Source organism: Arachnia rubra (assembly GCF_019973735.1).
In the GTDB taxonomy this organism is placed as follows: Bacteria; Actinomycetota; Actinomycetes; order Propionibacteriales; family Propionibacteriaceae; genus Arachnia; species Arachnia rubra.
Window position 1 is genome coordinate 1 of the sequence record NZ_AP024463.1, and the last position, 57,671, is coordinate 57,671.

Annotated in this window: 47 protein-coding genes and 3 rRNA genes (1 of these 50 running past the window's edge); 23 read left to right on the forward strand and 27 right to left on the reverse strand. The window is 64.7% G+C overall.

Annotated features, from left to right (window positions below; all coding sequences use genetic code 11):
* Positions 1-296 precede the first annotated feature (296 nt).
* From SK1NUM_RS00005 to SK1NUM_RS00020, 4 genes are all read left to right on the forward strand, one after another.
* Positions 297-1,821: ribosomal RNA gene (locus SK1NUM_RS00005) — 16S ribosomal RNA — on the forward strand.
* Positions 1,822-2,039: 218 nt separating this feature from the next.
* A 23S ribosomal RNA gene (locus SK1NUM_RS00010) occupies positions 2,040-5,146 on the forward strand.
* Between the two features lie 125 nt (positions 5,147-5,271).
* Positions 5,272-5,389 (forward strand): 5S ribosomal RNA (gene rrf, locus SK1NUM_RS00015).
* The 16S, 23S and 5S rRNA genes sit together here, the layout of an rRNA operon.
* A gap of 1,028 nt (positions 5,390-6,417) precedes the next feature.
* Positions 6,418-7,224, forward strand: a complete 807-nt coding sequence (locus SK1NUM_RS00020) for a fructosamine kinase family protein (protein ID WP_212323807.1) — start codon at positions 6,418-6,420, stop codon at positions 7,222-7,224.
* A gap of 53 nt (positions 7,225-7,277) precedes the next feature.
* Here the strand turns inward: SK1NUM_RS00020 and SK1NUM_RS00025 are convergent, their stop codons facing one another.
* Positions 7,278-10,763: a hypothetical protein gene (locus SK1NUM_RS00025; protein ID WP_212323809.1), complete on the reverse strand. Its 3,486-nt coding sequence runs from the start codon at positions 10,761-10,763 to the stop codon at positions 7,278-7,280.
* Between the two features lie 2 nt (positions 10,764-10,765).
* Positions 10,766-11,488, reverse strand: a complete 723-nt coding sequence (locus SK1NUM_RS00030) for an OmpA family protein (protein ID WP_212323811.1) — start codon at positions 11,486-11,488, stop codon at positions 10,766-10,768.
* Positions 11,489-11,737: 249 nt separating this feature from the next.
* Here SK1NUM_RS00030 and SK1NUM_RS00035 point away from each other — a divergent pair, with 249 nt between their 5' ends.
* Genes SK1NUM_RS00035 through SK1NUM_RS00045 form a run of 3 tightly spaced genes read left to right on the forward strand, consistent with a single transcriptional unit; the run spans position 11,738 to position 13,545 of the window.
* Positions 11,738-12,127, forward strand: coding sequence for a roadblock/LC7 domain-containing protein (locus tag SK1NUM_RS00035; protein WP_212323812.1), 390 nt, complete (start codon positions 11,738-11,740; stop codon positions 12,125-12,127).
* Positions 12,128-12,138: 11 nt separating this feature from the next.
* A complete protein-coding gene (locus SK1NUM_RS00040) occupies positions 12,139-12,711 on the forward strand; it encodes a protoglobin domain-containing protein (RefSeq protein ID WP_223927656.1) in 573 nt (190 codons plus the stop codon).
* Between the two features lie 51 nt (positions 12,712-12,762).
* Positions 12,763-13,545: an HAD-IIA family hydrolase gene (locus tag SK1NUM_RS00045; RefSeq protein ID WP_212323816.1), complete on the forward strand. Its 783-nt coding sequence runs from the start codon at positions 12,763-12,765 to the stop codon at positions 13,543-13,545.
* Between the two features lie 42 nt (positions 13,546-13,587).
* Here SK1NUM_RS00045 and SK1NUM_RS00050 read toward each other — a convergent pair whose 3' ends face one another.
* From SK1NUM_RS00050 to SK1NUM_RS00060, 3 genes are read right to left on the reverse strand one after another with little or no spacing between them, the layout of a single operon-like run.
* Positions 13,588-15,951: an energy-coupling factor transporter ATPase gene (locus SK1NUM_RS00050; protein WP_212323817.1), complete on the reverse strand. Its 2,364-nt coding sequence runs from the start codon at positions 15,949-15,951 to the stop codon at positions 13,588-13,590.
* Positions 15,948-16,697, reverse strand: coding sequence for an AIR synthase related protein (locus tag SK1NUM_RS00055; protein WP_212323818.1), 750 nt, complete (start codon positions 16,695-16,697; stop codon positions 15,948-15,950). Before SK1NUM_RS00055 ends, SK1NUM_RS00050 begins: the two co-directional genes overlap by 4 nt.
* Entirely contained in the window at positions 16,694-17,266 is a 573-nt protein-coding gene (locus SK1NUM_RS00060; protein WP_212323819.1) for an ECF transporter S component, read from the reverse strand. The genes SK1NUM_RS00055 and SK1NUM_RS00060 overlap by 4 nt, the downstream gene beginning before the upstream one ends.
* 159 nt (positions 17,267-17,425) lie before the next feature.
* Between SK1NUM_RS00060 and SK1NUM_RS00065 the strand changes: the two genes are divergently transcribed.
* The 3 genes from SK1NUM_RS00065 to SK1NUM_RS00075 all read left to right on the forward strand — a co-directional run bounded on the left by SK1NUM_RS00065 (position 17,426) and on the right by SK1NUM_RS00075 (position 18,854).
* Positions 17,426-18,028 carry a mycothiol-dependent nitroreductase Rv2466c family protein gene (locus SK1NUM_RS00065; RefSeq protein ID WP_212323820.1) on the forward strand — a complete coding sequence of 201 codons (603 nt, stop codon included), beginning with the start codon at positions 17,426-17,428 and terminating at the stop codon, positions 18,026-18,028.
* Between the two features lie 108 nt (positions 18,029-18,136).
* Positions 18,137-18,466: a type II toxin-antitoxin system Phd/YefM family antitoxin gene (locus tag SK1NUM_RS00070; RefSeq protein ID WP_212323822.1), complete on the forward strand. Its 330-nt coding sequence runs from the start codon at positions 18,137-18,139 to the stop codon at positions 18,464-18,466.
* 10 nt (positions 18,467-18,476) lie between these two features.
* Positions 18,477-18,854, forward strand: a complete 378-nt coding sequence (locus SK1NUM_RS00075) for a PIN domain-containing protein (protein ID WP_212323824.1) — start codon at positions 18,477-18,479, stop codon at positions 18,852-18,854.
* A gap of 34 nt (positions 18,855-18,888) precedes the next feature.
* Here the strand turns inward: SK1NUM_RS00075 and SK1NUM_RS00080 are convergent, their stop codons facing one another.
* Complete coding sequence (locus SK1NUM_RS00080; RefSeq protein WP_212323826.1) at positions 18,889-20,016, reverse strand: 6-phosphofructokinase; 1,128 nt, start codon at positions 20,014-20,016, stop codon at positions 18,889-18,891.
* A 220-nt stretch (positions 20,017-20,236) separates the two neighbouring features.
* Between SK1NUM_RS00080 and SK1NUM_RS00085 the strand changes: the two genes are divergently transcribed.
* Genes SK1NUM_RS00085 through SK1NUM_RS00095 form a run of 3 tightly spaced genes read left to right on the forward strand, consistent with a single transcriptional unit; the run spans position 20,237 to position 21,333 of the window.
* Entirely contained in the window at positions 20,237-20,590 is a 354-nt protein-coding gene (locus SK1NUM_RS00085) for a nuclear transport factor 2 family protein (protein WP_212323829.1), read from the forward strand.
* Entirely contained in the window at positions 20,587-20,802 is a 216-nt protein-coding gene (locus SK1NUM_RS00090; RefSeq protein WP_212323831.1) for a hypothetical protein, read from the forward strand. The genes SK1NUM_RS00085 and SK1NUM_RS00090 overlap by 4 nt, the downstream gene beginning before the upstream one ends.
* A 24-nt stretch (positions 20,803-20,826) precedes the next feature.
* A complete protein-coding gene (locus SK1NUM_RS00095) occupies positions 20,827-21,333 on the forward strand; it encodes a flavodoxin domain-containing protein (protein ID WP_212323833.1) in 507 nt (168 codons plus the stop codon).
* On the opposite strand, the gene SK1NUM_RS00100 is transcribed toward SK1NUM_RS00095, so the two are convergent.
* Positions 21,322-23,007: a hypothetical protein gene (locus SK1NUM_RS00100; protein WP_212323834.1), complete on the reverse strand. Its 1,686-nt coding sequence runs from the start codon at positions 23,005-23,007 to the stop codon at positions 21,322-21,324. The genes SK1NUM_RS00095 and SK1NUM_RS00100 overlap by 12 nt on opposite strands.
* A gap of 154 nt (positions 23,008-23,161) precedes the next feature.
* On the opposite strand from SK1NUM_RS00100, the gene mgrA reads away from it, so the two are divergent.
* On the forward strand, positions 23,162-24,178 hold the full coding sequence (gene mgrA, locus SK1NUM_RS00105) for an L-glyceraldehyde 3-phosphate reductase (RefSeq protein WP_212323837.1): 1,017 nt from the start codon (positions 23,162-23,164) through the stop codon (positions 24,176-24,178).
* A gap of 13 nt (positions 24,179-24,191) precedes the next feature.
* Here mgrA and SK1NUM_RS00110 read toward each other — a convergent pair whose 3' ends face one another.
* The 20 genes from SK1NUM_RS00110 to SK1NUM_RS00200 form a co-directional block, all read right to left on the reverse strand.
* Positions 24,192-25,853, reverse strand: coding sequence for an ABC transporter permease subunit (locus tag SK1NUM_RS00110; protein WP_212323839.1), 1,662 nt, complete (start codon positions 25,851-25,853; stop codon positions 24,192-24,194).
* A complete protein-coding gene (locus SK1NUM_RS00115) occupies positions 25,850-26,734 on the reverse strand; it encodes an ABC transporter ATP-binding protein (RefSeq protein ID WP_212323843.1) in 885 nt (294 codons plus the stop codon). The genes SK1NUM_RS00110 and SK1NUM_RS00115 overlap by 4 nt, the downstream gene beginning before the upstream one ends.
* Complete coding sequence (locus SK1NUM_RS00120) at positions 26,731-27,348, reverse strand: TetR/AcrR family transcriptional regulator (RefSeq protein WP_212323844.1); 618 nt, start codon at positions 27,346-27,348, stop codon at positions 26,731-26,733. Before SK1NUM_RS00120 ends, SK1NUM_RS00115 begins: the two co-directional genes overlap by 4 nt.
* 101 nt (positions 27,349-27,449) lie before the next feature.
* A complete protein-coding gene (locus SK1NUM_RS00125) occupies positions 27,450-28,106 on the reverse strand; it encodes a response regulator (protein ID WP_212323846.1) in 657 nt (218 codons plus the stop codon).
* A complete protein-coding gene (locus SK1NUM_RS00130; protein WP_212323847.1) occupies positions 28,103-29,335 on the reverse strand; it encodes a sensor histidine kinase in 1,233 nt (410 codons plus the stop codon). Before SK1NUM_RS00130 ends, SK1NUM_RS00125 begins: the two co-directional genes overlap by 4 nt.
* Positions 29,336-29,357: 22 nt before the next feature.
* On the reverse strand, positions 29,358-31,226 hold the full coding sequence (locus tag SK1NUM_RS00135) for a serine hydrolase domain-containing protein (protein WP_223927660.1): 1,869 nt from the start codon (positions 31,224-31,226) through the stop codon (positions 29,358-29,360).
* Between the two features lie 478 nt (positions 31,227-31,704).
* A complete protein-coding gene (locus tag SK1NUM_RS00140; protein ID WP_212323848.1) occupies positions 31,705-33,306 on the reverse strand; it encodes an alpha/beta hydrolase in 1,602 nt (533 codons plus the stop codon).
* A gap of 209 nt (positions 33,307-33,515) precedes the next feature.
* A complete protein-coding gene (locus tag SK1NUM_RS00145) occupies positions 33,516-34,910 on the reverse strand; it encodes an alpha/beta hydrolase (RefSeq protein WP_212323849.1) in 1,395 nt (464 codons plus the stop codon).
* Positions 34,911-35,762: 852 nt separating this feature from the next.
* Complete coding sequence (locus SK1NUM_RS00150) at positions 35,763-37,379, reverse strand: alpha/beta hydrolase (RefSeq protein WP_212323852.1); 1,617 nt, start codon at positions 37,377-37,379, stop codon at positions 35,763-35,765.
* A gap of 266 nt (positions 37,380-37,645) precedes the next feature.
* Complete coding sequence (locus tag SK1NUM_RS15090; RefSeq protein WP_263407079.1) at positions 37,646-37,777, reverse strand: hypothetical protein; 132 nt, start codon at positions 37,775-37,777, stop codon at positions 37,646-37,648.
* Positions 37,774-38,034: a ribbon-helix-helix protein, CopG family gene (locus tag SK1NUM_RS00155; protein WP_223927662.1), complete on the reverse strand. Its 261-nt coding sequence runs from the start codon at positions 38,032-38,034 to the stop codon at positions 37,774-37,776. Before SK1NUM_RS00155 ends, SK1NUM_RS15090 begins: the two co-directional genes overlap by 4 nt.
* A 246-nt stretch (positions 38,035-38,280) precedes the next feature.
* On the reverse strand, positions 38,281-39,273 hold the full coding sequence (locus SK1NUM_RS00160) for an ATP-binding protein (protein WP_212323855.1): 993 nt from the start codon (positions 39,271-39,273) through the stop codon (positions 38,281-38,283).
* Positions 39,270-41,153, reverse strand: a complete 1,884-nt coding sequence (locus SK1NUM_RS00165; protein ID WP_212327312.1) for a VWA domain-containing protein — start codon at positions 41,151-41,153, stop codon at positions 39,270-39,272. The genes SK1NUM_RS00160 and SK1NUM_RS00165 overlap by 4 nt, the downstream gene beginning before the upstream one ends.
* Positions 41,154-41,199: 46 nt before the next feature.
* Positions 41,200-41,766 carry a hypothetical protein gene (locus SK1NUM_RS00170; protein WP_212323856.1) on the reverse strand — a complete coding sequence of 189 codons (567 nt, stop codon included), beginning with the start codon at positions 41,764-41,766 and terminating at the stop codon, positions 41,200-41,202.
* A gap of 23 nt (positions 41,767-41,789) precedes the next feature.
* Positions 41,790-45,509: a cobaltochelatase subunit CobN gene (locus SK1NUM_RS00175; RefSeq protein ID WP_212323858.1), complete on the reverse strand. Its 3,720-nt coding sequence runs from the start codon at positions 45,507-45,509 to the stop codon at positions 41,790-41,792.
* Positions 45,506-46,336, reverse strand: coding sequence for an ABC transporter ATP-binding protein (locus tag SK1NUM_RS00180; protein ID WP_212327314.1), 831 nt, complete (start codon positions 46,334-46,336; stop codon positions 45,506-45,508). Before SK1NUM_RS00180 ends, SK1NUM_RS00175 begins: the two co-directional genes overlap by 4 nt.
* Entirely contained in the window at positions 46,336-47,349 is a 1,014-nt protein-coding gene (locus SK1NUM_RS00185) for a FecCD family ABC transporter permease (protein ID WP_212323859.1), read from the reverse strand. Before SK1NUM_RS00185 ends, SK1NUM_RS00180 begins: the two co-directional genes overlap by 1 nt.
* Positions 47,346-48,380, reverse strand: coding sequence for an ABC transporter substrate-binding protein (locus tag SK1NUM_RS00190; protein WP_212323861.1), 1,035 nt, complete (start codon positions 48,378-48,380; stop codon positions 47,346-47,348). Before SK1NUM_RS00190 ends, SK1NUM_RS00185 begins: the two co-directional genes overlap by 4 nt.
* A gap of 68 nt (positions 48,381-48,448) precedes the next feature.
* The gene (locus SK1NUM_RS00195; RefSeq protein WP_212323863.1) at positions 48,449-49,642 is read right to left on the reverse strand and encodes a hypothetical protein; all 1,194 of its coding nucleotides are present in this window, start codon (positions 49,640-49,642) and stop codon (positions 48,449-48,451) included.
* An 876-nt stretch (positions 49,643-50,518) separates the two neighbouring features.
* The gene (locus SK1NUM_RS00200; RefSeq protein ID WP_212323864.1) at positions 50,519-50,938 is read right to left on the reverse strand and encodes a hypothetical protein; all 420 of its coding nucleotides are present in this window, start codon (positions 50,936-50,938) and stop codon (positions 50,519-50,521) included.
* Between the two features lie 202 nt (positions 50,939-51,140).
* Here SK1NUM_RS00200 and SK1NUM_RS00205 point away from each other — a divergent pair, with 202 nt between their 5' ends.
* The 9 genes in view from SK1NUM_RS00205 to SK1NUM_RS00240 are tightly spaced (at most 22 nt apart) and all read left to right on the forward strand, a layout consistent with a single transcriptional unit that may run on beyond the window.
* On the forward strand, positions 51,141-51,962 hold the full coding sequence (locus tag SK1NUM_RS00205) for an ISAs1 family transposase (protein WP_244980176.1): 822 nt from the start codon (positions 51,141-51,143) through the stop codon (positions 51,960-51,962).
* Complete coding sequence (locus tag SK1NUM_RS15095) at positions 51,950-52,252, forward strand: transposase (protein ID WP_244980175.1); 303 nt, start codon at positions 51,950-51,952, stop codon at positions 52,250-52,252. Before SK1NUM_RS00205 ends, SK1NUM_RS15095 begins: the two co-directional genes overlap by 13 nt.
* 22 nt (positions 52,253-52,274) lie before the next feature.
* Positions 52,275-53,198 carry a zinc-dependent alcohol dehydrogenase gene (locus SK1NUM_RS00210; RefSeq protein ID WP_223927664.1) on the forward strand — a complete coding sequence of 308 codons (924 nt, stop codon included), beginning with the start codon at positions 52,275-52,277 and terminating at the stop codon, positions 53,196-53,198.
* On the forward strand, positions 53,191-54,006 hold the full coding sequence (locus tag SK1NUM_RS00215) for an SDR family NAD(P)-dependent oxidoreductase (RefSeq protein WP_212323868.1): 816 nt from the start codon (positions 53,191-53,193) through the stop codon (positions 54,004-54,006). The genes SK1NUM_RS00210 and SK1NUM_RS00215 overlap by 8 nt, the downstream gene beginning before the upstream one ends.
* Complete coding sequence (locus SK1NUM_RS00220; RefSeq protein ID WP_212323870.1) at positions 54,003-54,905, forward strand: NADP-dependent oxidoreductase; 903 nt, start codon at positions 54,003-54,005, stop codon at positions 54,903-54,905. Before SK1NUM_RS00215 ends, SK1NUM_RS00220 begins: the two co-directional genes overlap by 4 nt.
* Positions 54,902-55,678, forward strand: a complete 777-nt coding sequence (locus SK1NUM_RS00225; RefSeq protein ID WP_212323871.1) for a VOC family protein — start codon at positions 54,902-54,904, stop codon at positions 55,676-55,678. Before SK1NUM_RS00220 ends, SK1NUM_RS00225 begins: the two co-directional genes overlap by 4 nt.
* Complete coding sequence (locus SK1NUM_RS00230) at positions 55,678-56,331, forward strand: HAD-IA family hydrolase (RefSeq protein WP_212323873.1); 654 nt, start codon at positions 55,678-55,680, stop codon at positions 56,329-56,331. The genes SK1NUM_RS00225 and SK1NUM_RS00230 overlap by 1 nt, the downstream gene beginning before the upstream one ends.
* Positions 56,328-57,272, forward strand: a complete 945-nt coding sequence (locus SK1NUM_RS00235; RefSeq protein WP_212323875.1) for an ROK family protein — start codon at positions 56,328-56,330, stop codon at positions 57,270-57,272. The genes SK1NUM_RS00230 and SK1NUM_RS00235 overlap by 4 nt, the downstream gene beginning before the upstream one ends.
* Before the next feature lie 17 nt (positions 57,273-57,289).
* Positions 57,290-57,671 carry the 5' portion of an alcohol dehydrogenase catalytic domain-containing protein gene (locus tag SK1NUM_RS00240; RefSeq protein ID WP_212323876.1) on the forward strand. 710 nt of this gene lie beyond the right edge of the window, so only the first 382 of its 1,092 coding nucleotides appear in the window; the start codon lies at positions 57,290-57,292; the stop codon falls past the right edge of the window.

The following is a 57,671-nucleotide window of genomic DNA, read 5'->3' on the forward strand; positions in this document are numbered from 1 at the left end:
TGCCGGTTTTTGGTTTCGAATTTTGAGAACTCAACAGCGTGCTTTAAGTCAATGCCAATTTTTTTTTGCAGTGTCTGCTGGGGTGATGCTCTGCCTGGTTTGTGGTGGGGTGTTGTTTTGGTGGGTGTTGTTTTTGGGGAATGGATCCTTTTTTGGGTTTGTTTCTTGTTTTTTCCTTTGATTGATGGCCCCTGATTGTGTGTTGGGGGTTTGTTGGTGATTGGGTTCTTTGTTGATTTTTTGGTGCCTGGTGGGTTTGGCCTGTTGTGGGTTGGGTTTTGCTGGGTGTTGTTTTTTCAGCGGAGAGTTTGATCCTGGCTCAGGACGAACGCTGGCGGCGTGCTTAACACATGCAAGTCGAACGGTAAGGCCCCTTTTTTTGGGGTGTACGAGTGGCGAACGGGTGAGTAACACGTGAGTAACCTGCCCCAGACTTTGGGATAACAGTTGGAAACGATTGCTAATACTGGATATGAGCTGCTGCCGCATGGTGGTGGTTTGAAAGTTCCGGCGGTTTGGGATGGGCTCGCGGCCTATCAGCTTGTTGGTGAGGTGATGGCTTACCAAGGCTTCGACGGGTAGCCGGCCTGAGAGGGCGACCGGCCACATTGGGACTGAGATACGGCCCAAACTCCTACGGGAGGCAGCAGTGGGGAATATTGCACAATGGACGGAAGTCTGATGCAGCAACGCCGCGTGCGGGATGACGGCCTTCGGGTTGTAAATCGCTTTCATCCATGACGAAGCTTTTGTGACGGTAGTGGGTAAAGAAGCACCGGCTAACTACGTGCCAGCAGCCGCGGTGATACGTAGGGTGCGAGCGTTGTCCGGATTTATTGGGCGTAAAGAGCTTGTAGGCGGTTTGTCGCGTCGGGAGTGAAAACTCGGAGCTTAACTTTGAGCTTGCTTTCGATACGGGCTGACTTGAGGGAGGTAGGGGAGAATGGAATTCCTGGTGGAGCGGTGGAATGCGCAGATATCAGGAGGAACACCGGTGGCGAAGGCGGTTCTCTGGACCTTTCCTGACGCTGAGAAGCGAAAGCGTGGGGAGCGAACAGGCTTAGATACCCTGGTAGTCCACGCCGTAAACGGTGGGTACTAGGTGTGGGGGACATTCCACGTTCTCCGTGCCGTAGCTAACGCATTAAGTACCCCGCCTGGGGAGTACGGCCGCAAGGCTAAAACTCAAAGGAATTGACGGGGCCCCGCACAAGCGGCGGAGCATGCGGATTAATTCGATGCAACGCGAAGAACCTTACCTGGGTTTGACATATGCCGGGAGCGTTCAGAGATGGGCGTGCCTTTTTGGGTCGGTTTACAGGTGGTGCATGGCTGTCGTCAGCTCGTGTCGTGAGATGTTGGGTTAAGTCCCGCAACGAGCGCAACCCTCGTCCAATGTTGCCAGCGGGTTATGCCGGGGACTCATTGGAGACCGCCGGGGTCAACTCGGAGGAAGGTGGGGATGACGTCAAGTCATCATGCCCCTTATGTCCAGGGCTTCACGCATGCTACAATGGCCGGTACAAAGAGCTGCGAGCCTGTGAGGGTGAGCGAATCTCGGAAAGCCGGTCTCAGTTCGGATTGGGGTCTGCAACTCGACCCCATGAAGTCGGAGTCGCTAGTAATCGCAGATCAGCAACGCTGCGGTGAATACGTTCCCGGGGCTTGTACACACCGCCCGTCAAGTCATGAAAGTCGGTAACACCCGAAGCCGGTGGCCTAACCCTTTTTGGGAGGGAGCTGTCGAAGGTGGGACTGGTGATTAGGACTAAGTCGTAACAAGGTAGCCGTACCGGAAGGTGCGGCTGGATCACCTCCTTTCTAAGGAGTTTTTGTGTGCTGCAACGTGTTTGTGTTGTGGTGTTGGGTGGAACATTGACTTGTTGTCTTGGAGGGATTTTCTGGTTGTGGGTTTTCTTCAGGGCGGGGGCACGTTGTTGGGTTTTGAGGGGTCGATGCTGTAGTGCTGGCTTCTTGAGGTGTGTTTCTTGAGAACTTTATAGTGGATGCGAGCATCTTTGTAGAATTTGTGTTGTGTTTGGCAAGCTACTAAGTGCGATCGGTGGATGCCTTGGCACCAAGAGCCGATGAAGGACGTTGTAACCTGCGATAAGCCTAGGGGAGTTGGTAAACGAGCTGTGATCCTGGGATGTCCGAATGGGGTAACCTTGAATGTCCGGAGTTATGTCCGGTGACTTCTGCCTGAATGTATAGGGTAGTTGGAGGGAACGCGGGGAAGTGAAACATCTTAGTACCCGTAGGAAGAGAAAACAATAGTGATTCCGTGAGTAGTGGCGAGCGAAAGTGGATGAGGCTAAACCTATACCGTGTGATAGCTGACAGGTGTTGCGGTGTGGGGGTTGTGGGATGTTGTGTGGCCTGGCTGTTGACGGGTCGTGGAGTGATAAATGGTGGGTGAAGTTGAACAGGTTGGAAAGCCTGAGCGTAGTGGGTGATACTCCCGTAGGCGTATGTCTGCCACTTCATTGCAATATTTTCCCAAGTAGCACGGGACTCGTGGAATTTCGTGTGAATCTGGCAGGACCATCTGCTAAGCCTAAATACTCCTTGGTGACCGATAGTGGATGAGTACCGTGAGGGAATGGTGAAAAGTACCCCGGGAGGGGAGTGAAATAGTACCTGAAACCGGTCGCATACAATCCGTCGGAGCCTTCTGCTGTGTGTGGGGGGTGACGGCGTGCCTTTTGAAGAATGAGCCTGCGAGTTAGTGATGCGTGGCGAGGTTAACCTGTGTGGGGTAGTCGTAGCGAAAGCGAGTCCTAAGAGGGCGTTGAGTCGCGTGTTCTAGACCCGAAGCGGGGTGATCTATCCATGGCCAGGGTGAAGCGAAGGTAAGACTTCGTGGAGGCCCGAACCCACTTCAGTTGAAAATGGAGGGGATGAGCTGTGGATAGGGGTGAAAGGCCAATCAAACTCCGTGATAGCTGGTTCTCCCCGAAATGCATTTAGGTGCAGCGTTGCGTGTTTCTTGCCGGAGGTAGAGCACTGGATGGTCTAGGGGGCCTACAAGCTTACCGAAATCAGCCAAACTCCGAATGCCGGTAAGTGAGAGCGTGGCAGTGAGACTGTGGGGGATAAGCTTCATAGTCGAGAGGGAAACAGCCCAGATCATCAGCTAAGGCCCCTAAGTGGTGACTAAGTGGAAAAGGATGTGGAGTTGCGTTGACAACCAGGAGGTTGGCTTGGAAGCAGCCATCCTTGAAAGAGTGCGTAATAGCTCACTGGTCAAGTGATTCTGCGCCGACAATGTAGCGGGGCTTAAGTTATCCGCCGAAGCTGTGGCGCCTGCACTGTTGTGTGGGTGGGTAGGGGAGCGTCGTGTGTGTGGTGAAGTTGCGGGGTGACCTGTGGTGGAGTGCATGCGAGTGAGAATGCAGGCATGAGTAGCGAATGACGGGTGGGAAACCCGTCCGCCGAATATCTAAGGGTTCCAGGGTCAAGTTAATCTGCCCTGGGTTAGTCGGGGCCTAAGGCGAGGCCGACAGGCGTAGTCGATGGATAACGGGTTGATATTCCCGTACCGGCGGAGCAACGTCCGTGCCGGGGCGCATGATGCTAAGCATGCGAGGCTGTGGTTTGTCTTTCGGGGCAGGTCATGGTTGAGTCTGTGATCCGATTGTGTAGTAGGCAAGCTGCGGAGGGACGCAGGAAGGTAGCTCATCCTTGGTTTTGGTTGATCTGAGGCTAAGTGTGTAGGGCGGGGTGTAGGTAAATCCGCATCCTGGGTGCCTGAGACATGATGGGCCTAGCCCCTTTGAGGGGTTGGGTTGAGTGATCCTATGCTGCCTAGAAAAGCTTCGTTAGCGAGTTGTGAGCCGCCCGTACCCTAAACCGACACAGGTGGATAAGTAGAGAATACTAAGGCGATCGAGTGAATCGTGGTGAAGGAACTCGGCAAAATACCCCCGTAACTTCGGGATAAGGGGGACCTGAAGCGTATTAGACTATTTGCGTTGAAAGCGTTGAGGGTCGCAGAGACCAGGCCCAAGCGACTGTTTACTAAAAACACAGGTCCGTGCCAACTTGTAAGAGGATGTATACGGACTGACTCCTGCCCGGTGCTGGAAGGTTAAGGGGAACTGTCAGCCACTGTGTGTGGTGAAGCGGTGAACTTAAGCCCCAGTAAACGGCGGTGGTAACTATAACCATCCTAAGGTAGCGAAATTCCTTGTCGGGTAAGTTCCGACCTGCACGAATGGAGTAACGATTTGGGCGCTGTCTCCACCACGAACTCGGTGAAATTGCATTACGAGTAAAGATGCTCGTTACGCGCAGCAGGACGGAAAGACCCCGGGACCTTTACTATAGTTTGGTATTGGTGATCGGTGTGACTTGTGTAGGATAGGTGGGAGACTGTGAAGCTGGGACGCTAGTTCTGGTGGAGTCGTCGTTGAAATACCACTCTGGTTACTCTGGTTATCTAACCTAGGGCCATGATCTGGTTCAGGGACAGTGCCTGATGGGTAGTTTGACTGGGGCGGTCGCCTCCTAAAAGGTAACGGAGGCGCCCAAAGGTTCCCTCAGCCTGGTTGGCAATCAGGTGTTGAGTGTAAGTGCACAAGGGAGCTTGACTGTGAGACTGACGGGTCGAGCAGGGACGAAAGTCGGGACTAGTGATCTTCTGGTAGCGGATGGAAGCGCCAGGACTCAACGGATAAAAGGTACCCCGGGGATAACAGGCTGATCTTGCCCGAGCGTCCATAGCGACGGCATGGTTTGGCACCTCGATGTCGGCTCGTCGCATCCTGGGGCTGGAGTCGGTCCCAAGGGTTGGGCTGTTCGCCCATTAAAGCGGCACGCGAGCTGGGTTTAGAACGTCGTGAGACAGTTCGGTCCCTATCCGCTGCGCGCGTAGGAGTCTTGAGAAGGGCTGTCTCTAGTACGAGAGGACCGGGACGGACTAACCTCTGGTGTGCCAGTTGTTCCACCAGGAGCACTGCTGGTTAGCTACGTTGGGAAGTGATAACCGCTGAAAGCATCTAAGCGGGAAGCACGCTTCAAGATGAGGGCTCCCACAGAAACAATCTGGTAAGGCCCCCCACAGACCATGGGGTCGATAGGTCGGACGTGGAAGCGTAGTAATACGTGAAGCTGACCGATACTAATAGGCCGAGGGCTTACCACACAACACACACCCACAACTGTGCACTAACCGCATCCACTATAAGGTATCCCAAGAAACACACCACCCCCAACCCAAAAAGGCAGGGGGGCTACAACTTCACACTATAGACTTGGTTGCCGGTTTGTGACGGTGGTCATAGCGAACAGGGAAACACCCGGACCCATCCCGAACCCGGAAGTTAAGCCTTTCAGCGCTGATGGTACTGCACACGCCAGTGTGTGGGAGAGTAAGACACCGCCGAACAACCACAACCACAAAATTTCATCGAAGCGGTCCCCATACCTCCGGGTATGGGGACCGCTTCTCATTTCTATGAGGCTTATGACCAAAATCTAGGGCCAAGAAATAGTCTCACGAACCCTCACCCGCCAGGACCCGGAGGCTTATTCAGCAATGCTGCTGAGTCCTTGCAACCTACGGCTGACAAGGGGAGATGTCGCGGATGGAGCGATTCATAAATAACCCTCCCGGAACATCCAGACGCCACCACAATTCAGGCTTCGGCAAAACCGCGAGCAGCGCATCGTACATCAAAGACGACTCCTGGCTGGGGTCTGCGCCTCGATCCTTCACTAGATCTCTCAGCCCTGACGGCGGAGACTCGACGAGCAGTGGGTAGCCTGCTGCGGCAAGGCAGTTCTCGGCGGCGCAGGAGTCTTGGACTTAGGGGATTGTCACAAGCACGGACAACTTGGCGTTGACAACGAGTCTCGTCACGGCAGAAACCGCCTATTTGTCGCCGGTCCTAGCCTGTATCTCATCCTGGGGTCGGGGAGCTTGATCGCGGCGTCGGTGCGTGCGTGTTCGGATGCTTCTGTGAAGCCGCTGGACAGCCTGGGACTGTGCACGCGATGGCCTGGGTCGTGTTTTGCCTGGTGTCTACACAGCCTGTATCCGGTGGGGTTGCTTCCCGCCTTGGTTTGCATTCGTCGTGAGGCCGACATCCTGGGCAGGCATACCACCGCCGCCGCCTGATTTCCTGCCGTGCTGCCTCTGACCATGGCTGACCCGATGCCGGGATCCTGTAAGCCTGGATCTTGTAAACTACATACCCAAAAGGGATGGAATCTCCTGAAAACCTCTATAGACTTAAAGCCCAGGCATACAGGATGTCTGGGACGCGGTTAGGCAAGGGAGCCTCGTATGGATTTGGTCTCTGGCCCTGGGGAGGGTGCCGCATCGATAGCATTGCTTCGCGCGCTGAAAGCGGGCGATCTCTTGGCGTGGGGGGCCGGGGAGCCTGAGCTTCGCCACTTTGACGAGGAGAGACGATGAGCTTCCACAAGACCGGCAGTCCAGCGGCCATCGCTACGGAGGTCACAGGTCTGTTCTGGCTGGCAGAGGCCCCCAAGGGGGCTGCTGTGGCTGAGGTGGTGAACCGTGGGCAGTCGTGGCTGGAGACTCGCCGGCTCACCCCTGGGATTCCCGACATTGAGGACGCCGCCCGTTTCGGACGCGGACTCGCCTACACGCATGCCGCTGGCGCCCCGCACTGGGGAGCGCCCCCACCGGGGCTGAGAGAGACGGATGCGCGCCTGGCGGAGCTTCCCGCGCCGGTCAGCACCACCCCGCGTTGGGAGTGCTGGGGCGAGTTTTACGCCGAGGCCAGGCTCCGTCCCTACCTGCGGCTGGCCGATGTGCCCCGCGAGGCCAGGCTGGTGCTGCACCGCGCCATCGACCTGGTCGCGGAGGGTCGTTTCGACGCCCCGCAGCCGGCGCTGGTCGGAGACGTCGCCAGGATCCACGGTGACCTTTGGGCGGGGAATGTGATGTGGGCGGTCACACCTACCGGCACTAGGGGAACGCTGATCGATCCGTCAGCTCACGGCGGGCATGCTGAGACCGACCTGGCTGAGCTGGCTCTCTTCGGCGCCTCGAACCTGGACGCCATCATCGCCGGGTATCAGGAGGTCAGTCCCCTGGCCGACGGGTGGCGGCAGCGGATCGCGGTGCACCAGTTCCACATGATCCTGGTGCATGCGGCCCTTTACGCCGGCAACTACGTGCACCAGGCACTCACCCTGGCTCGTCGCCTGCGTGGCGACGCAGAGCGGAACAGACGCGATCTCGCGAGCTGATCGCTCACAGTCGTGACTCCCGCGGGTCAGCCGACCCGCGGGAGGGGGCGTGATCACCGGGCCTGAGGATAATCCTCAGGGGGGATGCGTACGCTGGCGGGATAATCGTCATCTGGGTCCATGACGGCGATGTTGTCGTCGATGGGGTCGACGTCGGTGTAGTCGTCTTCGAGACTGATCGAGAGCTGCTGGTTCCTCGGCTCAAGGGGACTGCGCATCACCCCGTCACGCTGCTCCGGCATTCTCAGGCGGGCGGCAGTGGCCAGGTGTCCGGCATGCATGTCCAGCCTCAGAGTTTGCTCTGCCGCGGATGGCTCGTCGACCTCGGTTTCGTCGTTCAGTTCTGCCGGAAGCGGCTCGCCTGCATCAATGAAATGAGGTGTCGCATGGGGCACGGGGCTGCCGGCCCATGACCCGGGGCGGGCGGGGTCGTGGTGTTCCGCGGCCTCGTCGGCAGATGGTGGGGCAGTGCGCGCGGTGGTCGACTCGTTGTGAGTCACCACGGGGTACACCTCACTGGTGGGGATGTGGTGCTCCATCTCGGGTTCGGCGATGGGAGCGGTGCGGGGCGCCAGGTCACGGAACACCGCCGTCAAAGGGGTGTAGTGGGCCATGGGCTGCGCACCATTCACAGCCGGTGAGGGTTTGAGGGGGTCGGCTGCCAGCTCAGTGGGCTCCGCGGTGCGGTGTGCCGCCTCGTAGATCGCGACCGGTGGAGCAACCTTCCGCGGCGTCTCGGGGGCCTCGCCGGGGTCCTTGATCGCGGGAATCAGGCGGGTCTCGGTCTGCTCCTCGAAATCCGGGAAGACATGCTCGCGGGTTTCCTCCTCGCGAGCGGCCGCCGCCTCTGCGGCCTCCCGGTACTCGGCCCGCTGTGCCACGAACTCTGAGAACTCGGTGAAGACGGGCTCCGGGATTAAAGGCACCAGGCGAGGCCCGGTCTGTTCCTCAGGTCTCGGGCCAGCCGGGTCCTGGTGGGTCACCGCCGGGATCTCGTGGGTTGGGCGCTTGACGCCGGGGGCCGCCTGCCCGGTCTTCTCCGCCTGTCCGGCCTCCTCAGCGGCCGATTCCCCAGGATCCCCGGATTCCCCAAATTCTGTGGGATCCGCGGGTTCTGCTGTCGTGACCACGTCCTCAGGTCCGGCAGGGGCTGTGGGGACGGACTGCTCTCCGGTCTTGGGCTCCTCGGTCTCCGGGGCCGCTGCTGCGTCCTGGTGCTCATCAGGCCTGGGATCGGCGGACGACGTGGCAGCGTCCGCCTTGCCGGTGTTCTCCGCGTTCTCCGCGCGTTGGCTGGCGTCGTGCTCTGTGATGCTGTCCGGCTGCCCGGCGGTGTCCTTGGCTCGCTTCTGCACGGCCTGTGCATTGGCGACCGCCTTGGCGGGTGCCTCCTCGGGTGACGGTGCAGCCTGCTGCTCGCCGCCCTCCTTAGCCACCTCGTTCCCGGTGGTCTCTGCTCCAGTGTTTTCGGGGCTGTTTTCCTCGGCTTTCTCAGCAGTTTCGAGATCGCCTACCCCTGCTTCCTCACATGGGGCCGCCTCGGGCTTTTCGGCGTGGCTGGTTTCCCCGTCCTCATGCTGTCCGGCCGGGGCTGCCTCGGATTCCACGACGCCAGTCCCGGAGCCTTCAGACTCGGTGTCCTCAAGCTCTGCGCTGTCTTTGTCCTCGCGGTTTTCGTCCCTGGCCGCCTCGGCTTTCTCAGTCTCCCCTGAATCAGATTTCCCGGATTCGGCAGCCTCGGGTTTCTCAGCCTCAGAATCCTTCGTTCCCGATTCCCTGAGGCCGGTCACATCGGTCTTCTCGGACTCACCGGAATCCTGGCCGGTGATGATTTCGCCTGACTCCTCGGCGGTGTCGGGGACTTCTGGTTTCTCTTCCGCGGACTTCTGCCTCTCGGAATTCCTGGAATCCTCAGCAGCTGTCCTGGATTCCTCGGTCTCCTCCGGAGCCTCAGGCTCGGGAGCCTCGTCCTGCTGGGCGGGTGCCTCCTGCGCAGCCTGCTCCCGCTGTTCCTCCTGCTGCGTGCCCGGGAGAGCATCGGAGGCGGATCCGATCGGCATGTCAGCAGCCTCGTTTTCGCTGCCGATTGCCTGCCAGGGTTCCTCTTTGATGACTGTGGTGGTCTCTGGGACGCTCTCCTGTGCGGTGTCCTCGGTGTCTTGAGTCTGTGGTTCGGGTGCATGCTCGTCGGCTGTGATCGGCATTTCGGTTCCGCTGCCGATTGCCTGCCAAGGCTCTTCCTTGATGACTGCGCTGGTTTCTGGGACGCTCTCCTGCGCGGTATCCCCGGCCTGCTCCTCGGGCGCGGATTCCCCGGCCTCCGGCGTCGTGCCGGCTTTGGCCTGCTCACGCTCGGCATCGATTCGGGCCTGGCGTTCTTCGTGCTCGGCGTCAAGTAGCGCCTGGAGTTCTGCGGTTTCGCGGCGGGCCTGCGAGAGCTCGTCCTCCAGGGATTCAATCCGGTCGAAAAGACCCGGCATCGTCTTGTCCCAGGCCGCGGTGGCGCGGTTCTCCAGACGGGCCATGTCGATTTCCTGCTTGTTGATCTGCTCCTCAAGCTCGACGACCTGGCGGTGGGCTTCCTCCGCCCTGGTGATGTGCTGTTCGGCCTCCTGGGCCTTCGCCTCGGCTTGGGTGGCGCGGTCCTCGGCTTCGCGGGCGATCTGGCTGGCCTCGGCAGCCCGGCTCTCTGCCTCCGAGAAGCGCTGACCGGCCTCTTCGGCCTTCGCCTCGGCCTGGGTGAGACGCTCCTCGGCCTGGGTGACGCGCTGACTAGCTTCCTCGGCCTTCGCCTCGGCCTCGTGGGCGCGCTGGTTCGCTTCCTCAAGTTTCGCCTCGGCCTCACGGACCCGAGCTTCGGCCTCGTTGGCCCGCGACTGCGCCTCCAGCAGCCGCGAGTCCAGGGCAGGCTGGGGAGTTGGAGCCGGGGTGTCGTTGATGATCCGCGGGATCATATGCGTCTCGATGGTGGACTCGTCCGAGACGGTCTGGTCGTTCAGATAGTCGGGCCGCTGGGCGTTGTCCTCTGCGTCCTCTGCCCTGGCCGCCACGGGGGCTGCGATGTCCTGAGCCGCCGGCGATAGCTCGTCCGGCTCACCCGAGATGGTGTCATCGCTCAGGGGATCCGGCATCGACCTCGCCGGGACGGCCTGGGGCGCTGCCGCCGGATCGGCTGATGTGGCCGGGGCGGTGTACAGCGCCGGATCAGGCGCGAAGGGCGACGAGTTCGACTGCGGCGCCATCTCCTGCGCCTCAGCCACTGGCTGGGCTCCCGGCGTGGCGGCCACCATGAGGGGGGCCGTCTGGGTCGCGGTGAGCGGAGACTCCTGTTCCTCCAGCTTGCGGGCGGCGAGCGATTCCGGCTGTGAGCCGGCGGCCCCCGGCGCGGCGGTGGATGGTGTCGCCGCCTCAGCGGCTGCCTTGGCTGCTTTTGCCCGGGCGGAGCGTTTTCCGAGCATCCAGCCCAGGAACAAAGCCAAACCCGTGCATACGAGCAGTATTGCCGCCAGCTGAATAATTAGCGAAATATGTCCGTTCATGATCACCTTTCCCCTCGACGCACGAACGTCACTCGCCGGTTCGCTTCCTGGCCTTCTTCTGTTGCATTTGATTGTGTCGGCTCTGTGTCGGCTTTCCCGACGGGCACCAATTGATCGCGATTGGCCCCCGCTGCGACGAGGGCATCGACCACACGCTGAGCGCGTTTTTCTGACAGCTCTTTACGGAAAGCCGGGGAGCGGCCATTGTCGGTATGCCCGTCGACCTCAATGGTGACATCCGGATTGGCCTGGAGCCAGAGTGCCAGCTCAACAATTTTGGAGCGCTGACCAGATGGGACATCGGCCTCCCCACCCTCGAAATGCACCACCGGGTTGGGCATCTCGCCGGTGGTCGGGGTCGGCGAGGGACTGGGCGACGGGGTCGGTGACGCCGTCGCTTCCGGGGTGTCTGCGGTGGTTGGCGTGGGCGCCGGGGTGCTCTGTGAGGGCGACGCCGCGGGCAGTGAGGCCGCGTCTGCCTCGACCCGGACCACTCCTGGTACGTCGAGCACCAGGTTCACTGCCTTTCTCAGCTGTTCCTGGTTGCTGGAGGCGACGGTGGCGCTGAGACCTGAGAAGGTGACGGTGGCGTCCACGCCCTCGGCGGCCAGGACCCGGCTGGCCTCCTGAGTGAGTGTGTGCTCCACCAGCAGAGTGCCTCCCACGGCGCTGATGGCCACGAGCGCGGTCAATCCTGCGGCCACGGCCACTACAGTTCCCTTCACGGCACCTCCGATGCTCTTGCGGACCCGACCTTAATCCCTTGTCGCCTCATCTTAGGTATCCAAGGCAGTTTCGCTGAACGTTTTTCTGGTCGCACACTAACTTTCGTCTGGAATCATCTAGTATTCCACTTCGAGGGAAGAGCCACAAAGGGGATAACATGTCCGCCAGTGTGATCAGCCAAGGACTCAGCATGGAGGCGCTCTAGCGTGACATATCCAACGACGCCGGAAGAACCGGAAGGAAGCGCAATGGACGGAAAATACGGCAGCAGCAAGCACGGCGACCTCCAGCTGGTGCTCAGTTCCATCAGGCGTGCCATCCCCGAGCTCCACGGCGTCATGATCGCCTCGCAGGACGGTCTCGCCATCGCCCACGACTTTCCCGAGGCCGATGCGGAGCGCGTCGCTGCCATGGCTGCCACCGCCCTGGGTCTCGGCAAGCGCATCACGGAACGCACCAACATGGGCGAGCTGGCGGAGTCCGTGATCCGCGGCAGGGAGGGATACCTGGTGGTCTATGGCGCCGGCGACGACGCGGTGCTGGTGATGAAGGGTCCGATAGACGCCAACCTCGGCCTGATGCGCGTCGAGGCCCGGGTGGCGGCGGTGGAGATCAAACAGCTGCTGACCAGGGCCTGAGTATGCAGTCGATGCTTCAGATCGCGCAGGAGGCGATCAGCCAGATCCCGTTGCAGCGGCGTCTTCGCGACGACGACCATGAGATCATCCAGCGCCACCACCAGGAGCTGCTGGCCCTCGGGCCCGCGGTTGCGCAGTCCTTCGAGGAGGTTCTCTACTCCCAGCTCACCTCAGGGGCGGGGATGCCGCGGGAGAGCCTGGAGCGCTGGTGGCGGCGGACGATCGACGGACCACTTGGCGACGACTACTTCTCCCGGATGGCCTTCACCGGTCTCGTGCACGTGACCCAGGGGGTCACGAACCCGATGATGCTGGCGATGTCGGACCACGTGGTCCAGCTGGTCGCCGACGCGGCCGCGTCCTTCCAGCCCTCCGACGCGGAACGCCGCGAGCTGCTCGCCGCCGTCGGGAGGGTCGCGGGCACCGTCCGCGCGGTCGTCGCCTGGAGCTACGAGCAGGCCGTCAGCGCCGCGCTCTACGAGGTGGCGGGCATACCCGCGGCGCTGCTGACCCGCCTGCGCGACCAGGAGGTCACCGCCGTGCTCGGGAAGGCCCGCGCTGAGCTTGGGACGCTTGGGACGTGAGGGCCGCCGCCCAAGGTTCCCCCGCCGGCGCCGAGGGGGTAATTTGATGCCATGCGAGTGCGATCCGATGTGCATGCCTGGCTGACCGACATGGACGGTGTCCTGGTGCATGAGGAGCAGGCGCTCCCGGGGGCGCAGGAGCTGATCGAGCAGTGGACCCGCTCAGAGACGCCGTTCCTGGTGCTCACCAACAACTCGACCTTCACCCCCCGCGACCTGTCCGCGCGGCTGCGGGACTCCGGGCTTGTGGTGCCGGAGGACCACATCTGGACCTCAGCGCTGGCCACGGCCACCTTCCTGGAGCAGCAACAACCCGGCGCATCGGTGTACGTAATCGGCGAGGCCGGCACCATCACCGCGCTGCACGAGGCTGGTTTCGTGCTCACCGACCGGAACCCGGACTTCGTGGTCATCGGGGAGACCCGGACCTACTCCTTCGAGTCCATCACCCGCGCCATCCGGCTGATCGACGCGGGGGCACGGTTCATCATCACCAACCCCGACGCCACCGGCCCGAGCACCGACGGGGTGCTGCCCGCCACCGGCGCCATCGCGGCCCTCATCAGCGAGGCCACGCAGAGGAAGCCCTACGTGGTGGGCAAACCCAACCCGATGATGTTCCGCTCCGCCCTGAACCGCCTCGGCGTGCACAGCGAGCACACGGGCATGATCGGCGACCGGATGGACACCGACATCGTCGCCGGGATGGAGGCTGGGCTGCATACAGTCCTGGTGCTCACCGGGATCTCCACCCGCGAGTCCGTCAAGAGGTTTCCCTTCCGGCCCAGCGAGATCGTCGCGGGCGTGCACGAGCTGGTCGGTGAGGTGTCCTGACCCCGGCTCTTCACACCCCAGTTTTTCAAGTGCCCTAGTTTTTCAACCTGTGACGAGCGGGACCGCCAGCAGCGCGATGGCGGCCGCCGCCAGGAGGGTGTCGCGCCAGGACCAGGACAGGTCGTGCAGGCGGGTGGGGTGCCGGGTGATGCCGTAGCCGCGGGATACCATCGCGGCGGCCAGGTCCTCTGACATGCGGATTCCGCTGGTCAGCAGCGGAATCATGACCGTGGCGTGGGCCTTGATGCGGCGCACGAGGCCACCCGAGCTGATGCGTGCGCCCCGGACCTGTTGCGCGTCGGTGATTTGACGGGCACGCTGCCGCAGCGTCGGGACGAACCGCAGCGCCGTCGTGCACATGAACACCAGTGCGTTCGGCAGCCGGAGTGTGCGCATCAGGGTGGTGAACTGCTCGGTGGGGGTGGACGCCAGCACCGCCGCCGACCCGCACACCATGGCCACCAGCCGCAGCACCAGGTTCGCGGCGTGGCGCAGTCCGCCTGCGGTCACCGGTAGCGCGCCGGGCCACAGCCGGGTCACGACGTCCGGATCAGCCCCCGGCGGCGGGGCGAGGACCGCGAAGGCGAATACCAGGAACAGCACGGGCAACAGCGGCGCCAGGAGGCCCCGGAGCCGCCGCAACCCATCCGTCCCGGAACCGCCTCCCACTGATGAACCACCGGAAGACACCAGAGCCCCGGCCGTCACCGCGGCCAGGACGAGATTCGCCAGCGGATCTAAGGCCAGCAGGGTCGCGGCCACGACGGCTGCTAGGGCCAGCAGCTTTGACCGCACGTCGGCCCTGCTGAGCAGCGATGCCTGGCCCTGGGGCCGTGTGGGCTCGCCGGTGGTCTTTGGCGGTTCGCCGGGATCCGGGGCCTGGCTGCCGGGCTTGCCGGTGGAGGCCAGGTGCAGCTCCGCGAGCCGGGCCTCGTCGTCGAAAAGCCTTGTCATGGGGATATCCAGGGCCAGGCGGCCCTCGTCGAGCACCACTGCGCGCGTGGCATACCGGGCGGCCAGCTGGAGGTCGTGGGTGATCAGGACGACGGTGGCACCGGCCCGGTGCAGGCCGGAGACCAGCTCCATCAGCGCCTGCGTGTCCCGCCAGTCCTGGCCGGTGGTGGGCTCGTCGAGAATGAGGATCCCAGGGGCGCGGACGAGCACCGACGCGACCGCGAGCCGCTGTCGCTCAGCCCGGCTGAGCCGCAGCGGATGGGTCCCGGCGGCGTCGCCCAGCCCCACCTGGCCGAGCACTCGCCCGACGCGTTCCGCCACCTGCTCCTGAGATACGTTTGTATTGCGCAGGCCGAAGGCGGCCTCGTCGAAGACGGTGTTCGCGAAGATCTGGTGGTCGGGATTCTGGAAGACGAACCCCACCTCGCCCGCCAGGTCACCGGCGTCGCGGCCCCCGGCGTCACTGCCGCTCACCCGCACCATTCCCGAAGTGGGGCTCAGGAGTCCGGTGAAATGCCTGGCCAGAGTGCTTTTGCCTGCACCGTTGCCGCCCAGCAGCGCGACGAACTCGCCGCGATAGATGGCGAGATCCACGCTGTCGAGTGCCAGCGCCCCCGAGGGGTACCGGTGGGTCAGGGCGATCGTCTCCAGGACTGGTGTGCGGGTGGACGCCTGAGGCGGGGTGCTGCGCGGGGCCTGAGGAGATCGGGGCCTGGGGCCGGCCGCCGGCCGTAGCCCCGCCGCCGCCATGCGCTCCGCGTCCCGGAGGAAGGGGCCTGGCGGGCCGAAGTAGCTGACCCGGCCGCCGGCCAGCACCAGGAGCAGATCGGCCCAGGTGGCGACGGCGTCCGGGTCATGCTCCACCAATACTATCGTATTGCCAGCGTCGCTGAGGGTTCGTATGATGCTGCGGACCGCCGCCGCGCCCTCCGGGTCGAGTGCCGAGGCCGGCTCGTCGAGGACCAGCAGCTGCGGTTCCATCGCGAGGACCCCGGCGATCGCGAGCCGCTGGAGCTGCCCGCCGGACAGGGTGGTGGTCTCGCGGCAGGCCAGGTCCGCCAGGCCGACTGCGGCCAGGGCCCGGCGCGCCCGCGAGATCACCTCGTCCCGCGGCAGGCCCAGGTTCGCGGGACCGGCGGCGGCGTCGTCGAGCACCAGGCGCTCCATCACCTGAGCCTGGGGATCCTGTGACACCAGGCCGGCGACGCGCACCAGCTGGGGCAGCGACGCCTCGTGGGTGGCCATGCCCGCCACCCGCAGCTGCCCGTAGAGGTCGCCGGGGTGGTGGTGGGGAACCAGGCCGTTCAGGGCCATCGCGAGAGTCGACTTGCCTGCCCCCGTCGCGCCCATCACCGCGACCCGGCTCCCGGCGGGGATCTCGCAGGTGACGTCCTGGAGCTGGCGCCGACCGGTGCCGCGGTGGGAGAAACCGAACCGGCGGGCCTCGATCACCGGGCCGTCAGCTCCGCCACCGGATGCCAGGGGACGTGCCCGGGGACCAGTCCCCGCAGGTCCGCCGCGGAGTTGGGGTCGCAGGCGATCAGCACGCAGCTCGCGGGGCCGCCGGAGGCGTCGAGGGGCAGGGGATGGGTCAGCCAGTTAAGGCCAAGACCCGCGGAGGAGGCGAGCTGCCCGGTCTCGTAGCCGATGCCCCGCGACCCGACCGGCAGGGCGTCGTGGACCAGGCCGCTCCCGACGAGGTCCTGGACGGTGGGTAGCGGCACGATGTCCGGGTGGCCGATGAAGATCTCGTCGTGCGGGGCGGATCGCGGCCAGCCTGCGCACACCACCAGGTCGCCGGGCCGGCCGCCGGCGGTCAGAAGCTCGCCGGTGACAGTCCCGATGGCCGTCACCCCGACCCCCGTCGCTGGCGACGGCACGTTCTCCTCGGTGCTGCCCGTCACCGCCTCGGGTGGGATGCCGACGTTAGCCGCGACCTCCCGGAACATGTCGATGAAGGGCGCGGCGTCGGCCAGGTCGTGGCACAGGGTGTTGATCAGCGCGACGGGACGCGCCCCGGCACACAGCACCTCCAGCAGCGGCACCCGGGCCGCGAAGTGCGCCACCAGCTCCGCGGGCACCCGCACTGGATCGGCGGGGCGCGGGCCGATGCCGCCCACCGAGTCGCATGCGACCACCAGGCGCGGGGAGCCGTCGATGACCAGCAGGTCGCGGACGGGGCGCACGGGGCTCGTCATCGCCGCCCGGGACCGGTGATCCCGACGGGATGGTCGGCGAGCCCGGCCGCGGCCAGCGCGACCCCGGCCACTGCCGCCACCACGATGTTGATGGCCGACCCGGCGAGCAGCGGCACCACCTGCGCGACGTACATTCCGAGGCCGCCGACGGGGATCAGGATCGCCGGGGCCAGCAAGCCGTTCAGCAGCGCCGCCGCCACGCCACCCGCCAGGAGGCCTACGCGGCGGCTCAGCCACCCGAAGACCCAGGCGAAAAGGAACATCTCGGCCGCGACGATGAGGTGGACCGGCAGGCCCAGCGGGAGACCAGCAGTCGCTGCGGAGATCAGGTGCCCGAGCGCCCCGACGATGCCGCCCTCAAGCGGGGAGAACACGGCGGCGGCCAGGTATCCGGGGGCTGAGTCCAGCGCGACGGTGCCCGTCGGGCTGGGGATCTTGATGAAGGCCCCAGCCCCCGACAGCGCCACCAGGATCGCGATCCGCGCCACCCGGCGCGGGGTGAGGAACCCGTGCGGGCCAGAGGTGGAGAAGGTGACCTCGTCCTGCGGGGCCGGGGGCTGCTCGCTCATGTGACTTTCCTCGTATCGGTGCTGGTGGGGCCGCGCCGGCGCGCGGACCACCACCGCAATGTACCGGAAGCTGCCCGGAGGGCCGCGCCACGGTCCAGGACACTCCCCGGCCAGGATGCCTGGGCAGTGCGGCTTGACCCCTGTGGTGGGATTGGGCGCATGACCACGCAAGTTGATTTCTGGTTCGACCCGACGTGCCCCTGGGCCTGGATGACCTCCCGCTGGATCCTGGAGGTGGAGAAGGTCCGGGACGTCAAGGCCGTCTTCCACCCCATGAGCCTGTTCATCCTCAACGAGGGGCGCGACCTCGACCCCGGCTACCGGGCGCACATCGACGAGACCCTCATCGCCTCCCGCGCCGCGGCGGCCGTCATGAAACTCTACGGGCACGACCAGGTCCGCGACTTCTACACCGCCCTTGGTACCCGCCTGCACCCGAAGGGCGAGCCCATCACGGTGGAAACCATCGCTGCTGCCCTGCAGGAGGCCGGGCTCGATGCCGGCATCGCCCAGCGCGTGACCACCGACGAGTTCGACGCCGACCTGCGCGCCTACCAGAAGGTGGCGCAGGACCTCGTCGGCACGGACGTCGGCACTCCGATCATCCGCATCAACGGCATGGCCCTGTTCGGCCCGGTCATCTCGCCAGCCCCGAAGGGCGAGGCCGCGGGCGAGCTGTTCGACGGCGTGGCCAAGGTGACGGCCTACCCGGGCTTCTTCGAGCTGAAGCGGTCCCGTGACGTCGGACCAATCTTCGACTGAGGGGCTTCGCTGCTCCCTACCCGGGCGAGAGGACCGGCCACCCCGGCCGGTCCTCGATCCCAGTGAGACTCCAGGTAGGACATGTAGGACAAGGCGTATCGTGGAGGCATGAACGCTCAGCCCGCCGACATACCCACGCCTTACCCGGACAGCGTCAGCCTGCGTGAACTCAACCAGCGCTCGGGACGCATCATCGCCCAGGTAACCGAGTCTGGCCGGCCAGTGACGGTCACCGACCGCGGCCGCCCAGTAGCCCAGATCGTCCCCATCCGTCCCGACGAAACTCCCCGCGAGCGGCTCCTTCGCGAGGGCAAACTCCGGCCCGCCACGGGGCCATTCCGGCTCCCTAAGGTTCTAGGCAAGCTGCCCGAAGGCATGACAATCGAGCAGCTTCTGGCTGAAGACCGGGAGGAGATCGACCTCGATGCTCTACGTTGACACATCGTGTATGGCTCTTCTCCTCCTTGGGCAGGATGGGGCTGGCAAGGTTGAGAACCTACTGGAGCAAGGGGACCGTTGGCATTCAGTGAATTCCTCGGTTCTGCTGGAGATCGAACTCATCCGCGTGGCGCGCCGCACACGCACTCCAGTGGAGAGTGCGCGGACGCTCTTGACCAACATAGAACTGCTGGAGATCTCCCGCGAGGTGGTCGATGGCGCCTGTGCGCTGACCGGGGAACTGAAGTCCCTCGACGCGATTCACCTGGCCAGTGCCCTGATCCTGCACAGCGACGCTGACCCCGTCACCGTCCTCACCCACGATGCCCGCTTGGCCGAGGCGGCGCGGGCGCGGGGCTTGGCCGTCGCGGATCCGCTAACCCCGTAGCCCGCCTGTCCTGCTGATCCTGCTGATCGCCGAGTTAGTCCCCGAGGCCGGTGCCGACGGCGCGTGCGGTCTGGATCCACGGATGGTCTGGCGGCACCAGCGCCAGGTTTCCCGCGACCTTCCTCAGGTCGACGGGCGCGGTGCCGTCACCCTTGCTGGCGACCATGACGCCACTGACGCCGTCGGCGATCAGGTCGGCGGCGGCGGTGCCGATCCGCGACCCCAGCAGCCGGTCCTCCGCGCAAGGCGTCCCGCCGCGCTGTACGTAGCCCAGGATCGTGACGCGGGTCTCCAGGCCGGTCGCGGCCTCCAGCTCGCGGGCCAGCTGGAAGGTGTGCTCGCGGTGGTCGTCGAGGACCCGGGCGAGATGGTCCTTGGCCGCGGCCTTGGCCTCGGGCGTGGTGGCGGACTTCTTGAGCGACTCGGCGGCGGCGATGGCCTGCGCGGTCTTGACGTCGGTGGCGCCCTCGGCCACCGCGATCACGCTGAAGTTGGTGCCGCGGGCCTGTCGCGCCCGGATGGTCTCGGTGATGGCGTCCACCGAGTACGGGATCTCGGGGATCAGGATGACGTCGGCGCCACCCGAGATGCCCGCCCCCAGCGCCAGCCAGCCGGCTTTGTGCCCCATGATCTCCGCCAGGATCACGCGGTGGTGGCTATGGGCGGTGGAGTGGAGGCGGTCGATGGCGTCCGTCGCGATCTCCAGGGCCGTGGAGAAGCCGAAGGTGTTGTCGGTGTGGGCGACGTCGCGGTCGATGGTCTTGGGCAGGTGCATCACCGGGATGCCCGCCTCGGACAGCCGTAGCGCGTTCTTTGCGGTCCCGCCGCCGCCGAGCATCACCAGGCAGTCCAGCTCGTTGCGCTCCACCACCTCCCTGATGGTGGGGATGGCGTCGACGGTCTCGCCATTCAGCCGCATGCGATGCACCTTGTCGCGGCTGGTCCCGAGAATGGTGCCGCCGACGGTGAGGATCCCGGACAGCGCCTCCGGTCCGAGCGTGAAACTGCGGTCCTCAGCGAGTCCGCGCACGCCGTCGCGGAAGCCGATCAGCTCCATGCCGTGCCGGCCGATGGCGGCCTTGCCGAGCCCGCGGATGGCGGCGTTGAGGCCGGGGGAGTCGCCGCCAGCCGTGAGCACCCCGACGCGCTTTGCATTGCCCATGTGAACCTCCCTGCTCCGTGCCCGAGCCTACCTGGGTGTCGACGAGCACGGAATACACGAGAAGCCTGCTTTTGCGTCTCGACTTGCCGTTGAGAGTGATCTCATAGGCAACTTCAGACGCAAAAGCAGGCTTCTGCCTATAGATGCCGCTTGGTCCTCGCAATAACACAAATGGCCATTTGTGTTACGGTGCGGGCAGCCGACCTGGAAGGACAATCCCATGACCTACGACAGCGCCTACGACATCGTGAAGAAGTACCACCACGCCTGGACGAGCGGTGATGTCGAGCAGGCGATGGAGTGCGTCGCTGATGACATCATCTGCCATGCCCCCGGTGGTGACCTGGAGGGCAAGGACGTCTACCAGGAGTTCATCGGAGCCTTTGCGCCATCGCTCATCGGCATTGGCGATATCGCCGAGTTCGCCGCCGGGGATCGCGTCGCCTTGTTTTACTACCCGCAGACCGCGGCCACCTCAACCGTCCCGGCTGCTGAGCTCTTCACGGTCCGGGAGGGGAAGATCGTTGAGAGCGTGCTGATCTTCGACCGGCTCTCCTACAGTCCTCCGCAGTGATGACGCCCGGGCAGACGGCTCTCGTTGAACGCCTTCGCGTGCTCCTCGCCGGGGAGGCAGTGGTGCGGGAGGTGTCGATGTTCGGGGCAGGTCGTTTTGGCGTCCGCGTCTTTGCCGATGGTGGGGCCGGCGGTTCCGCGGCATTCCGGCTGACCAGTACAGGCCGTCCGGAAAACGACGCGCTTCGCACGATGTCCCAGCTACCGGTGTGAACCTGGAGGCACTAGCGTTGGCGCATGGTTAGAGTTCTGGTGGGATATGCGACGCGGGCAGGCTCCACGGCTGAGGTGGCCGGGATCATCGCCGATGAGCTGCGTGCCCGGGGCTGTGACGTCGACGTGAGGGACCTGCGTGACGCCCCCGACCCGGCCGGATTCGGCCTCTACGTGCTGGGCAGCGCCATCCAGACCATGACCTGGCTGCCGGAGGCGCTGGACTGGTTGCGCAAGCACGGGCAGCAGGTAGGGCGCGCTGCCCTATTCAACGTCTCCATCACCGCCGTCGACCCCACCAAGAACGACGAGGCCCTCAGGTGCAACAAGGCCGCGGCCGAGCTGGTCGAAGCGACCTCGCAGGCTGCGTTCGCAGGCCGCTACGCCCCCGAGAAGGTCGGTTTCCTCAAGCGGCTGCTGTTCTGGGTGCTCGCCAAGAAACCCGGCGACCACGTCGATCCTCCCGTCATCCGGGCCTGGGCCAGGGCCCTGACGCTGGATCCAGCCGCGCCTCCCGGCTCAGCTGGCTGAGACGGACCGGAACACGTCGAGGAACCGGGAGGCCCACTCTTGGCGTCTCTTGTGGGAGCTGATGGCTTTCTCGTATTTGTCGGCCGCAACCCTGGCGGTGTGCTCGATCTTGTCGCCCAGGGCACGTTTGCTGGCCTCGATGGCCAGACGCTGGTTTTTGACATCCTGCAGGAGGAAGTACCCGGTTGCCGCCGTTCCCAATCCGGCGATGATGAGCAGCAGCGCCAGCGCTGAGCGCGATGTGACCAGAATCACGACCGCCAGGAGGCACAGTCCCACCCCAGCCCACATGACCCCGTTGCCGCGCACAGCCAGGCCGTGGGGGTCCTGCGCCTCGTAGCGGCGCATCAGGGCGTGCACCTTGGAGCGGTCGTGCACGCCGTTGGGGTCCACGGTGAGGTCGCCATAGCCAAGGACCTGCTCGCGCGGCATCGCGGGACGCTGCTCCGCCAGGAAGTCCTGGGCCATGGGCACGAAGACCTCACCGAACAGCACCCAGAGCCGACGACGGTCCTGCCGGCTGACCTGGTCATCGAGGGCGCTCTGGCGCAGCACATCGAGTACCGCATGACGTTTCTCAGGCACCTCATCAGGGACCTCGCTGGCGCCTAGGGGGTTGTTGAACTGCTCCTCCAGGACCTCCGCGCGGGCCAGCAGCGCGCGCTCGTCCTCGCTGCCATCGCGGATGCGTAGCTGCAGCACCTGGATGAGCAGAGCCTGGCCGACCTCCTCGGCATCCGGCTCAGCCGTCTCCCCGGACTCCCCGGGAAGGCTGCTCGTCGCCGGGGCTGCCTCCTCAGGCTCGATCACCGGCGCAGCGGGGATGGACGCAGGTCGCCTGGAGCTGTCCTGGCTGGGATCGGAATCCGGCATCGTGAAGTCGGGACGTCCCGGGGCATCCGGTGCCCGGCTGGTTTCCCCAGGGACCTCCTGCGGGTTGAGGTCCGCGAGTCTGCCGGTCACCCAGTCCAGGACGTCGCCCTCGTTATTGGTCCCGGCGTTGGTTTTCGCCCACTCCAGCCAGTCCGCGGCGTCGGGAAGCAAGGGCTGGAAGGTGGGCTGCAGCGTCGCTAGCGCCGCCGCCCCGAAGGCTCCGTGCAGCACTGCGCCCCAGACCAGCAGCTGCCACGTCGCCCACGTGCCGTCCTCGTCGGGGGCCAGGAGTCCTGGCAGTTTGGCGGCGACGGTGCTGCCCGCCCCCAGCGCGGCCTGGGCGATGGTGAGGAAAACGGGCGCAGCGCCGGGGTCGCGCTGGGAGGCGACGGCGGCGAGGTCCGGGTCGACGGAGCCGTCGGGACGCAGCGCGGCCATCGCCGGGGGCAGCCAGTACCCCTCGACGTCCGGACGCTGCGGGGGAGATTCGCCATCGAGAAGCACCCCGAGATCCTGGAACGCGAAACGCCGCGCCTCGGCTTGCTGGGGGAAGGCCGCGAGCTGTGTGCGGATGCCATCGAGCTCCACGAACGCGACGAAGGCGTTGGTCAGCGCATTCAGCCTGGTTTCCAGTGAGCCGCGCATGTTCTTCAGGTCGGACCGGAGCTTGGAGGTCTCACGCCGCTGGCGTGCGCTGCTGACCGCCGTCACCTCGGCCTGTTGTTTCAGCTCTTTCACCTGCTTCTGCAGGCCCCGCACGGTGGCGTCGGCATGTTGCCAGAGCCAGAATGTCTCACTCACCTTCGCAATACTGCTACCGCACGGGGTCACCCGCGGTCTCTGCCCGGTGCCCGGCACCGGGTGAGGGGATTCCCGCCACCGGGGCCAGCGGTCCCGCTCACAGCACGTGATGGGCGGCTTCACGCCGCCTCGCGGCGGCTGGCAGGATGGGGCCATGTACCCCACCTATGTGCCTGACCCGGACCGCTACGACGGTCGCATGCCCTACCGCCGCTGCGGCCGCTCAGGCCTGCTGCTGCCTGCCCTCTCGCTCGGCTTCTGGCAGAACTTCGGCGATGACAAGCCCCTTGGGGTGCAGCGCGAGATCGTCCGCCGCGCCTTCGACGCAGGCATCACGCACTTCGACCTGGCCAACAACTACGGCCCGCCCTACGGTCAAGCGGAGGTCAACTTCGGGACCATCCTCCGCCAGGACCTCGCCCCGTTCCGCGACGAGCTGGTGATCTCCACCAAAGCCGGCTACGAGATGTGGCCAGGACCCTACGGGCAGCGCGGTGGGTCGCGGAAGTACCTTCTCGCCTCCCTCGACCAGTCGCTGCGGCGCATGGGCCTGGACTACGTCGACATCTTCTACTCGCACTGCTTCGACCCGGACACCCCCCTGGAGGAGACCGTCACGGCCCTCGACCACGCGGTCCGCTCCGGAAAGGCGCTCTACGTCGGGATCTCGTCCTACTCGGACGACGAGACGCGGCAAGCCGCTCGTATTGCCCGTGAGCTCGGCACTCCGCTGCTGATCCACCAGCCGCTGTACAACATGTTCAACCGCTGGATCGAACCCCGCCTGGTGGAGGCCTGCGAGTCCGAGGGCATGGGGATCATCTCCTTCACCGCCCTGGCGCAGGGGCTGCTCACCGACCGCTACCTGGACGGCATCCCCGGCGACTCGCGGGCCGCCCGGGGCGGGTCGCTGTCCCGGGAGACCTTGAGCGACGAGGTCCTCAGCCGCATCCGGGGCCTGAACGAGATCGCCCGGGAGCGCGGGCAGTCGCTGGCGCAGATGGCGCTCGCCTGGGTGCTGCGGGACCCGCGGGTCACGTCCACGCTGATCGGGGTCTCGTCGCTGAGACAGCTCGACACCAACCTCGGAGCCCTCGACAACCTGACATTCACCGACGACGAGCTGGCCGCCATCGACCAGTACGCCGCCGCTCCCGGAACCGAGCTCTGACCACTGCAGGGGCTCACACCCGTAGGTCGCGTCTGGTGAACAACGGGAAGGACGCTGCCAGCAGGACTGCGGCGGCCGCCAGGAGGACCGCGATGCCGCCCCAGTCCGGGCCGTTCTCCAGGGGGTGGGAGGCGCCGTACCAGTGGAACGGGGAGATCTTGGCCCAGTCGGCCAGGTTGGGGTTCATGGGCAGGGTCACGTTGATGAAGTAGCCGACCAGGCCGACCCCGGTCGCCGTCCAGGCCGCGGCTGCTGGGGTTCCTACGGCGGCCACTGCCAGTGTCGCCGTCGCGCTGACGAACAGTCCCAGCGCCATCAGGTGCAGCGCGGCTCCCGCGATGTTCCCGGCCGGCAGGCTGACATCGCCCAGGAGCGTCCCGCCCCAGATGCCGAGCCCAGTCAGGATGGCGATGGCGGTCACGACGATTGCCTGCGCCGTGATGGTGTAGGCCAGGACCCGCCACCTGGGTAGCCCGGCCGCCAGCAATAGGCCGAGGCATCCCGACCGCTCGTCGCTGCCCAGTGCCGTGGCGATGGCCGCGCCGGCCACGGTGACGGTGGCGGGTGCCATCAGGCTCATGGTCTCACCCCAGTAGAAACCGGCTGGGGAGGCCATGTCGGTGGCGCCCCACATCTGGAGGAGCGCGGATGGCATCGACTGGGACACCGTCACCAGCTGCGGCGCCATCTGGTCGTACACCGGGCCCATCGACACCCCCATGACGGCGAACATCACCATACCCAGCACCAGCAGTAGGCCGGTGTGACGGGAGATCGCGAGCCCGGTGAGTCCGGGAGCCCGGACGGTGGTCGCCACGCGGTTGTCTGCCAGCCGCTGGGTGCCCGCCCGCTCCGGCGTCTGCCGCCTATGGGGCCAGGACAGGCGCAGTGGTGTGCTGCGCAGGTCGCGGACCATTACGCCGACGACCCCAGCCGCCAGCAGCGTCGCCGCCACCCCCAGCATCAGCGCCAGGTAGCCGCCGTCGAGGCCGTTCACCAGCACCACCGGTTTGCTGTACCAGTACCAGGGGATGAACTGAGCCAGGTCGCGGGTCTGCGACCACTGAGGCAGCAGGCTCGCGAGCAGCCAGCCGAAGCCCAGCACCACCGAGGCGACCCCGGTCGCCAGGCCCCGGCTCCCCGTCACACCCCCGACGGCGAATGCGACGGACCCGCACAGCAGCGCATTCGCACCCAGCGCGAGACAAAGCTCCCCGAGGTGGGCATTCCCGAGGGCGAGGTTGAAGGGCAGCGCCGCCACCTGGGCTGCGCCCCACAGTCCCAGCGACATGATGCCGGCGGTCGCCACCAGCACCCCGGCCTTGGCGATTCCGACCCCCAGCCGGGAGACAGGATGGCTGAGCAGCAGCGGCAGCGTGCGGTCCTGCTCCTCGCCCGCTATCACCTGTGCACCTACCGCGACGGCGAATCCCGCCGCCGTGATCGCGCCCAGGAAACCGAGCATCTGCGCATAGGCCATCACGGACGTCGCGGCGCCGGCCGGTATCCCGGCGAGGCTCAGCATCGCGGGCGGCAGCGAGTCGTAGATGTTGGAGTCCATCGAGTCCACCACCTCGATCCCCATCAGCAGGAAGGCGAGGATCGTCACGGCGATGATGGCGATGACCTTCCAGCGCGAGCCGAGCCCGCGTTCCAGGACGATGAGTGCGTTCATGCCTGCTCCTCATAGAAGGCTAGGAAGATTTCCTCAAGGTCGGCGTCACGGGAGGCCAGGTCGACGATGCCGTACGTGGCTGTGACGGCGTGCAGCAGCGATCCCAGTTCCCCGTCGAAGGCCAGCTGCGCCGTGTTCTCGTGCACAGTGACGTCGTGGGCTCCGGGGATGCCGGTGAAGTCGTGTGGTTCGGCGTCGCGGTCCAGGACCAGCTCCACGCGGCGCATGGCCCGCAGGTCGGCGACGTTCTCGATGGCGACGAGCTGGCCGCGGCGGATGATGCCGACCCGGTCCGCGACGCGCTGCACCTCCGAGAGGGTGTGGGAGGACAGGAACACCGTGCGGCCCTCGGCCGCCGTCTCGCGCAGCATCTGGTGGAACTCGTGCTGGACGAGGGGGTCCAGGCCGGTGTTGGGCTCGTCCATGATCAGCAGCTCGGGCTGGTGCATCAGGGCGGCCATCAGCCCGATCTTCTGCCGGTTGCCCGACGACAGCTCCCCGACTCTCTTGCTCAGGTTCGCGTCGAGACGCTCGCGCAGCTGGTTCACGTAGGGCCAGTCGACGCCGCCGTGCAGGCGTCCGAAGAACCGCAGCGTCTGCGCGCCGGTCAGCTTCGGGTAGAGGGCCAGGTCGCTGGGCAGATAGCCGAGGCGGCGGTGGATGGCGACGGCGTCGCGGCGCGAGTCGAGGCCGAAGATGTGGGCGGTGCCTAGGGTGGCGCGGATCTCGTCGAGCAGGATCCGGATGGTGGTGGACTTGCCTGCGCCGTTGGGTCCGAGGAAGCCGAAGACCTCACCCGTGCCGACCTCCAGGTCGATGCCCTTCAGGGCCGTGAAGCTGCCGTAGCGTTTCGTGAGCTCGTGGGTGCGGATCGCGCTCATTTCTCCTCCAGCTGGGTTTCCATCTGCTCTGCCAGGCTGGGCGAGAAGAGGCTTGAGAAGAGTGTGAGCTGGGCCTGCACGTAGGCGCTGACACCGGGTTCGGCGGCCAAGTCCTTGGCGGTGATGTCGATGCCGAGGAGGCGTTTCATGTGGCTGCTGAGCACCATCGAGCCAAGCGCGTAGATGGTCAGCATCCGCGCCGCGACGCCGACGTCGGGGATGGGGTTGAGCAGGCCGGCGTCGATGGCCCGCTGCATGTATCCGGTGGCGTCTTCAGCCATCTGGTCGACGAGAGCGTCGATGGTGGGACTGGGATCGGTGAGGCGATGCGCGAGGTAGCCGAGGATCTGGGCCTGGCCGGTCTCCCGTAGCGAGGACAGCACGTCGGGTATGGGGCCGCGGATGGCGTCGTTCTTAGCGTCGCGGACGAGGGAGGCGACGTGGTCGTCGCAGCTCAGGAGCATTCCCTCCATCGTCCCGAAGTGGTGCCGGATCAACCCGATGGAGACATCTGCTCTAGCCGCGACGGTTCTGGCAGAGGGTTTATGGCCCTCCGCGACGAGTGCGATGGTGGCGTCCCGAAGACGCGCCCGGCTGGTTAAGTCAGTAGTCATGATACGAGTGTATAAGAAATTATATGAATGTATAGGGAGATGTGTGGCGAACTCGTGGTCTACGGGTTATGAGAGCGCTTTCAATCATCATAGGCCGCGTATCAGCTGTGCGGGTCAAAACCGTTGCGATACGCCCAGACCACCGTCTGCACCCGGTCCCGGGCGCCGATCTTCGTCATCAGCCGGGTCAGGTGGGACTTGACGGTGCTGGTCTCGACGACCAGCTGGGCGGCGATCTCCGCGTTGGACATGCCCTGTGCGAGGAGCTGCACGATCTCGCGTTCCCGGACGGTGAGCTGGGCCGCTTCCTGGGTGACGGGCTCGGGGGCGCGGCGGCGGGCGAACTCGGCGATCACCCGGCGCGTGACGCTCTGATCCACCAGGCCATAGCCGGCGGCCAGGCGGCGTACCGCGCGGACCAGCTCGTCGGGGTCGCAGTCCTTGAGGATGAACCCGTCGGCCCCGGCCTCCAGGGCTCCGAACACGTCGGAGTCCAGGTTGAAGGTGGTCACCACCAGCACCGCGGGCACCCCGTCCCGGCGGTTGGCGACGATCTCCTGGGTGGCGGTCAGGCCGTCACCGGACGGCATCCGCAGGTCCATGCACACCACGTCGGGCTGCTCCCGGGCCACCACCGCGATGGCCTCGCGGCCGCCGGACGCCTGGCCGACCACTGTGATGTCGTCGTGTTGTTCCAGCAGGACGGTGAAGCCGGTGCGGACCACCGCCTGGTCGTCGACGAGCACTACCTTGATCATGCTTCTCCTCGTGTCATCGCGGGCATCGGCAGGTCGAGGCAGACCCGCCAGCCGCCCTCCGTGGTGGGTCCGGCGTCGAACCGGGCTCCGATCAGGGTGGCACGCTCCCGCATCGCCGCCAACCCGGTGCCGCTGAACTGGGTGTTGGTGTGGGCCGGTGTGGTCAGGGCCCGTCGCGGTGCCGGGCTGTTGACGATCTCAAGTCGCGGATAGTCGCCGATGGTGATCACCTCGATCTGCACCGCCGACCCGGGGGCGTGCTGGAGCGCGTTGCTCAGCGCCTGCTGGGCTACCCGGTACACGGTGGCGTCGACGACCGGAGCCAGCCTGGGCAGCGTCAGCGGCTGCAGCAGCTCGACCTGCACGCCCAGCTCCCGGGTGGACTCGACGAGTGCGGGCAGGTCGTTCAGGCCGGCGACGGGGCTGGTGTCCTCGTCCTCGCGCAGCATCCCCACCACCGACCGCAGTCCTTCGAGGGTCTCCTTGCTCTGCGACCGCAGCTGGGCCGCGGCCTCCTTGGCGGCGGCGGGTTCCTTGTCGATGAGCACGCCGACGGCGGAGGCCTGGACGACGATCCCGGCCAGGTGGTGGGCGGCGACGTCGTGCAGCTCCCGGGCGATCCGGCGTCGCTCCTGGATCAGGGCCAGCTCCAGCTGCTGTTCGTGCTCCCGCCGGGTGTGCTTCAGCACCAGCAGCCGGTTCTGGGCCCGGGTGGCGACCACAATCCCGCCCACCAGCGGCAGCAGGGAGTTCATGAAGACAGTAACTGCCGCTTTCAGCAGCGACGTCCAGATGTCCTGACCTAGCGTTGAGAGCTTCAGGGTCCAGGCCGCCGTCAGCACGATGGCGGCTGTCGAGACTAGCACCAGCGCCCGGGAGAGCTGGAGCCGGGTGCCTATCCGGTAGCAGATGAGAGCCAGTGGTATCCCTGTCATGGCAAGGTCTCCTGGGGACACTGCCCAGAGCATGAGCACAAGGGCGACCACCAGTACCAGGCACAGCACCGGCCGGGCATTCCACAGCACGAGCGCGAGTCCCTGCAGCGCAAGCAGGAGCGTGATCAGCTGCAACTGCTCCTGGCTGAACCTGAGCCAGGTCTCAGGTACGACCAGCACTGATAAGAGCACGAGCAGCACCGAGCCGGCGGCGACCGCGACCGCCAGCAGTACGTCGGCTTTCCGGACCGGTCCCCCCGGGACGGAGGGACCGGTCACGTCGGAGATTCTCATACCGGGTATCTTCTCGCAGCCCTCAGTAGCTGATGTCGAGGGAGAGCAGGTGGAAGGCGAAGGCCACCCACGCCAGACCGGCCAGCCCGGCCAGCAGGAGGGAAGCGCCAATGATGCGCCGGACTCCTGCCTTGTGGCGGATCACGTGGATGAGGTCCATGGCGGCTGGGATGATCGCCAGCACACCGAGCAGGCTCAGGGCCTGTATTCCCCGAATGGTCAACGGGGATGGTTGCAGCAGAGGCGATATGTTCATCATGAATGACGCCATGATGACGGCAGCTGCCAGGTTTGCCAGGGAACCAGCGCGGGCCAGGTGGCCCTTCCAAGTGAGTGGGCCGCCGCCCAGCACGGCCTGCCCCTGGCGAGTGGTCCACCAGCGCCGGATGCCGCCCACGGGCCAGGCGATGATGAGCAGCAGCAGGACCGCGCCCGAGGCCAGCACCACCGGGACGAGGGCCGCCTGGGCCGGGCTGACCGGGGCGATGGACATGGCGGGAGCGATGCCAATACGCACGACTTTGCCGTCCTCGACCTGCACAGGGAGGCGTTTGGAACCGCCGACCTCACGCCAGACCCAGGGTTCGATCTCCTCATACTCGGTCGTGGCGCTCCCTGACTTCACCAGCAGGTGGCCATTGGGCAGCGCCGAGATATTCGTCCAGCTGCTGGAAAGCCCGTTGACGGCGCTCACGAAGGTGGTGTAGGACCAGCGGGTGCTTGCGTAGTTGCCTGCCACGGTGGTGGCGTGCTGCTGCGACTCCTCGGCGGTGGGCGCCTTCCCGGCGTCCGTCTGTTCGCCGGGGAAGTAGCGGTCGGAGAAGGCGCGCATCAGGTCTTTGCGGATTGTGTCGGGTGCCCCGTTCTTGCCGGCGGCGTTCATGGAGATGAAGATGCCCGTATTGTCGTCGGGGTAGATCTCAAGCATCGTGCGGAAGGCCGGAGTGTCGCCGCCGTGTCCGACGATGCGGTGGCCGTTGCGGCTGAGGTCCCAGTAGACCAGGCCCATGTGGTCGCCGTGGGCGAGAGTCCCGAGGGGTTCGGTGTAGGAGGCCTGCGACTGCATCTGCTGCCACGTGCTGTCCTGCAGCAGCGGGCTGCCCTGCGACTGGCCTAGCTGGGCGAGCATGAATCGGGCCGCATCCGCCCCGGAGGTGGTCATGGCGCCGGCCGGAGAGGAGACGACCACCTCAAAAGGCTGCGCCGGGCCACCGTTGGTCTGATAGCCGTGGGCCATTCGGTCGGCAAGTTCTGCAGGGAGCGGCTGCTGGAAGGTGGAGGATGTCATGCCGGCGGGCTCGAAGACGTGCTTGTCGAGGTAGTCCTCGAATTTCTCGCCGCTGACCTGCTGCACGATGTATCCGGCCAGGGAGATGCCGTAGTTCGAGTAGGCGGGGGTGGTGCCGGGAGCGAACACCTGCACTGGCGGATCCTGCAGAATATGTTCCTCCAGATCGGGCTCCCGCTGTTCCTGGGTAAACGTCCCCCTGACTCTCCTCTCGAATCCGGCGGTGTGGGTTAGGAGATTGCGCATGGTGATGTCACCGGGGAAACGGCGGTCGATCTTCACGTCTACGTAGGTGCTGATGTCGGCGTCGAGGTCGATCTTGCCCTGCTCCACCAGCTGCATCACAGCGATGCCGGTGGCCAGCTTCGACGTCGACCCGATGCGGAACAGCGTCCGCTCCGGATCCACCGGCTGGGGCTCCTCCCCATCGGCCCCGGTTGCGGCGTAGCCGTAGCCGCGGTTGGTCAGGACCTGGCCGTTGTGGACCACTGTCACCACCGCACCCGGGATTTCGCCCTGCTGCAGGGCGTCGGGGAGCTGGCCGTCGAGCCAGGCATCGACGTCCTGCTTGGTGAGCTCGTGCGCCTCCTGAGGAGCTGCCACCCTGGGGCCTGGGCGCTGGGGGGGGGGTCGATGAGCAGGCGCTGAGCAGCCCGATGACCAACACGACGAGCAGCGCCGCCGCTCGTTTCATGACTTTCATAATGAATCTCCTTCAGCCCCCGGAATCTCGGTTGCCCGGAGACGTCTTCAGACTTCCGTCACCGGCCTGGTTGCTGCTACGGCCGCAGGATGGAACCTGGATTGCGACCTTTGGGGGAACCCGGGTCGACGAAGGTATGAAGTGGCCTGGTCGGTATCCGGGGTGATGCTTCTTTTGCTTTCAACTTCTGTGGTTCAGCCAACCACGAAAAATAGACGGTGTCAATCGATGGGGGCTTGAGTCCCCCACATTCCTTGTTTCATCGGCAGGTTTGGCAGCCTGAACCGGTGTGGCAGTGCGCTTCGGCGGTGCGGAGAGCTGATCTTTGGATGCCCCGGGGTGGCCCTGCCGGGGTCCGGCAGGGCCACGGGGTGGGGGTTAGTTGGTGCACACGAGGTTGTCTTGTGGCAGTTGGCCGTCCAGGAGGAAGCCGTCAACAGCCTTGGTGATGCAGGAGCTGCCGCGTCCGTAGGCGCAGTGACCCTCGCCCTTCCAGGTCAGCAGCTGGGCGGAGTCGAGCTGCTCGGCCAGGGCCTGGGCCCAGTGGTAGGGGGTGGCGGGGTCGCCGGTGGTGCCCACCACCAGGATCGGAGCCGCGCCCTTGGCATGCACGTTCTGCGGGATGGGGTCGGTCTCGGAGTAGTGACCCCACGCCGCACAGATCATGTCAAAACCGCCACCAGCCGCAAAGGTGGGAGCGATCTCCTGGGCCTTCTCATACTGGGCCCTCCAGGCATCCACCCCGCCCTGCGTGGGACGATCCTGGCACAGGACAGCCAGGGCTGCCATCACGTTGAGACCACCCGAGGACTGCTTGAGGGCCTCGGTGAAGCCGGAGGCATCGCCTTGGGTGATGACCGGCGTGAGGGCTGTGGTCAGCTGCTGCCACTGGCCAACGTGCAGATAACCCTTGATGGCCTCCTTGAGCTGGGCTCCGGTGATCTTCACATCGGGGTCGGAGGTTTTCAGCGGCGATGCGTCGGCGGAGGCGATGAGGTCGCGGATCTGCTGCACCCCGTGCTTCACATCACCGGTCAGGGGGCAGGTGTCGCCGGCTTTTCCTTCCAGACAGGCCTGGACGTAGCTGTGCAGGGCATTCTCATACCCCTCAGCCCTGTCGAGGTCGAAGTCCTGGTGAGAGATGGTGGAATCTATTGCACCGTCGAGCACCAGGCGGCCGGTGTTGTGGGGGAAGAGCTCGGCATAGGTGTAGCCCAGTTCGGTGCCATAGGAGTAGCCGAGGTAGTTCAGGGACTTCTCCCCTGATATCGCTCTCAGCACGTCCAAGTCTTTTGCCACCGAGACTGTGTTCATGTGGTCCAGCAGGCCCGGTTCGGAGTGGGCTTCGCACTGTTCCCGGACCTCGCGGACCTGTGTGAGGTAGTTCGCTGCCCAGGTCTCGAAGAATTCACCTGGCTGCGGTTTATCCGTAGCGGTTAGCTGGGCGTCCCCGCACTCGATGGGAGTGGACGAGCCGACGCCGCGCGGGTCGAAGCCGACCACGTCGTAGCCGGCCAGCAACTCCTTCGAGAATCTCTGCTCGGCTCTCTCAACCAACTGGATGCCGGAGCCGCCTGGGCCGCCGGGGTTGATGAACAGCGGTCCGCGGGAGTCGCCATCGGCGGCGCGTTTTTTCATTGCGATCTGGATGGTCTTACCGTCGGGTTGGTTGTAGTCCATTGGGACGGTCACCGTCGCGCAGGAGAATTTGCCCTGCTCCTCGGTCCTGTCCATGCCTCCGGTGTCACCACACGGATACCACGACACTTCTTGGTTATAGAACGCCTCCAACCCCTCCGGTATTGCCGTATTGTCCCCTGGGTCATCCGGGGCAGAGGCATGAGAGCCGGATCCCTGCGGTGCTGCATAGGCGGGCAGAGCCGACACCACCGGCCCCACCAGCAGCGCACCCCCTAGCAGCACCGCGGCCAGGGACTGCCTCCGCTGCCTCCTTGAATGAATGAGATCAGTTCTCCTCATAACCATCGATTTCCTTTCATGTACAGTCCCCGCTTGCCTGGGACTTCCACCATCCCGGAACCAGACGCCCGTATCGACCCTGCTGGCCTCACAAATTAGGTAGGGAAAACCCTCCCCTTAAGGGCTGAGTCGCCCCATCTCTTGGGGGGCGTGTTGTCTCCGCGTAGCTACGCGGAGACAACACGACCGGGTCAGGGATATCTGGCGTGTTAGTTGGTGCAGACGAGGTTGTCTTGTGGCATCTTGCCGTCGAGGAGGAAGCCGTCAACAGCTGTGGTGATGCACTTGTTGCCGCGTGGGTAGGCGACGTGGGCGTTGCCTTCCCAGGTGATCAGCTGTGCGGAGTCGAGCTGCTCAGCCAGGGCCTGGGACCACTTGTAGGGGGTGGCGGCGTCACCGGTGGCTCCCACCACCAGGATCGGCGGGGCTCCCTCGGCGTGGACGTCCTGCGGGATGGGGTCGGTCTCGGAGTAGTGACCCCACGCCGCACAGGTCATGTCGAAGTTGAGGGTCTTAGGGCCGAAGGTTGGGGACAGCTCCTGGGCCTGCTGGTACTGGCCCTTCCATGCCTCTATATCACCCTGCGAAGGACGGTCTTGGCAGCTGATGGCCAGTGTTGTAGCCACATCGGAGACCTTGGAGGATTGATTGGTCTGCTTGACGACCTCAGCGATTCCGGAGACGTCTTTCTGGGTGATGGACGTGAGGGTTGTGGTCAGCTGCTGCCACTGGCCGCCGCCCAGGTAGCTCTGGATGATCTGTGTGATGTGGGTTCCGGTGATCTTTAGATCGGGGTCGGAGGTGGCCATGGGTGATGCGTCGGCGGAGGCGATCAGGTCGCGGATCTGCTGCACTCCGTCTTCAACGCTGCCGGTCAAGGGACAGGTGTCGCCGGCTTTTCCTTCCTGGCAGGCCTGCACATAGCTGTGCAGGGCATTCTCGAAGGCCTCAGCCCTGTCCAGGTCGAATTTCTCGTGGGTGACGGTGGAGTCCACCCCGCCGTCGAGCACCAACCGCCCCGCGTTCTTGGGGAAGAGCTCGGCGTAGGTGTAGCCCAGCTCGGTGCCATAGGACATGCCGAGATAGTTCAAGGTCTTCTCCCCGGAGACCGCGCGGAGCACGTCCAGGTCGCGCGCCACTGAGACGGTGTTCACGTGGTCCAGGAGGCCCGGTTCGGAGTGTTCCTGGCATTTCTTTGACAGCTCGGAGATCTTGCCCATGTAGCCCTGGGCCCAGTCCTCAAAAGACTGGCCTTCTTGAGGCTGTCCCGGGGTGAGACCCCATTCAAAGGGGGATGCGGCATCGCCGCATTTGATGGCGGTGGAGGACCCGACCCCGCGGGGGTCGAAACCGACCGCGTCATACCCGGCTAGCAGCTCCTTCGACGCCCCTCCAATCTGCTCGGTACCCTCAATCTGCTCGACCGTTTGGACACCGGAGCCGCCCGGGCCGCCGGGGTTGATGAACAGCGGGCCGCGGGACTCGCCATCGGCGACGCGTTTCTTCATTGCGATCTGGATGGTTTTACCGTCTGGGTTGTTGTAGTCCATTGGGACGGTCACCATGGCGCAGGAGAATTTGCCCTGCTCATCGGTCCTGTCCATGCCACCGGTATCACCGCAGGGATACCACGACACTTCTTGGTTATAGAACGCCTCCAGCCCCTTCGGCACCCCACGACCATGACCATGCTTATGACCATGACTGTTGCCGTGATCGTGTCCGGAGCCCTGTGGAAGATCATTGGCCGGCAGGGCTGACGCTGCTGGTCCCGCCGCCAGCAGTGCACAGCCCACCAGCGCCGCAGCAACAGACCTTCTCTTATGCTTCCTTGAATGAATGAGATCAGTTTTCTTCATTGTCATTGTTTTCCTTTCTCGGTCATTGTTTTCCTTTCTCGTACAGTCCCCGCCAGATCGCCAGCTGCCTAAGGACCTTCACCATCCCGGAACCAGACGCCCGTATCGATCCTGCTGGCCCCACACCCCAGGTAGGGAAAACCCTCCCTTAAGGGCTGAAATAGGCACCCCTCAGGTGGTTATCTGTGTTCCCGCAGGCTTCACGCCGACGCGGGATGACCGGCTGGGATCACTGCCTCGTGGAAGCGCTCCCAGACCAGAGGTATCCAAGGAACTCAGGATCCTCACGCCCTCACCCTCCGACAGACGTGCTCCCTGTTGCAATCACCTTGGCGGGAAGTCGGGGTAAGAACAGGGACAACCCCCACAGCGACACCACCACACCCGCACAGTCATCAACCACATCACTACATCCAGGGCAAGAACCTCCCAGAACCGCACAACTCGACAGCAGGAAGGAACCCGTCCCATCACACAGACTGGCGACCGCCGACCGGAAAGCGAGCAAGTCGCATACGCTTCCCGGTGCAAAAGTCGTGTTGCCTCCGCGCGAGCAGGTGGAGACAACACGACTCGATAAGGGGTAAACGCCCAGATTCAGCTGGTGCACACGAGGTTGTCTTGTGGCATCTGGCCGTCCAGGAGGAAGCCGTCGACGGCTGTGGTGATGCACTTGTTGCCGCGGATGTAGGCGACATGGGCATTACCGTCCCAGGTCAGCAGCTGGGCGGAGTCGAGCTGCTTGGCTAGCGCCTGGGCCCAGTGGTACGGGGTGGCGGGGTCGCCGGTGGTGCCGACCACCAGGATTGGGGCCGCACCCTTGGCATGCACGTTCTGCGGGATGGGATCAGTCTCGGAGTAGTGGCCCCAGGCGGTGCAGGTCATGTCGAGGCCGGCGCCACCCGCGAAGGTGGGGGCGACCTTCTGAGCCTCCTCATACTGGGCCTGCCAGAGGTCCCCATTGGCTTGCGCGGGACGGTCCTGGCACATAACCCCCGTATGTACTGCTGTCGTGTTTGAGCTATTCGGGTCCTGCTTGAGGATCTTGGTGAAGCCGGAGGCATCGCCCTGGGTGATGGCGGGGGCCAGGGCCGCGGTCAGTTGCGGCCAAGCGCCGATACCCAGGTATGACTGAATACCCTGGCTGAGCTGGGCTCCGGTGATGGTCACGTCGGGGTCGGAGGTTGCCATGGGTGATTCGTTGGCGGAGGCGATGAGGTCGCGGATCTGCCGCACCCCGTCCTCGACGCTGCCGGTCAGGGGGCAATTGTCACCGGCTGTGCCGTCTTGGCAGGCCTGGACGTAGCTGTGGAGGGCTTTCTCATACCCTTCGGCTGTTTCCACGGTCAGTCTGTGGTTGGTTGAGGTGGAGTCCATGGCACCATCGAGCACCAGTCGGCCGGTGTTGTGGGGGAAGAGCTCGGCGTAGGTGTAGCCGATTTCGGTGCCGTAGGACATGCCGAGATAGTCCAGGGTTTTCTGTCCGGAGACGGCGCGGAGGACGTCGAGGTCGCGGGCCACTGATGCGGTGCCTATGTGGTCCAGGAGGCCGGGTTCGGAATGGGCCTCGCACTGCTCCCGGAACTCGCGGACCTGTGTGAGGTAGTGCGCACTCCAGACCTCGAAGAACTCACCCGGTTGCGGCTTATCCGTAGCGGTTAGCTGAGCATCGCCGCAGTCGATGGGGGTGGAGGACCCGACGCCGCGGGGGTCGAAGCCGATCGCGTCGTAGCCGGCCAGCATCTCTTTCGAGGAGTACTGCTCCACCCTCTCAACTGTCTGGATGCCGGAGCCGCCTGGCCCGCCGGGGTTGATGAACAGTGGTCCGCGGGATTCGCCGTCGGCGGCGCGTTTCTTCATTGCAATCTGGATGGTCTTACCGTCTGGGTTGTTGTAGTCCATTGGGACGGTCACCATGGCGCACGAGAATTTGCCCTGCTCCTCGGTCTTCTCCATGCCCCCGGTGTCCCCGCACGGATACCACGAGACCTCCTGGCTATAGAACGACTCCAGCCCTTTAGGCACCGCTGGATTGCTCCCTGAACCATCCGGGGTAGGAGTGGAGGTGCTGGCGCCGTCCTTCTCCGGCGTCGCATACGCCGGCAGAACCGACACCACCGGACCCGCCAGCAGCGCACCCCCCACCAGCACCGCCGCCAGGGACCGTCTCCGCTGTTTTCCTAAGCGAATTGAATCTGAAGCTTTTCTCTTCATCGTTGATTTCCTTCCTGTGGAGTCGGCGATCTCAGGGGTTTCCTGATGCTTTTCCTTCGGGCTCCGGGATCTCGGTTCCGGAGACATTCCCAGACTTCCCGCAGAGGGCTCTTCGCCGCTACCAACGCAGGATGGAACTTCGATTGCGACCTTTGTGGGAGTCCGAATCGACCAAGGTCGAAGGCCGAATCGACCAAGGTGTAAAACCCAAACGGTTTGCTGGCCTTATGTGCGTTTGCCTGTGCTGTGAGGCCAGCGAACCGGCATTAAGGCCAGCGAAAACGGGGGCGCTGCGGGTTCTCGTCATCCAGTGGCCCGGCTGCGAGTACTGAATGCGCGGCAGCGACCGCGTCCTCGTCGCTGATCCCGTGCTTGCGCGCAGACGGGGCGACGATCATGCGCGTGCCCACTCGTGCACGGCAGCCCGGATTGCTGCGGAGCGATCCAGTCCCTCGCGGTCGGCGCGGGCCATCAGCTCGGCCAGCTCTTCATCAGAGAACCGCGTTGCCACCACCCGGGAGGCACTCCCTGCCCGGGGAGGACGTCCCCACCGTTTCCGCAGCTCGTCAACGTCATAGCCCGCCTCAGCTTCATCCGCCCACGCCTGCACCTGGGCATCCGAGATCTCGCGTCCTTGAATCGTCCGCTTTCCCACAACCAAAGCGTATTACGTAATACGCAATGACTCAATTCCAGGCCACCCGACGGTTTGCTGGCCTTATTCGCGTTTGCCTGTGCTGTGAGGCCAGCAAACACACATAAGGCCAGCAAACCAGGATTAAGGCCAGCGAAAACGGGGGTGGGGTGGGGCGGGTCCGGGATCTCCGTGGTTCCTCACCGCCTCCACGAGCTTTTACCGTTCCCTCGGTCCCTCACCACCTCCGCTGGTTCCCTCGGTCCCTCACCGCGACTGGACCTGCCCGATGGTTTCCAGGGGGTGGCGGCGCATGCGGTGGGGTAGGACCAGGTGGGCTGCCTGGCTGAGGTCGTCGGGGACGATCTCCGTCCGGGCATTCCAGGCGGCCAGGGCGCGGGCTGCCCGGACCATGGTGATGTCGGCGCGGTGGCCGTCGACGCCGGCTTCCATGCAGGTCTGTGCGACCTGCCGCAGCACCCCGTGGCCGGCCTCGACCTGCGGCAGCAGGTCAATGGCCGATGCGATCTGCTGCGCCAGCTCGTCGCTCTGGCAGCGCCACTGGCCGGCGAACCCGGCCGGGTCGGCCTCGAACGCCAGCCGCCGCTCGATGATCTGCACCCGGGCATCGGGGTCGGTCTCGCCCGTGACCGTGACGCACAGCCCGAACCGGTCGAGGAGCTGCGGCCGCAACTCGCCCTCCTCCGGGTTCATCGTGCCGACCAGCGAGAACCGGGCCGGGTGGGTGAGGCTGATGCCCTCCCGCTCGACGGTGTTCACGCCCATCGCGGCGGAGTCGAGCAGCAGGTCGACGACGTGGTCGTCCAGGAGGTTCACCTCGTCGACGTACAGGATCCCGCGATGCGCTGCCGCCAGCAGCCCCGGCTCGAACCGTTTGCGACCCGCCGTCAGCGCCGTCTCCAAGTCGAGCGTACCGGCGACCCGGTCTTCCGTTGCCCCGACCGGCAGCTCCACCACCGGCACCCGGGTGCGGCGGGTCTCGGGTTCGGCCTCGGGCAGGTCCAGCTCCTCGCGGTACTCGCGATACTCCCCGGGCGACAGGTGATAGGGCGTGCCCGCGGCCTCGGCGCGCTCCGGCAGCAGCTCCGCCAGGCCACGCACCGCCGTGGACTTCGCGGTCCCCTTGTCGCCGCGGATCAGCACCCCGGAGACCTGCGGGCTGATCACCGTCAGGATCAGGGCGAGCTTCATCTCGTCCTGCCCGACGATGGCGGCGAACGGATACTGGGGTCGGCTCATCGGCGTTCCTTCCTTGAATTCCCCGAGTCTTGCAGGTCGCGCACCACCGAGACGAGGTCGTCGGCGCGCAGCTCCTCGATCGCGAACCGGCGGGCTCCGAGCGCTGCGGCCAGCTCGACGCTGTGGCCGCGGGCCATCGGACCGGCCGGTTCGGTGTCGACGATCACCCATGTGACGCGGTCGTCGCGGGCCAGCTGCCCAGCGACCTGCACCGCCTCCGCGCTGGCGGCTCGCGAGACCCGGCCCTCCAGGCCGACATTGCCGCGCCCGTCGGTGACCACGATCACCAGGGGCCGCAGCGCCGGGTCGCGCAGCAGGGCGCGCCGCAGCAGCTCCGAGACCCGCACCAGGCCCGCGGCCAGGGGGGTGCGGCCCCCAACCGGCAGCTCCCGCAGCCGCCGCTCCGCCGTCTCGATGGAGGAGGTCGGCTCCACCAGCACCTGCGCGCCGGTGCCGCGGAAGCTGACCAGCGACACCTGGTCGCGTTTGACGTAGGCGTCCAGCAGCAGGCTCAGGACCGCGCCCTTGCTGGCTGCCATCCGGCCCCGCGCTCCCATCGAGCCGGAGGCGTCCACGCACAGCACCACCAGCGACCCGGCCTGCCGGATCCGCACCTTGCGACGCCAGTCGCCGGGCTCGATGATCACCGCCAGATCGCGGCGCGGATCGCCCAGCTCGGCGGCGCGCCGGCGGCGGCTGCGCTGGTGCACCGCGCCCGCGCGCAGCGTCGCGTCCAAGGCCAGGTCCACCGACTGCGGCGTCGGCCGGGAGCGGATGTAGCGGCCCCGCGCGTCGTCGCTGACGGTGGTGGTGCGGCGGCCCGACCCGGAGCGGCCGTGCCGGGACGCGGCCAGGTCGAGGGGACGCACCCGGAACGGCTCCCCGACGCCCGCGACCTGGTCCGGGGCCGGCTCCCCGGCCGGTCCCGGCGGCTCGGAGAGCTCGGACGGCTCGGAGTGCGGTTCGGAAGACCGCGGCGGGGCCGGGTCGGTGGGAGGTGGCTGTGTCGTCTCTCCCTGCCGTGTCGCCTCGCTCTGCCGTCCCGGCGACGGTTCCGCGGGTGCCTGCGGCGGTGGGGGGATGTGACGCCGCCGGTGGGCCAGCACCAGCTCCGCCACCGCGTCGACGTCCTGACGGGTCACCCCGGACCGGCCGCACCAGGCGGCGTGGGCGCGGGCGGCGCGGCCCATCACCAGCTCCGCGCGGTGCCCGGCTGCCTGCGCGTCCATCGCCAGCTCTGCGATCTGCTCGCTGAATCCACGTCCGAGCACCACCCCTGGCACCGCCGCCCGGGCCTGCCGGAGCCGGCCGGCCAGCCTGGTCTCCGCAGCCGCCCAGGATGCGGCGAAACCCGTCGGGTCGGCGTCGAAGGCGAGGCGGCGGGCCATGATCTCGACCCGCTCGTCCACGTCCCAAGCCCCCGTCACCTCGACGCACAGCCCAAACCGGTCGAGGAGCTGGGGCCGCAGCGCCCCCTCCTCTGGGTTCATGGTCCCCACCAGCGCGAACCGGGCCGGCTGGGTGCGGGAGAAGCCCTCCCGCTCGATGGCCACCACCCCGCTGGCAGCGGCGTCCAGCACCAGATCCACGAGATGGTCGTCGAGGAGGTTGACCTCGTCGACGTACAGGATGCCGCCGTCGGTCTCGGCTAGCAGTCCCGGCTGGAAGCGCGGAGCCCCGCCGGTCAGGGTGGCCTCCAGGTCCAGGCCGCCGACGAGACGGTCCTCCGTCGTCCCCAGCGCGAGGGTCCGCAGCCGGCCCGACGGCAGCAGCGCCGCCAGCGACCGCACAATCGTGGACTTCGCCGTGCCCTTGGCGCCCTGGATCAGCACCCCGCCAATCGCCGGGTCGACGGCGGCCAGCAGCAGGGCCAGCCGCATCTGCGGCTGCCCCACCACGGCCGTGAACGGGAAGAGCGCGGGCACGTCAGGCGGTCGCAGCTTCCTCGATGGTCTTGCCGTAACGCTCCTTGAACCAGGCCTCCAGGTCTTTCTGCTCCTTGACGCGGTCGCTCTGCGCCTTGTCGAAACGCCCCATCTGCTTCAGGCCCGGGATCGCGTCGGCCCCATCGTCGCCGACCACGGCGGTCAGCTCGCCCGTCTCCAGGCTCACCGTGTAGTCGAAGGCCTTCTGCATGGCGGAGACGAAACGATGGCAGGACATCGTCTTGGCGGTGTAGTCGAAGGTGTAGTGGTCGGTGAAGTTCTCGCCGCTGTTCGGGTCGACCAGCTGGAAGGCTGCGGTCTTCGCCGCGGGATCGATCGTGACCTTCAAGCCGGAGTCCTTGAAGACCTTGGCCTGCAGGTCGGTGTCGACCAGCTTGCCGCCCTCCGGGGTGAGGCTCGGGGCGGCGGCCGGGCTGCTGGCGGCAGGCGACGACGCCGGCGACTGCCCGGTGCTGCCGCCCGAGCAGCCCGCCAGGACCAGGCCGGCCGCCAGGCAGGCGCTGAGCGTCGCGGTGAGCTTCCTCATGGGCGTGGGTGTGATGGTCATGGCTGTGCTCCTTGTCGTGGGGGTCAGGCGCCGTCCTCGCCGGCGCCCTCCAGGGCGGTGTCGATGTCGAATTGGACGTCCTCCAGGGTCTCGATGCGCTCGTCGCTTGCCTGCCACAGGTCACGACGGCTGGCTTCCAGCAGCCGGCTCGCGATCGCGGCGGTGGCGTGCGGGTTCGCGTCGCGGAGCCTGCCCAGCATTTCGGGGTCGCCCATGAACCGGTCGCAGACGGCGTCGAACATCCAGTCCGGCATCTCGCCGGTCGTGGCGGCCAGGCCCAGCAGGTTCGTGGTGCGGTCGGAGATCTCGCCGACGCCCTGGTGCCCGTGGGCGAGCATCGCATCGACCCACTTCGGATTCAGCAGCTGCGCGTACAGGCCCGCCCGGGCCGCATCCCCGGCCGTCGCGGTGTGCACGCGCCGCCCGGTGGTGTCGGTGACCAGCGTCGGCACGGACTCGCCGCGGGCCGCCGCCACCGACGCGCTCATCCCGCCGAGGAACTCGAAGAAGTGGTCGAGGTCGGTGATGTGGTGCTCGTTCGACGAGCGGCACTGCGCGACCAGCTGCACATCCGCCAGGTGCCCGCGGTACAGCTCCGGCACCTTGTCGCCGTGCCGGTGCCGGGAGTAGACGTGCTGGGAGCCGTTGGTGAAATGCTCGGCCAGCTCGGCGGTGGCGTCCCAGTTCCCGGCGTCGATCACGTCGGTCAGCCCGGTGGCGTACAGCTCCGGCGGCGGTCCGAAAACCCTCACGTGGCTCAGCTCCCCGGCCTGGCGTTCGTCCATGCCGCCGGCGACGAGCTGGTCATGGGTGGCGCGGGTGCGCGCAGCGACCGGATTGACCTCGGCGGGCTCGTCCAGGGCCGCGACCGCCGCGAACATGTCGTCCAGCTCCTCGACGAGCGTGCCGAACAGGTCGCGGAAGAAACCCGAGATCGTGACCACGACGTCCACGCGGGGACGTCCCAGCTCGGCGGCGGGGATCACCTCCCAGCCGGGCTGCCCGGGACGCCTGGCCCGGGCCCGCCGCACCCCGATCAGCGACATCACCTGCGCGTAGGTCTCGCCGTGGGTGCGGGTGGTCTCCAGCCCCCACAGCACCAGGCCGACGCAGCCCGGCCAGGCACCGCCGTGACCCTCCCGGTAAGCGTCGGTGATCTGCCGCGCCATCTCCTCGCCGCGCCGGGCCGCGAGGGCGCTCGGGACCTGGCGGGGGTCGAACTGGTACAGCGACGCCCCGCTGGGCAGCACCTCCGGGTTGCGGATCGCGTCGCCGCCGAGCCGCGCCTCGACGTGGCGTCCCGATAACGCCTTGTGCAGGAAGTCCCACTCCTGGTTGCCCGCGAACCGGGCCGCCAGCTCGCGGGAGCGGACGATGATCGCCTGCGACGTCTCGTCGCCGGCCAGCTGCTCGGCCGGTGTGTCGCTGGCCAGGGCCAGCTCGACGAGGTCCCGGGCGGCGTCGGCGTAGCGGGCCATGCTCGCCTCGTCGAGCTGCCGGACCTGCTCGGTATCGAGGCCGTCGGCGGCCGCCATCAGCTCGTAGCCGGGCGCCAGCTCGTCGACGCCGTTGCCGATCACTCCGCTGACCATGTAGGCGACCTCGTCCGGGCTCCAGCGGCTGCCGAAGACGTGCAGGCCGAGGGGGATCAGCTGGGCGCGCAGTCGTTCCAGTTCGCCCTCCAGCTCGTCGGGGTCGGTGGGCAGGTGCGCCTGCGCGGCCCGTTCCTGGAGCTCCGCCAGCTGGTCGTCGCTGGTCTGCGGCGCCGCGGCCAGGGTGCGCTGGTAGGCGGCCAGCAGGTCCGCGACCTCCTCAAGGTCGTCGTGCAGGCCGCCGGGGGTCATCACCGGCGACTGGTAGCTGACCATGGTTGCGTGCGAACGCCGCCGCGCCAGGAGCGCCTCGGCGGGGTTGCCGACGTAGTACAGGTAGACGTGGGGCACGTCGCCGATCATCAGGTCCGGGAAGTCGTGCCGGCTGACGGCGTTCTCCTTCGACTTGAGGAACTCGAACGTCCCGTGCGTTCCGACGTGCACGATCACGTCGGCCCGCCACACGTGCTGCAGCCACGTGTAGTAGGCCAGGTACTGCGGGTGCGGCGGGACGGTGTTGTCGTGGGCCAGGGAGCCGTCGGCCTCGGGGGCGCGGCCCGGCTGGATCCCGACCAGGACGTTGCCGTAGGCGACGTGCGGAATGAGGTAGTCGCCGGCCGCGTCGGTCATGAGCTGCGGGCCGTCGGCGGGCCAGGCCTGCTCCACGTCCCGCCATGCCTGGTCGTCGCCCAGGTCGGCGTGCGCCTGCCCGCGGGGGTAGACGGCCGGCTGCACCTGAGTGAGGTAGCTGGGGGAGTTGACCTGCCCGGCCATCAGGTCGGCGCGCAGCCGCTCGGCGCTCACCGGCTCGGTGCGGTAGCCGTGCTGGCTGAGGTCGTCCAGGATCGCGGAGATCGACGCCGCCACGTCGAGCTGCGACGCCGCCAGGAGACTGCCCTCGCCCGCCGGGTAGTCGTAGCCGATCACCGCCACCCGCTTGTCCTGGTTCGCCAGCCGCCGCAGCCGCAGCAGCCCCGCGACCCGCCCGGCGAGCCGGTCGAGCTGCTCGGCGATGACCTGCAGCTCGGAGGTGTCCACCCGGTGGCGTTCGTCATGCTCGGGCGAGGTCATGGCGGCGACCGGGATCTGGTTAATGGCGCCGTCGAACTCGGGCAGCATCACCGAGACCAGCACCTCCGACGGCCCCAGCCCGTGACTTTCGTGCAGCCACTGATCGGCGGTGGTGCGGGTCAGCAGGATCGGCGACAGGTAGGGCGCGCCCAGCCGGTTGAGGGCCTGGATGCCGTGCTCGGCGTCGCCGCCGGTGGGTCCTGCGCCGAACCGGAAGCTCATCAGCGTGACTATCAGCTCCGGTTCGAGGCCGGCGGTGGTGCAGATCTCGACGATCGAGTCGACGGCGGTCGCGGCGTCTGTCTCGATGGCGACCGGCAGCACCCGCGCCTGCCTTCCGAGGACCTCGGCGACCTGCGCGGCGACGGGTTCGGGGTCGGTGGGGTAGCTGTAGCCGTTGTACAGCAGCGCCACCACGGGACGGCCATCCGGGCCGCCGTGCGCCGCGAGGTAGTCGGCGACGCTGGTGTAGCGCACCCGGGTCGCCGGGTCGGCCAGGTACGCCCCCGGCTGCTGGACGCTGGGCTCGGGCACCTCAAGGTCCGCGTGTCCGCCGTAGTCGCGCAGCAGGGTGCCGAGCACGAACTGGGCGTCGCTGCCGTGCATCTTCCGGTACGCGCGGGCCAGGCGCGAGTACATCATCGCGTCGTGCCGCGCCCGGGGGTCCTCGGGGCCGTCGGCTCCCGGCCTGGGGGGCTTGCCGGCGGGGTGGGCGTCCTCCGGCTGGCCGGAGTCGGCGAGGAGCATGCCGGGCATGGCGCCCTGGGGCATCCGGAACCTGCCCAGGCGGGTCTGCTCCGCGAACTGCAGTCCGAAGGCCAGCAGGTGCCCGTGGTAGCCGGCCAGCACCGGGACCAGGACGTCGTACCACTCCGGACCCGAGCGCATCAGGTCCACGACCACCACGTCGGCCGCCTCGACGGCGGCGCGCATGGCGTCGGCGTCGGCATCGCGCAGCTCCTGCGACGCGTTGAACAGGGCCAGCTCGCCCCAGCCGGGGGCTTGCCGGTCGTAGTGCGCGGCGGCGGCGATGAAGCCACGCAGCGCCCCGGGGTAGTGGGTGATCACGACGACTCTCATGATGGATCCTTACCTTCCGGCCCTTCCGGCGAGACCTGGCCGGACACCCGGCGACGCGGCACGATCACAGGATGCCCCGATCCGGGGTCGGTTGTAACCCAGGCGTCGACGGCGAAGTTGCGTTCGACCTCCCCGGCCGACAGTGCCTCGGACGGGACGCCGTCGGCCTCGATCCGGCCCTGCCCCATGACCACGCAGCGGTCACAGTAGCGGGCCGCCTGCCCCAGGTCGTGCAGGACGGCGATCACCGTCAGCCCGGAACGCTCGTTGAGGCCGCGGACCAGGTCGAGGACGTCCAGCTGGTGGGCGATGTCGAGGTGGGTGGTCGGCTCGTCCAGCAGCAGGATCCTCGGCTCCTGCGCCAGGGCGGTGGCGATCCAGACCCGCTGCCGCTCACCACCGGACAGCGAAGCCACCCGCCGGTGTGCCAGATGCCCCACCCCGGTGGCCTCCATCGCCCGTTCGACCGCGGAGTCGTGGCGCGGCGGACCTGGCTGCCACCACGGCAGGTGCGCGTAGCGGCCGTAGCCGACCAGCCGCTCCACGGTGACGTCGCCGTCGGCCTGGCCACCCTGCCACACCACCGCCATCACCCGCGCGATCCGCGCCGGGGAGAGGTCCTGGACCAGACGGTCGTCGAGCAGCACCCGGCCGGCATCGGGACGCAGTGCCCCGCAGAGTGTGCGCAGCAGCGTCGTCTTGCCGCAGCCGTTCGGCCCCAGGACCCCATGCAGCGCGCCGGGGGTGAAGTCGACGTCGATGCCGTCGAGGATCCGCCTGCCGCCCAGGCTGACCTGGAGACCACGCGCGCTGAGCCCGGCCGGCATCACAGGGCCCTCCGCAGCAGGAAGAGGAAGAACGGCACCCCGAGCACCGCCATCATGATGCCCACCGGGATCTCGATGGGGCTGAACAGCGTCCGGGAGATCGTGTCGCTGATCATCACCAGCGCGGCCCCGAAGACGATCGCGCCCGGCACCAGTAACTGGTGCCTGGTGCCCAGCACCAGGCGCATGATGTGCGGGACGATCAACCCGACGAAACCCAGCAGCCCGACCACGCTGACGGCACTGGCCGCCAGCAGCGCCGCGATCGCCGTCAGCAGGAGCCGGTTGGCCTGCACGTTCATGCCGACGCCACGCGCCACGTCGTCGCCGAGCACGATCACGTCGAGCTGCCGCGTGACCAGCAGCGACGCCAGCAATGTCGCCAGCGAGTAGGGCCACAGCTGGCCGAACTCCGACCAGCCCTTCAACGTCATGGCGCCGTTCATGAACAGCAACGCGCCCTGGAGACGGTCGGAGAACAGCACCATCACCGCGCTGATGCCCGCGCCGCACAGCGCCGAGACCGCTACCCCGGCCAGGATCACCCGCATGGGACGGATGCCGCCCCGCCACGCCAGGGCGTAGATGACCACGGCCGCCAGCATGGCCCCGCAGAACGCCACCGGCGTGACGAGCGCCTGATGCTGGGGCAGCGCCAGCAGCACCACCATCCCGGCCAGCCCGGCACCCGACGAGACCCCGATGATCCCGGGGTCGGCCAGGGGATTGCCCATCACGGCCTGGAGGATCACGCCCGAGGTGGCGAGGTTCATGCCGACCAGAGCGCCTACCAGCACCCGCGGCAGCCGGATGTCCCACACCACCCCATGCCACTGGTACCCGGTCTCGCCGAACAGGGCGTTCAGCACCTGGCCCGGGTGGAGCGCCAGGGTGCCGCTTCCCAGGGCGAAGACGGCCCCGCCCAGCAGCAGCACCCCGAGGGCCGCGAACACCAAAGCCTGGTACCAGCCCTGTTCCCGAAGATCTCTGCCCGCCAGCGGCTGACTGGTCAAGGCTCCACCGGTGCCCCGAAGACGTCGGGATGGATGGTCGCGGCCAGGTAGGCCAGGGCGTCGCCGTAGTACGGTCCGGCGTTGAACAGGAAGTATTGCTGCGGCAGGTAGTGGATCCGGCCCTCGCGCACCGCGTCGATCGTCTGCCAGGCCGGGTTCGTCTCCAGCTGCGCCTGGAGGGTCTCGCGGGCCTGCTCGTTGCTGCCCATCATCGACGTCACGAGGACGTGGTCGGGCTGCTTGCTGACGATGTATTCGATGTCGAGGGGCGTGGTCTCCGAGCCGGGATTGTCGGGGGTGGAGCCGGAGGCGATGTTCGTCAGCCCCAGCTGCAGCGACATCTGCCCGGCGATGCTGTTGTCGCGTTTGACGGCCAGGCTCTGGGCGGTGACGAACAGGATCACCACGGACGCCTTTCGTCCCGGCACCTGGGAGAGCACCTGCTGGCACTGCGCGTCGATGGCGGCGATGCGCTGCCGGGCGGTCTCGGGGGATCCGGCCAGGGTCCCGAAGGCCTGGTAGGTCTGCCTCAGGTCGTCCAGGGACCGGATCTTCACCAGGATGGAGTTGATGCCCAGCTTCTGATAGGCCTCGACGGCTGCGTCGTGCGGCCCCTCGACGCCGACCACCAGGTCCGGTTGCAGGCCAGCGACGGCCTCCGAGTCGGTGGCGTAGGGCATACCGACCGACGGTAGCGCCATGATCGTGCCGGCGTAGTCCGCGCCCAGCCGGATGTTGTCGGTCAGCTCGGGACGCCCGACGGCGCTGCCTCCGGCGTCGTACCAGACGTTCAGCGGGGTGCCCGACAGGAAGACCACCCGTTCGGGCCGCCTTTCGAGGCTCACTTGCCGGCCGGTGGTGTCGGTGACGGTCAGCGGGAAGGACTCCGACGAGAGCGAGATGGCGGGGCTGGCGCTGGCCGACGGAGCCACCGAGGGCGCTGGGGACTCGGCGTCGGGGGCTGGCGTCCCACACCCGGAGACCACGACGAGCAGGCCTGCGATCAGGAACCCCAGGAAGCGTCGCAGCATCGTCCTCCTCCTCGGCGCGGTCCGGTCCAAATAGGAAACGTCAGCCTAGTCTAATTGGGGCCGCGGGCCTAGGGGTCGACGGGAGTGGGGGTCTCGGCCTGGGGGCGGCACCAGGCGATCACGTCCCGGCTGCGTAGGAAGACGATCAGCAGGATCGAAAGTATCAGCAGGGCGAGCAGCGGCATGATCATCAGGAACGTGTCGGTGAACTCTGTATCCATGGAGAAATCCCATTCTGCAATCAGGTATGAATACATGAAGACGATGAACCCGATCTCCAGCGCCGCGAGCACTGACTGCGCGGCTCCTGCTACCAGCAGGACGGTGCGATTCTTCTTCTTGAGAAACCGGATGCTGTAGACCAGCATGGCCACTGCGATTCCGCACGTGAGGATCTTCTCCGTATAGCTCAGGCCGTGGAGCCAGGCAATGAGGGTTGAATAGTCTTTGCCGGGTATCCTGTTCCCCGAGGAGTCGAATGTGTAGTCCAACGTGAGGCTATCGAACCTTTCGATGAACCAGGCGATCGAGATATTCGGGACGAGAATCCGGATAATGGCCAGGATGCCGATGGTGATTCCCAGGGTGGCTGCGGTGGTCACCTTGGCGGGAGCTGGGTCGGGGCGTGACGGCTGGTCGTTGATGGCTCTCTGGGGGGTGGTGTCCTCTGATGTCTGAGAGGTGGTGTGCTCTAGGGCCGTGTGCTGGGGTGCCGTCTTCTTCCTGAGTAGGAGGAGGATCAAGACCGGCAGTGCCAGGCCAACGAATTGCATGAAGGGGAAGGGGAAAGCGTACAAGAGGGAAGCGTACGAGGGAGAATAGATGATAAGAAGGAGAACAGATTCCAGTATTACTACTGGAGCCTGAATGAAACTGGCAACCAGTAGGGCGGTGCGCTTTCCGCTCTTACGAAGCCGGAGGCCCCCACGCAGCATGATCACTGCGATTCCGAGAGTGCAAATCGTATCGATACCGAGCACCAGAAGATGAGGTCTACCATATTCCCTGAAGCCGGCATCAACAAAGGAGCTTATGGCCATGCTAAGCATGACTGTACCCCGGATAATGCCCAGGAAGCCGGTGGTGATTCCCAGGGCGGCTGCGGCGGTCACCCGGGTGGGGGCCAGCTCAGGGCGTGGTGGCTGGTCGCCGACAGCCCCCTGAGGGGTGGCGTCAGCTGCGGTCGTGTGCTGCGGTGCCCGGTTCTTCCTGAGCAGGAAGATGACGATGAGGGTCGGCAATACTAGACCAATGGATTGCATCAAGGGGAAGGGTAAAGCGTACAAGGAAGCGGGCCCCATAGCCAAGGGCATTAAGAAGGCAGACTCCAATGACACCATTGCAATTTGAATAAACCCAGCAACCAGTAGAGAGTCGCGCCTTCCGCCTTTGCGAAGCTGGAGGCCGCCACGCAGCATGGTCACTGCGATCCAGAGAGGGCAGCCTACCTCGATGCAAGCCAGTAAATAAATGTGAATAAATGACTGCCAGTTATCAGCAGACCTGAAGAAGGGAACGATGAAAATAAGCGTGGCGGCGACCCGGAGAATGCCCAGGATGCCGTTGACGGTAGCGAGGGTGGCCGCGGCAGTAACCTTGGTGGGGACTTGCGGGGGTGGCGCTGTGGGCAGGGGGTGTTCTTGGTGGGCTGCTGCGTGGTGGGACGCCCCAGGTTGCCCGGCGTCGGTGGATGCCTGGTCGTCGCTGGCGCGCTTGGGCTCGTCCTGGGAAGGTGTCAGTGGCTCTGGGGTGTAGTATGTTTCTTCATGAGGTGTGGGGCTGGATTGCTGGTCGCTCATATGGGTGTCTCTTCTCTGAGTTGGTGAAAACAGCACCCTAACCCGGCTCCTGGCAGTTGGGGAACACGTATCTGAGCGTGTTGGGGTTCAAAGTGACCAGATGATGGGAGCGCTTACAGCATCCATCTAAAAATCCTGGTGCATCACGTCACCCGTGCGCCCCTGACCTTCCCGCGTTCCGCCACTCAGACGGATTTGGCCTCGCAGCTGCAGGTCAGAGCGGGATCGCGTGACTGAGCGTCGCATGCTGGAGTCGGGCCTCCGGCGGCCGGAGACCACGGCGGGCAGGAATCCCAGGAAACCTTGCAGCATCTTCTCGGTGCGATCCGCTCCAGGGTCTCAGTGCTGGGTGCGGCACCAGGTGGTCACGTCCCGGCTGCGGAGGAAGACGATGATCACAATCGGCAGTATCGCCATGACGAGCAGCACCATGATCATCACAAACATCTCGATGAATGGCACATCCATATAGGAACCTAGTTCTATAGTCAAGTAGGAATGTACGATAAGAAAGAAGACAATCTCCAGCGCCATGATCAGTGACTGTGCGGCTCCCGCTATCACCAGGGCGGTGCGCTTCTTGCTTTTGATGAGCCGGGTGCTGTAGATCAGCATGATCACTGCGATTCCGCACGTGAGAATCTTATCCCCGTAGTTCACGCCGTGGAGCCAAGCGATAAGAGCTGAAAACTCTTTGCCGGATATAAGATCTCCGGCGGAGTTAAACTTGTAGTGCGGGAAGGGGGTTCCATCGAGCACGCTGAGGAACCGGATGAATAAGATATTTGGGACGATGGCCCGGAATATACCCCAGGGCCTCGGCAAAGTCGTGGTGTCTGGGGTGTGGCTAGGTGTGATGGGGGCGTGGAGCCTGTGGATTCTGGGATGATGAGGGTTCCTACACACCTTGTCATCACCGAGAAATCACGAGGCCCCACGCGTGTGCTCATCATCCCTCACCATGCCTGTCTGCGGCCAGTCGCTGCTGGGCGTGTTCGCCACCATCGCTGACCCTCGGGGACGTCGTGGTCGCCGCCACGACCTGGCCGGGGTTCTTGCCATCGCTACAGCGGCGGTGTGTGCCGGTGCGAGCAGCCTGGTCGCGATCGCCGAGTGGGCCGCTGATGTTGGCCGCGATCTCCTGGCCACGTCGGGGCTGCTGCGCCCGGGGCGTCGAGTACCGTCGGAATCCACGATCCGCCGAATCCTCCAAGCCCTCGACGCCGACGAACTGTCCGCGATGGTCGGGGCGTGGCTGCTGGCCCGTGACGCCACCCGATGGAAGGGTCGCATGGTGGTGGCGGTCGACGGTAAAACCTTGCGTGGAGCGAAAACTCGTGACATGGCCGCGCCGCATCTGCTGGCCGCTGTCACCCGCGGCGGGATCGTGGCCGCACAACACCAGCTCCCCGCGAAGACCGGCGAGATCGCCGCCCTGCCGGTTCTGCTGGAATCCCTGCCACGCAGCAAGATCGTTGTCACCGCTGATGCGTTGCACACCCAGCGCTCCACTGCCTGCACCCTTACCGGGCAGGGTCATGACTACGTGCTGACGGTGAAAGGCAACCAGCCCCGCCTACGGACCGCGCTCAAGGCCTTGCCCTGGAAGAACATCCCCGCCCACCACAGCACGACCACCGGTCATGGCCGGCGCGTGAGGCGCACGATCAAGGTCTGTCAGGTCCCTGACTGGATCGACTGGCCGGGTGCCCGTCAGGTCGCACAGTTGCGCCGTACTCGCACCATCGACGGCCGCAAGACCGTGTGGGGGTGGTTTACCTGATCACCTCCCTCGATGCCCGCCAGACCAGCCCCGCTGACCTCGCTGACCTCATCCAGAGTCATTGGGGTATCGAGAACCGGCTGCACTGGGTCAGGGATGTGACCTTCGACGAGGACCGTCACCAGCTCCACACCGGGCACGGCCCCGCCGTGATGGCCACGCTACGCAACACCGCGATCAGCCTCCATCGCCTGGCCGGAGCTGTCAGCATCGCCGCAGCCCTCAGACACCACTCTAGAGACCCTCTGCGACCACTCCAACTCATCACCCAACCCCGACAAATCCCCTAGCCAACACGAAGAATGAAAGACTTTGCCGAGGCCCTGGGGGCTCTGTGGTTCCGACTTGGAGCTTTATCACGGAACATCAAAGTACTTGAGAGCCGGACAGACTACTTACCCACACCACTTTGGCCACGAGTGGGTCGGCACTATTGAGAAGCCCCCGCAGGACCCCAGCGCAGGGCATCTCACGCCCGGCGCAATCGTCACGGGGAGCACCATGCTGTCATGCCAGACCTGCGTTGCCTGCCAATCTGGTCACAAGAACCTTTGCCTCCGCGTCAGAGAGGTCGGCCTGTACGACCACCCAGGCGCTGCGGCAGGGCTACTCAATATGCCGGCATCTGCGCTAATGCTTCTCGACGACGCTGCCACTTCCGAACCACATCCAGCCCAAGTTCTCATCGAACCACTAGTCACTGTTCTTGAAGGAGTCGCGAAATGGTGTCCCTCACCCGGCAACCGCATCCTGATTGTCGGCGGAGGAACTATGGGTAGCCTAGCCGCGTTGGTGCTCTCGTACTATCCAGTTGAGGTTACGGTCTTTGAACCGGTGTCCTCTTCTCATTTAATTGACCTCGGTATAAATACCGTCACCGATCCAGAGGATATCAGCAGCGAATTCTATGATGTGGTTTGGGAGTGTTCAGGGGCTCGTAGCGCAACGGAAGACATGCTATCGCATCTCAAGGTCGGTGGAATTATACTACTTATAGGAGTTCCGTCTGCAGACACGCGACTTGACATCTCCGAGCTTGCGCTTAACGGACAAGCCATCTTCGGCGTCCGACACGGAGTAGATCACTATCCTGCAGCTGCTGAGTTCCTCCATCAACATTCACAGCAGGTCAATCACCTCGTGGATCGTATCTACCCAATTTCCGAGGTCAGAGCGGCATTTGAACGGCTCGAAGAACCTCGTGAACACCCGAAGGTTGTGTTGAAGATTGCCTGAGACAAGTACAGCCCTCGTCACAGGGGCGAGCAGCGGAATCGGAAGCGCCATTGCGCGGCGACTTACCAACGACGGCATCCGAGTGCTGATCGGCTTCCACTCTGGGAGGTTGCGCGCGGAAAGGCTCTGCAGTTCCCTGAATTCAATGGGAAAAGAGAAAGCAATTCCCGTGCATATCGACTTGAGTGATCCGCACAGTATTCCTGATCGATTCGACGAGCTCGCCAAGGATTTTGGACCAATTTACTATCTCGTTAACAATGCGGGAATAAATGATCGATCTTCAGGACTGACTCTCGACCCTATTCGCCTCGAAGAGATAATCGCAATCAACCTTTCATCGCCGTTATTGCTATCATCGGCAGCTGCATCTTATTTTGCTACGAATGATCTCCACGGCTCTATCGTCAATATCACCTCGGTGCATGATCAGATACCAATAACGGGAGGAGCGCAGTACTGCGCCTCCAAAGGAGGACTAGCCGTAGCTTCTCGCGCACTGGCCCTTGAGTTTGCTCAGTACGGCATCCGCTTAAACCTAGTAGCACCAGGTGAAACGGCGACCCCTATGAACGGAGTTCTTCATGGCTCTGACTCAGAGATTATCAGACGTCCGGCAATCCCGATGGGACGAGCTGCTCAACCAGCTGAGATTGCCAGCGCAGTCGCGTGGCTCCTCGGCTCGGAGGCGTCATACATGACGGGAGCAACGCTCTACATTGATGGGGGTCTCATGCTCACTGCTGCCGAAGAAAATGCTAAAGCAGCATACAATACCAGCCACATCCGTGAAAGGACACACTCATGAAAGCAGCAATAATCAATCGTACGGGACCTGCATCAGAACTCCGGGTCAGCGATGTCCCGATACCAGAGCCAGAGTCTGGGGAGATCCGGGTGAAGGTTGCGGCGGCGGCCGTCAACCCAGTCGATATCAAGACTCGTTCTGGGTTCCTGAAAATTGACCTCAATTTTCCTGCCATTCTTGGTTGGGACGTGGCTGGGGCTGTTGATGCCATCGGCGCTGATGTCTCACGATTCCACGTAGGAGACCAAGTTATGGGCATGGTTGCACAACCAGTACGCGGCCAAGGAACGTACGCAGAATATGTGTGCGCACCCGAGGAGCTATTTGCCTCCGTGCCTACAGGCCTTGGTATCCAAGAGGCTGCAGCCGTGCCTCTGACTGTGCTCACGGCTGCTCAGATGCTGAGCAAGCTCAATTTACCTGATGACAACACGCCTGTTCTTGTTACTGGAGCGGCTGGAGCAGTCGGGCGAGTTGCCGTGCAGTGGCTTCTGCAAGCCGGGCATCGGGTGGCAGGCCTGGCTCGGCTCAGTGATACCGATGACCTTGTTGCTCTTGGCGTCGAAACTGTCTATGATTCAACGACAGAAATCCCCGTAGCAGCATTCGATGCAGTCATTGACACCGCTGGAATCCCGGAAGCCATCTCTAACGTGAGGGATGATGGCAAGTTTGTATCGATCACAGATAACACTCAGCCTCAACCTGAACGTGGAATAATTCCGATGAAAAGCTATGTGCAAGAAAATGGACAACAGCTCGCTGAGATCGCGGATCAAGTGGCACAGGGTAAACTTTCTGTGCCAGCGGGTCCCGTCTACCCACTCACCCAAGTTGCCAATGCCCACGCTGATTTTGAGTACGGAGGCATCCGCGGAAAGGTGCTACTGATCCCATGACCCAACCACAACAGATTACGTTAGCCGTTCCTGACGTTGAGACAGCCGCTGCATGGCTGTCGTCTATCATCGGTAAGCCCACAGGCAGTGACTTACTCTTCACCTTCGATCCAGGCGTGGAGCTTAAGCTCAAAGCATGCAGTCCTGAGCCTCGAAAACCGCCATCGATCACCGACCTGGGAACGCTTCACATATGTTTTCGTGTCGATGGGATCCACGAAGTGGTAGACCGGATAAATGAGCTCCCTAGAACCAAAGCACTTGGTGACATCATTGAGATACCAAATGGGCCAATCCAAGGGAACAAATGGATCTATTTCCAGTCGCCTTGGGGGAGTCTCTTTGAACTTCAGGAGTGGCCTGATCCTCCTGCTTACACTAGTGGGAGCAACAAACGCCTATATCATGAGCATCCACGACAGAAGCCAGGAGCGCTTCCTGGCATCCGTGGCCTCGATCATGTGGGTTACAGTGTCGCAGATCTTGACTCAACCATCGCGAATCTGACAAAAAAGGCCGGTGCCCAGTATGTACTTGGTACCGAGCTGACAGTTGATGAAATATTCACTCGTCGTCAGTTTGGTATCGATGTGGCCTGCACATCAACCATGGCCATGGTTGTTGCGAATGGCCTCAATATTGAATTATTCAAGCATGGGGTTTTTAAGCAGGAATTACCCCGCAGCATCGATGAATTAGGTGGACACTCGCTGGCGCTCTCCGGTATTCAGTGGGCATCTGATATCTCAGACATAAAGGAGTCCCATCACTGATGGTAACTCTAGAGTGCTCTGCGCTGCTATTCGACTTGGACGATACGTTGGTCCTCTCGACGCCATCAATTGAGGCATCGTGGCATGAGTTTACAGACCGGTATGGTATCGATTTTGACAAGGTCCGTAAGCTATTGCCTGGGCGACGTGGACGTGACATTTTATCCACTATCATGCCTGAGCTGACTGCGGAGCAAGTGGCCGATGAGCTCAAAACTATCCGCTGCAATGAGATCGCTGCGGCAACGACCATAATGCCAGTACCCGGAGCAGCGACCTTGATTCATTCACTTCCAAGGCATCGCTGGGCCGTCGTGACTGCAGCGCCAAGGAAAGTAATGGAATCCCGCCTCTATGGAGCGGGCCTGCCTATTCCTGCGGTCGCGGTCTGTGCGGAGAACGTCCGAGAGGGGAAGCCATCGCCAGAAGGATTCCTCGTAGCTGCGCAAGAATTGGCGGCCGACCCGGCCCACTGTTTGGCATTCGAAGATTCGGCGGTCGGCTTCAGAGCACTCAAGGAGGCGAAAATTATGACAGTCGCAATCGGGAAAAGTCCACATGTGCATGGCTGCGATATCATTGCCTCCATCCCTGATTATGAGGGGATTATGATCAAGGAAATGGACAGTTGCATACGGATCGTAGTTCCATGAATGCCTTCCTTGTTGACATCGGAGGCACTTGGACGCGGTTCAGATATGGTGGCCAGGTTGAGCGTATCTCAACACCCAGCAGGTTGCATCATCCGCTGAAGTCTAGCGATGCTCTTATCCAGGAGCTGGTTTACCTCGTCGCAGAGCGAGCTCCAGCGTGCGTGGATGCATATATTTCTCTCGGCGCAGCCTACGATCCTGAAGTAGATATTGCCTATGGTTCAGGGCCTCTCTGGGGAGCGGGACGCTATGAGGTTCCCTTTCGCAGACTTCTCGAAAAGCGGCGGCCTGATGTGCACTGGTCGGTATCTAATGACATAACAGCTGGTCTTGCACATTTCGCTAAGCAGTACGCTCGATCCGAAGATCGATATGTGATGTACATTACAATCAGTAGTGGTATTGCACTTCGAACTGCGCACCTCCCTACGGGGCAGATTGATGTCGATTCGGAGGGCCTTCAAGGAGAAGTCGGACATTTGCCAGCTACCTCAAGTGCAGCTGACGCAGTGCGTGGTCTAGCGTGTGAATGCGGTGGAGTGGGGCACATCGCCTCGATCTCTGCGGGTCCTGCCATACCGTATGTCGCCGAACGGCTCGGCATTACAAGGAACAGCCAGGAGATATACTTGGATGATGGGTCGCCTTCTAGGACGTGTGAAAGCTTGCTCCGAGTCATAATTGAGCCGATTGCGAACCTCATCCGTACGGTACGCGTCCTCCAACCGCACGTCGATCTGATCGGCATCGGTGGTGGCGTTCCCTCTGGAATTGGAACTCCATACAAGCGCGAGCTTAATCGTCAGCTATCTGCTGTCCAGTCGTATTCGGACGGTCACTTCAAGGAACACCCAAGATTACATGTGGTTTCTTTTGACCAAGTCTGCCCCGAGATCGGTGCCGAGCTTATGGCGCAGGGATATCTCAGAAATATAAGATAGAAAAAGAGGATGATTATATGGATAAGCATAAAGCTGTTGTTCGACGTGGAGATCGTTGTGCAATTGACTATCTGAACAAGGACGAGGCGGAGGCTGGAGAACTTATTGTAGCTCCGGAGAAAGTTAGCATATGCGGTACAGATATGCAGATTCTTCGAAAGTTACGAGATGACCCAGCTTTGGTTGTTGGTCACGAGGGGCTTGCAAAGATTGTTGAAGTTGGGGAGGGAGTTTCCGGATTTGAGGTTGGCGACCGTGTTACCGTAAATCCCACCCACCCTTCTGATCCGAGTTTTCTTCTGGGACACAATCTAAATGGTCTTTTACAGCAGCGTGTTCGCATACCTGAAACAGCGGTTTCTGGCGGGTTGGTGTCGCGCATATCATCTTGTATTCCTT

Bases quoted from the DNA above. Each gene is read 5' to 3' on its own strand.
- SK1NUM_RS00020 (WP_212323807.1), top strand. From the start codon at position 6,418: ATGAGCTTCCACAAGACCGGCAGTCCAGCGGCCATCGCTACGGAGGTC.
- SK1NUM_RS00025 (WP_212323809.1), bottom strand. From the start codon at position 10,763: ATGAACGGACATATTTCGCTAATTATTCAGCTGGCGGCAATACTGCTC.
- SK1NUM_RS00035 (WP_212323812.1), top strand. From the start codon at position 11,738: ATGGACGGAAAATACGGCAGCAGCAAGCACGGCGACCTCCAGCTGGTG.
- SK1NUM_RS00040 (WP_223927656.1), top strand. From the start codon at position 12,139: ATGCTTCAGATCGCGCAGGAGGCGATCAGCCAGATCCCGTTGCAGCGG.
- SK1NUM_RS00045 (WP_212323816.1), top strand. From the start codon at position 12,763: ATGCGAGTGCGATCCGATGTGCATGCCTGGCTGACCGACATGGACGGT.
- SK1NUM_RS00055 (WP_212323818.1), bottom strand. From the start codon at position 16,697: ATGACGAGCCCCGTGCGCCCCGTCCGCGACCTGCTGGTCATCGACGGC.
- SK1NUM_RS00060 (WP_212323819.1), bottom strand. From the start codon at position 17,266: ATGAGCGAGCAGCCCCCGGCCCCGCAGGACGAGGTCACCTTCTCCACC.
- SK1NUM_RS00065 (WP_212323820.1), top strand. From the start codon at position 17,426: ATGACCACGCAAGTTGATTTCTGGTTCGACCCGACGTGCCCCTGGGCC.
- SK1NUM_RS00070 (WP_212323822.1), top strand. From the start codon at position 18,137: ATGAACGCTCAGCCCGCCGACATACCCACGCCTTACCCGGACAGCGTC.
- SK1NUM_RS00075 (WP_212323824.1), top strand. From the start codon at position 18,477: ATGGCTCTTCTCCTCCTTGGGCAGGATGGGGCTGGCAAGGTTGAGAAC.
- SK1NUM_RS00080 (WP_212323826.1), bottom strand. From the start codon at position 20,016: ATGGGCAATGCAAAGCGCGTCGGGGTGCTCACGGCTGGCGGCGACTCC.
- SK1NUM_RS00085 (WP_212323829.1), top strand. From the start codon at position 20,237: ATGACCTACGACAGCGCCTACGACATCGTGAAGAAGTACCACCACGCC.
- SK1NUM_RS00095 (WP_212323833.1), top strand. From the start codon at position 20,827: ATGGTTAGAGTTCTGGTGGGATATGCGACGCGGGCAGGCTCCACGGCT.
- mgrA (WP_212323837.1), top strand. From the start codon at position 23,162: ATGTACCCCACCTATGTGCCTGACCCGGACCGCTACGACGGTCGCATG.
- SK1NUM_RS00110 (WP_212323839.1), bottom strand. From the start codon at position 25,853: ATGAACGCACTCATCGTCCTGGAACGCGGGCTCGGCTCGCGCTGGAAG.
- SK1NUM_RS00115 (WP_212323843.1), bottom strand. From the start codon at position 26,734: ATGAGCGCGATCCGCACCCACGAGCTCACGAAACGCTACGGCAGCTTC.
- SK1NUM_RS00120 (WP_212323844.1), bottom strand. From the start codon at position 27,348: ATGACTACTGACTTAACCAGCCGGGCGCGTCTTCGGGACGCCACCATC.
- SK1NUM_RS00125 (WP_212323846.1), bottom strand. From the start codon at position 28,106: ATGATCAAGGTAGTGCTCGTCGACGACCAGGCGGTGGTCCGCACCGGC.
- SK1NUM_RS00130 (WP_212323847.1), bottom strand. From the start codon at position 29,335: ATGAGAATCTCCGACGTGACCGGTCCCTCCGTCCCGGGGGGACCGGTC.
- SK1NUM_RS00140 (WP_212323848.1), bottom strand. From the start codon at position 33,306: ATGAGGAGAACTGATCTCATTCATTCAAGGAGGCAGCGGAGGCAGTCC.
- SK1NUM_RS00145 (WP_212323849.1), bottom strand. From the start codon at position 34,910: ATGGACAGGACCGATGAGCAGGGCAAATTCTCCTGCGCCATGGTGACC.
- SK1NUM_RS00150 (WP_212323852.1), bottom strand. From the start codon at position 37,379: ATGAAGAGAAAAGCTTCAGATTCAATTCGCTTAGGAAAACAGCGGAGA.
- SK1NUM_RS15090 (WP_263407079.1), bottom strand. From the start codon at position 37,777: ATGATCGTCGCCCCGTCTGCGCGCAAGCACGGGATCAGCGACGAGGAC.
- SK1NUM_RS00160 (WP_212323855.1), bottom strand. From the start codon at position 39,273: ATGAGCCGACCCCAGTATCCGTTCGCCGCCATCGTCGGGCAGGACGAG.
- SK1NUM_RS00165 (WP_212327312.1), bottom strand. From the start codon at position 41,153: ATGCGGCTGGCCCTGCTGCTGGCCGCCGTCGACCCGGCGATTGGCGGG.
- SK1NUM_RS00170 (WP_212323856.1), bottom strand. From the start codon at position 41,766: ATGACCATCACACCCACGCCCATGAGGAAGCTCACCGCGACGCTCAGC.
- SK1NUM_RS00175 (WP_212323858.1), bottom strand. From the start codon at position 45,509: ATGAGAGTCGTCGTGATCACCCACTACCCCGGGGCGCTGCGTGGCTTC.
- SK1NUM_RS00180 (WP_212327314.1), bottom strand. From the start codon at position 46,336: ATGCCGGCCGGGCTCAGCGCGCGTGGTCTCCAGGTCAGCCTGGGCGGC.
- SK1NUM_RS00190 (WP_212323861.1), bottom strand. From the start codon at position 48,380: ATGCTGCGACGCTTCCTGGGGTTCCTGATCGCAGGCCTGCTCGTCGTG.
- SK1NUM_RS00195 (WP_212323863.1), bottom strand. From the start codon at position 49,642: ATGCAATCCATTGGTCTAGTATTGCCGACCCTCATCGTCATCTTCCTG.
- SK1NUM_RS00205 (WP_244980176.1), top strand. From the start codon at position 51,141: ATGCCTGTCTGCGGCCAGTCGCTGCTGGGCGTGTTCGCCACCATCGCT.
- SK1NUM_RS00220 (WP_212323870.1), top strand. From the start codon at position 54,003: ATGAAAGCAGCAATAATCAATCGTACGGGACCTGCATCAGAACTCCGG.
- SK1NUM_RS00225 (WP_212323871.1), top strand. From the start codon at position 54,902: ATGACCCAACCACAACAGATTACGTTAGCCGTTCCTGACGTTGAGACA.
- SK1NUM_RS00230 (WP_212323873.1), top strand. From the start codon at position 55,678: ATGGTAACTCTAGAGTGCTCTGCGCTGCTATTCGACTTGGACGATACG.
- SK1NUM_RS00235 (WP_212323875.1), top strand. From the start codon at position 56,328: ATGAATGCCTTCCTTGTTGACATCGGAGGCACTTGGACGCGGTTCAGA.